Genomic DNA, 56,962 nt, shown 5'->3' with positions numbered 1-56,962 from the left:
CCACCCCCCAAGACATGCGATCGACAGGGGGAGAAAGTCATGCCAACTCCGAAGGCCGGGCGCCCCATTGCGGGGCTACCAAAAAGGTAATGGGGTAAAGGTTCGGGGTCTGGGGGCGGAGCCCCCAGGGGTGGGTGCCTCTTGGGCTACCGCGTCGGGTGGGGGGTGGGGAAAGGTCCGGGGGCTGGGGTGGTCACCCCTGTGGCGTGGAAAGTGACCGGTTCGTCCTGAACGTCCCTAGCCTGGGGTGATGGGTGAGGACAGTCGGCTCGCGGGCATCGTCGCGTTGGCGCAGGGCATGGCCGCGGCGCACAGCTCGCGGGAGGTGTGGTGGGCCGCCGCGAGCGGGGCGTACCGCGCGCTCGGCGGGAGCTTCGCCGCGCTGTCCATGTGGGAGCGCGACCTGGGCCGCCTCAGGGTCCTCGTGAACGTCGGCGAGCGGGCCGAGGGCGAGGAGGAGTTCCCGGACGACGAGGCCTACCCGGTCCACCAGTTCGCCGAGATCGCCGAGTTCCTGCACGAACGCTGGGCCGGGGGCGGCGAGCCCAACGCCTGGGTCGAGACCGCGGCGGGCCCGGCCGCCGGGCGCCGGCCCGGTTACGTCCATCAGCGCGTCGCCGCCCTGCGCAGAAGGGGCCGCGGCTGCTGCGTGGTCGCACCGATCGTGCTGCACGGCCGGGCCTGGGGCGAGCTGTATGTCGCCCGGCCCGTCGGCGCCCCCGTCTTCGGTCGCGAGGACGCCGATTTCGCCACCGTTCTGGCCTCTGTGGTGGCCGCGGGCATCGCTCAGACCGAGCGTCTGGAGGAGGTGCGGCGGCTGGCGTTCACGGACGCGCTGACCGGCCTCGCCAACCGCCGGGCCGTGGACGCCCGCCTGGACGAGGCGGTCGAGCGGCACCGCAGGGAGGGGGCGGTCGTCAGCCTCGTCGTCTGTGATCTGAACGGGCTCAAGCGGGTCAACGACACCCGCGGTCACGCCATCGGCGACCGGCTCCTGGAACGGTTCGGCTCGGTGCTGTCGGTGTGCGGTGCGATGCTGCCCGGCGCGCTCGCCGCCCGCCTGGGCGGGGACGAGTTCTGTCTCCTCGCGGTCGGGCCGCCCGCGGACGACGTCGTCAAGGTGGCCGACGAACTCTGCCGCCGGGCCGCCGAGTTGGAGCTGGGGGAGGGCGTCGCCTGCGGGGTCGCCTCCACCGAGGACCCCATCGGGTCGGTGCGCTCCGCCCGCCGGCTCTTCCGGCTCGCCGACGCCGCCCAGTACCGGGCCAAGGCCGAACGGGCCACCCGGCCGGTCGTCGCCGGGCGCGAGGGTCCGGACGATCCCGTCGTACGCCTGGCCGACGAGCCCTCCGTCGAGACGCCGAGCGCCGAGCGCCGCCGCTTCCGTGGCCGCGGCTGAGGCGCGCGCCGGCCGGGATGTGACCTATCGGTAAGGGGCAAACCCCGCCCCCACTGGTGACATCCTCGAATTCACTGCGTACGCTCCTGAATATGGATATGCACACTGTGGTGGTGGGGACGTCCGGGGTCACCGCGTCCGACGTCCTCGCCGTGGCGCGCGGCGGCGCCCGGATCGAACTCTCCCAGGAGGCGGTCGCGGCCCTCGCCGCCGCCCGCGGCATCGTGGACGCGCTGGCGGCCAAGCCCGACCCCGTCTACGGCGTGAGCACCGGCTTCGGCGCCCTGGCGACCCGGCACATCAGCCAGGAACTGCGGGCCCAGTTGCAGCGCAACATCGTCCGCTCGCACGCCGCCGGCATGGGGCCGAGGGTCGAGCGGGAGGTCGTACGGGCCCTGATGTTCCTGCGCCTGAAGACGGTCTGCTCGGGACACACGGGCGTCCGCCCCGAGATCGCGCAGACCATGGCCGATGTGCTCAACGCCGGGATCACACCGGTCGTCCACGAGTACGGCTCCCTCGGCTGCTCCGGCGACCTCGCCCCGCTGTCCCACTGCGCCCTGACGCTGATGGGGGAGGGGGACGCGGAAGGGCCCGACGGCGTCGTGAGGCCTGCTGGTGAGCTGCTCGGCGAGGCCGGTATCGCGCCCGTCGAACTGCGCGAGAAGGAGGGGCTCGCCCTCCTCAACGGGACCGACGGCATGCTCGGCATGCTGGTCATGGCCCTCGCCGACCTGGACACCCTCTACAAGTCCGCCGACATCACCGCGGCCCTCTCCCTGGAGGGCCTGCTCGGCACCGACAGGGTCCTCGCCCCCGAACTGCACGCCATCCGCCCGCACCCCGGGCAGGCCGCCAGCGCCGCCAACATGCTGGCCGTGCTGAAGGGTTCGGAGCTCACCGGGCACCACCAGGACGACGCGCCCCGCGTCCAGGACGCCTACTCCGTGCGCTGTGCCCCGCAGGTCGCCGGAGCCGGGCGGGACACGATCGCGCACGCCCGGCTGGTCGCCGAGCGGGAACTGGCCTCCGCCGTCGACAATCCCGTGGTGCTGCCCGACGGCCGCGTCGAGTCCAACGGCAACTTCCACGGCGCCCCGGTCGCCTACGTCCTCGACTTCCTGGCCATCGCCGCCGCCGACCTGGCCTCCATCGCCGAGCGCCGCACCGACCGGCTGCTCGACAAGAACCGCAGCCACGGGCTGCCGCCGTTCCTCGCCGACGACCCGGGTGTCGACTCCGGGCTGATGATCGCCCAGTACACGCAGGCCGCGCTGGTCAGCGAGTTGAAGCGGCTGGCCGTACCGGCGTCCGCGGACTCGATCCCGTCCTCCGCGATGCAGGAGGACCACGTCTCCATGGGCTGGTCGGCCGCCCGCAAGCTGCGCACCGCCGTCGACAACCTCACCCGGGTCGTCGCCATCGAGCTGTACGCCGCCAGCCGCGCGGTCGAGCTGCGCGCCGGGCTGACCCCGGGGCCGGCGTCCCGGGCGGTCATCGACGCCGTACGGGCCGCCGGGGTTCAGGGGCCGGGGCCGGATCGTTTCCTCGCGCCCGACCTCGCCGCCGCCGACGCCTTCGTGCGTGCCGGGCACCTGGTCACGGCGGCGGAGACGGTCACCGGCCCGTTGCGCTGAGCCGCATACGGACACCGCCTCGCGGCCCCATCGGTCGACCGACCGATGGGGCCCTGGGTGGACTACTTGAGCTTGGCGCCCTGCGCGTCGATCACGGCGGCCGGGACGTCGTACGCCTTGCCGGTCGTGAGCGCGGAGAAGTTCACCGAGTAGAACGAGGCGACGGTGTTGCCGTACCGCACCACCTCGGTGTGGAAGGTGCCGGACTCGCCGTCCGCGCCGGAGTCCACGGCGAACGCCACGGACTCGTCACCGGCGCCGGATGCCTTCTCGGTGGTGATCTTGCTGATCTTCGTGGCGGTGCCGTCGGCGGTGAAGCCGAAGCCGCCGGAGCAGGCCGTGACGCCGTCGGAGACGGCCTTGAAGGCCTTCGCCGCGCCGTCCCCTTCGTACGAGGAGAGGCCCACATAGGTCGCGGTGAGGTTGAAGGCCTCGGCGAAGTCGCCCGAGGAGGCGGCGTCCGTGGGGGCGTCCTCGGTGACGGAGTTGCTCGCGGTCGCGTCCGTCTCGCCCGGCGGCAGCGCGGCCATGGCGTAGGCGACGGGCTCGCACTCGGCCTTGTCGATCTTCTTCAGCACACTCTTGGACTTCGGCAGGGTGTCGTCGCCGGAGGTGACCTTGTAGCCCTTGACGTCGGCCGTCGCCAGCAGCAGCTTCTCCAGCTCGGCCGCGGTGTACGTCTTCGCGTTCGTGTTCGCGGAGCCGGAGTCGGCGGCGTCCGAGGAACTCGCGGAGCTCTTGGGGTCGGCCGCCTCGTCCTTGGAGCAGCCCGTTATGAGGGCTAGCGAAAGAACCGTCACGGCAACCGTGGCGCTCGTCCGCGCGCTTGTTGTTCTCGTCATGGGCGGACTATGAAGGTTTCCTGAAGAGAACGTCAAGCGCGTTTAAAAACCCAGGCGTTCCCGTCGTACCGAGTAGACGACGAACCCGGCGCCCAGGGCCAGGCAGAGGGTCCCGCCGGCGATGTACGGCGTGGTGTCGAAGCTGCCGGTGTCGGCGAGCCGGGTCTCCTCGGCGAGTGGGGCGCCCACCTCGGACGTGCTGTCCGAGCCGGTGGACGTGACCCGTGCCTGGGTCGTGACCTGCGACGTCGGAGTCGAGGAGAGCTCCGATCTCGTCGGCTGGTCCCCTGTCGCGTTCGCGGAGGGGACGAACCACAGGGCGCCCAGAAGGGTCCCCGCGGCGGTGGCGGTCAGCAACGGACGGCGAGCGGATGACACGGAATATCGATCCCCTTGTGGCGCTGGCGAATTGGCCGTGTGGGGCGATGTTAGTGAAAGGCGCGGGTCACGGGAAAGTCACGGGAGGCATGGGTCGTACGCTCCGGACATGAGCACACCAGAGACATCACGTTTTGTGCGGATTCGCGTCGAGCTGGTCCTTGAGATCGACGACGCCGCGGCCGTCACCGGGGCCGCGTTGGCACGGATCGTGGACGACACCGACATGCCGGCCGAGGAAAGGGTGCAGGCCGAGAGCACTGTGACGGAGGACACCGCGGAGGCCCTCGCCTACCTCGTCGACCCGTTCGACCTGGTCAGCGAGATCCCGGGGGTCGAACTCGCCCAGGCCACCTGGTCCAGCGAGGAGATCGAGCACGACCCCGATTCGCCGGACTGGGTCCTCGACGAGGATGATGTCGACGACGAAGGCGAGTACGGCGGCGGGACCGGGGTCGAGGGCGACCACGAGGACGAGCGGGTCGGCTGACGCTCTTGGGGAAATCGTGACCCCGGGCGGCAACCGCCGTCCGGGGTTTCGTCGTCTCAAGGGGCGCACGGACCGACACCCGCACCACCCGCTTCGGCGAACGTGGTGTGCCCCACACCTTCGGAGAATGTGGAACGGGACGAACCGGTCGTAGCGTTGAAAGTTCTTGACGGGGACTCTCGGGGTTCTGGGGATTCGGCAACGATGGAGAAGCGTGTGATGACCAACAGTAGGCGGCGCAGGGGCCTGACGGTCGCGTCCGCACTGCTCGGCGGTGTGCTGGTGCTCTCGGCGTGTTCCGGGGGCGACGACAACGCCTCAGGGAGCGACGGCGGTGGCGACAGCTCACAGTCGAAGGTCGACGAGGCTGCGGCCAAGAAGACCTCCGAGGCCCAGATCAAGATCACACCCAAGGACGGCTCGGACAACGCCTCCATCAACAACTCCGCAGCCGTCACCGTGAGCAAGGGCACGCTCACGGACGTGGAGATGACCACCGCGGACGGCACCGCGGTCAGTGGCGCGATATCCGCGGACAAGACCACCTGGAAGCCCAGCGCCCAGCTGGAGCGGTCCACCACCTACAAGGTGGCGGCGGAGGCGAAGGACGGCGACGGCCGCGTCGCCCACGAGAACGCCTCCTTCACCACGGTCTCCCCGACCAACAGCTTCATCGGCACCTACACGCCGGACGACGGCACCACCGTCGGTGTCGGGATGCCCGTGTCGATCAACTTCGACAAGGCGATCACCGACAAGGCGGCCGTCCAGAAGGGCGTCACCGTCACCAGCACCAGCGGTCAGGAAGTCGTCTGCCACTGGTTCAACGCCAACCGTATGGACTGCCGGCCCGACGAGTACTGGCAGGAGAACTCCACGGTCACGCTGAAGCTGGCGCTCGACGGTGTCGAGGGCGCCTCCGGTGTCTTCGGCGTCCAGCAGAAGACGGTCACCTTCAAGATCGGCCGCAACCAGGTCTCCTACGTCGACGCCAAGACCAAGCAGATGAAGGTCACGCAGGACGGCAAGACGGTCAAGACCATCCCGATCTCCGCCGGTTCGCCGGACAACAAGACGTACGAAGGCATCATGGTGATGTCCGAGAAGTTCAAGGAGACGCGCATGAACGGCGCGACCGTGGGCTTCACCGACGACGACGGCAAGGGCGAGTACGACATCAAGGACGTGCCGCACGCCGTCCGGCTCACCAACTCCGGCACCTTCATGCACGGCAACTACTGGGGTGCCAAGTCCATCTTCGGCAGCGTGAACACCAGCCACGGCTGTGTGGGCCTGTCGGACACCAAGGGCGCCAACGACCCGAACACGCCCGCCGCGTGGGTGTACAACCACTCGATCCTCGGTGACGTCGTGGTCGTCCAGAACACCGGCGACAAGACGGTCGCCCCGGACAACGGCCTCAACGGCTGGAACCTCGACTGGGCCGACTGGAAGGCCGGTTCGGCGGTCTGACCCACCCCGATCGACCCGGAGTCCACAGTTTTCCGATGCCGCCCTCAGGGGCGGCATCGGTGTTTCCGGGGCCCCCCACAGCCTTCTCATCATTCTCTTATGTCGGCCTTATCCAGTCATCACGAGCCGTACCTACCTTGCGGCCATGTTCTTCACCTACCTGAGGCGCGAGCTGCGCCGCCGCAGAAAGGCGGCCCTGGTCGTCGCCTCCGGGCTCGCGCTGGGTATCGCGCTGGTCATCGTGGTCAACTCCGTGTCCTCCGGCATGGGCAAGGCCCAGGACAAGGTCCTCCAGTCCCTCTACGGGCTCGGCACGGACATGACGGTCACCAAGGCGGCCCAGCCGCAGACCGGCTCCTCCGAACGCCCACGCTTCCAGTTCGACGCGCAGGACAACGACTCCGGTGACGAGCAGAGCAGCGACCGTGTGATGGTGCAGGGCTTCCAGACCCTCTCCACCGCGACCGTCACCAAGGTCGGCCGGCAGACCGGGGTCTTTGACGCGGTCGGCGGTCTCAGCCTCCAGGTCATCAAGGTCAGCGGCGAGTTCACCCGCGGCCAGTTCCAGCAGAACGGCCAGGGAGGCAACCAGCAGGGCGGCACCCCCGGCGCCGGCGGCGGCGGCAGCGGCCGGCCGCAGGGCGAAGTGCGGGGCGGCGGCGCCAACTTCGACGTCAACAACTACTCCGTCTACGGCACCGACGTCACCAAGCCGGCCCTCGGCCCGCTGACCTCCTCGAAGATCACCAGCGGCCGTACGTTCACGTCCACGGAGACCGACGCCAAGGTGGCCGTCCTCGACTCGGCGTACGCCAAGGAGAAGAAGCTCAAGACCGGCGGCACGGTCACCGTCAAGAGCGTCAAGTACCAGGTGATCGGCGTCGCCACGGCCGACAGCGGGGACGCGGCGGCCAACGTCTACATCCCGCTCCAGCAGGCCCAGACCCTGAGCGACTCGAAGAACAAGGTCACCACGATCTACGTCCAGGCGGCCGACTCCCAGCAGATCGACAGCGTCAAGTCGACGATCCAGAAGAACATCTCGGGTACGACGGTGACGACCTCCGCCGACCTCGCGGACACCGTCTCCGGCTCCCTCTCCACCGCCTCCTCCCTCGCCACCAGCGTCGGCAAGTGGCTGTCGATCGCGGTGCTCGTCGCCGCGTTCCTGGTCGCCGGTCTGCTGACCTCCTCGGCGGTCTCCCGCCGGGTGCGCGAGTTCGGCACGCTGAAGGCGCTGGGCTGGAAGTCGGGCCGGGTGACCCGGCAGGTCGTCGGCGAGGCGATGGTCAACGGCCTGCTGGGCGGCGCGCTGGGAATCGCCCTCGGCCTCGCGGGCGCCTACGTCGTGACGGCGATCAGCCCGACGCTCCAGGCGCAGTTGGGCAGCACCGGAGGTGGGGGCGGCGCGGGCGGCGGCCCCGGTGGCGGGGGCGGCTTCGGCGGCGGCCCCGGACGCCAGACCGCCTCGCAGACGATGGAGGTCGCCCTGACGGCCCCGGTGAGCCTCACCACGGTGGCCGTCGCGGTGGTGCTGGCCGTGGCCGGCGGTCTGATCGCGGGCGGCTTCGGCGGCTGGCGGGCGTCCCGGCTGCGCCCGGCGGACGCGTTGCGCCGAGTCGAGTAGCACCCGCCCCGATCCCCTCAGCCACCCCAGGAGTTGTTGTCACCCATGTACGAACTCAAAGGCGTCACCAAGCGCTACACCCGAGGCAAGGACACCGTCGACGCGCTCGCCGGCGTGGATCTCACCATCGCCGACGGCGACCGCCTGGTCATCCAGGGCCCCACCGGCGGTGGCAAGTCCACCCTGCTCCAGATGCTCGGCGCCCTGGACAGGCCCACGGCAGGCGAAATCGTCCTCGACGGCACCGACTTGGCCAAGCTGTCCGAGGCCAGGCTGACCACGGTCCGCAGCGAGAACATCGGCTTCGTGTTCCAGAGTTTCAACCTCATCCCGACGCTCACCGCCCAGGAGAACGTCGAGACCGCCCTCGTCCCGCTCGGGGTGAAGGGGAAGGAGCGGCGCGAGCGGGCCGCCGAGGCACTGCGCTCGGTCGGGCTCGGCGAGCGGCTGGGACACCTCCCCGGTGAGATGTCCGGCGGCCAGCAGCAGCGCGTCGCCATCGCCCGTGCGCTCGTCAAGCAGCCGAAGGTGCTGCTGGCCGACGAACCCACCGGCAACCTCGACGAGTCGATGCGCAACGAGATCATGGACGTACTGGAGACGATGTGGAAGGAGCTCGGGCTCACCTTCATCATGGTCACCCACGACTCCGCCATCGCGAAGAAGGCCCCTCGGGTGGCGACGATCCGCAAGGGCAGGATCACGGTGAAGGAGAACTCGGTGAAGGAGAACACGGCGAACACCGCCTCGTAGCGGCCCCAAAGGCCGTTCGTGGCAGGCGTGTTGAGGCGCGTTCAGGGGTGCAGGCGCAATTTGATCGGCCGAGTGCTTTCGCTCACCCGGCGATCGTGTAACAGACCCCACTGTGAGGCATCTGTCCCTTGAGGCGCCTGATCACCCCCCGGCATACTGCGGAGACCGGGGGGTGCACGCGCAAGTGTGCGAGACCGCCCCCGGCCGGGTGAACGGGGATTCGCCCGGTTCTTCTGCAAGGGGGAAACTTGCGCAGACAAGTGAAAAGGGCATGCGCGGCCACCGTCGCCGCAGCGGCCGCCGTGGCACTGGCGGCGGGCATGACCAGCCCGGCATCCGCCGACGTGGAACAGGCCGCGAGCGTCACGAGCGCCGCGAAGGCCGGACTCACGGCCAAGCACCGCATCACCCTGATCACCGGTGACCGGGTCGTCGTCGACGCCAAGGGACGCGTCGTGGGCCTGGAACCGGCCAAGGGCCGCGAACACATACCCGTCCAGCTCCGCAAGGGGGACGGACACACCTTCGTGGTGCCGGCCGACGTGGCCCGTCTGGTCGCCACCGGCAAGCTCGACCAGCGGCTGTTCGACATCACCGAGCTCAACAAGGCCGCCACCCGCTCGTCCCAGAAGCACGGACTGAAGGTGATCGTCGGCTACAAGGGCGCCTCGGCCGCCACCAAGGCGGACGTCCGTGACTCGGGCAAGCTGCGCCGCAGCCTGGCCTCGCTGAACGCGGACGCGATCCAGACGCCCAAGCAGGACGCGCCCGAGCTGTGGGACGCGGTCACCAACGGCGACAAGACGGCCTCCGGTATCGCGCACGTCTGGCTGGACGGCGTCCGCAAGGCCAGCCTCGACAAGTCCGTGCCGCAGATCGGCGCCCCCAAGGCGTGGGCGGCCGGCTACGACGGCAAGGGCGTCAAGATCGCCGTCCTGGACACCGGTGTCGACGGCACCCATCCCGACCTCAAGGGCCAGGTGATCGCGGAGAAGAACTTCTCCACCGCCGCCGACCTCACCGACAAGGTCGGCCACGGCACCCACGTCGCCTCCATCGCGGCCGGCAGCGGCGCGAAGTCCGGCGGCAAGTTCAAGGGTGTCGCCCCGGGTGCGAAGCTCCTCAACGGCAAGGTCCTCGACGACGACGGCTTCGGCGACGACTCCGGCATCCTCGCCGGCATGGAGTGGGCGGCCGCGGAGGGCGCCGACGTCGTCAACCTGAGCCTCGGCGGCTCGGACACCCCGGAGATCGACCCGATGGAGGCGGCGGTCAACAAGCTGTCCGCCGAGAAGGGCATCCTCTTCGCCATCGCGGCCGGCAACGACGGCGACTCCGGCGAGCAGACCATCGGCTCCCCGGGCAGCGCGGCCTCCGCCCTGACCGTCGGCGCGGTCGACGACAAGGACGTCCTGGCCTCCTTCTCCAGCCGCGGCCCCGGTCTCGACGGTGCCCTCAAGCCCGACGTGACCGCCCCCGGCGTGGACATCACCGCGGCCTCGGCCCCGGGCAACGCCATCGCCGACGAGGTCGGCGAGAGCCCGGCCGGGTACATGACCATCTCCGGTACGTCGATGGCGACCCCGCATGTCGCGGGCGCGGCGGCGATCCTCAAGCAGCAGCACCCGGACTGGAAGTTCGCCGAGCTGAAGGGCGCGCTCACCGGCTCCACCAAGGGCGGCAAGTACACGCCGTTCCAGCAGGGTTCGGGCCGTATCCAGGTCGACAAGGCCATCAAGCAGACGGTGATCGCCGACCCGTCGTCGGTCAGCTTCGGCGTCCAGCAGTGGCCGCACACCGACGACAAGCCGGCCACCGAGCAGGTCACCTACCGCAACCTCGGCACCACCGACGTCACGCTGAAGCTGACGTCGACCGCCACCAACCCCAAGGGCCAGGCGGCCCCGGCGGGCTTCTTCACGCTGGGCGCCACCTCGGTGACGGTCCCCGCGGGCGGCAAGGCGTCCGTCCCGCTGACCGTCAACACCAAGCTCGGCGGGACCGTCGACGGCGCGTACTCCGCGTACGTGACCGCGACCGGCGGCGGCCAGAGCGTCCGTACGGCCGCGGCCGTGCAGCGCGAGGTCGAGTCGCACGACGTCACGCTCAAGTTCCTCGACCGTGAGGGCAAGCCGGCCAAGTACTACAACGCCGACCTGACCGGTGTCTCCGGCCTCGCCACGGACAAGCGGTTCTCGCCCTACGAGGAGGACGGCACCGTCACGGTGCGCGTGCCCAAGGGCGGCTACATCTTCAACTCCTCGGTGTTCGTGGACCCGGAGGACTTCGTCAAGGGCGTCGACTGGATCGCCCAGCCGAAGGTGAACGTCAACAAGAACACCACGCTCACGGTGGACGCCCGCAAGGCCAAGCCGGTCGACATCACCGTGCCGGCCACGGGGACCGAGTCGCGCTTCGCGGCACCGTCCTTCTCGGTCGACACTCCCGACGGCGGCTGGGGCTTCGGCTGGTGGCTGGACTCGTACCAGGGCTTCCGCTCGGCGCACCTCGGCCCGCAGATCACCGACGGCTCGGTGAGCCAGCAGTGGGACGGCCACTGGGTCAAGGGTGCCGACCAGGAGTACGACACCATCGCCGGCTCCAAGGTGAAGCAGCTCGCCACCGGTTACACCAAGCACTACAAGGCGAGCGAGCTGGCCAAGGTGAAGGTCGGCATGGGCGCCGCGGCGAGCGGCAAGAAGGGCGCGGTCAGCGCGACCGGCTGGCTTCCCGGCGCCTTCTCCGCCACCTCGATCGGCATCCAGCAGACCCTGCCCGGCACCCGCACCCTGTACCTGTCCACCGCGAACGGCGTCCAGTGGGACATGTCCTTCGATCAGCAGGCCGGCACCGACCCGGACGGCTTCCCGATCAGCGAGGCGTACTACGTCCTCAGCGGCTTGCAGACCTTCAAGGCCGGCAAGAGCTACTCGAAGACCTTCAACAAGGCGGTCTTCGGCCCGCACCTGAACGCGTCCTTCGGTCTCTACCGTGACGGCAACAGCATCAGCGGCTTTGTCCCGCTGTTCGCCGACGGCCAGGCCAACCCCGGTTCCTCGAACTTCACCTCGGTCACCACGACCCTCTACCGCAACGGCACCAAGGTCGGCACCCACGACGACCCGCTGTTCGGCGAGAAGGAGTTCAAGGTCCCGTCGGCGAACGCCGAGTACAAGCTGACCACTTCGGTCAAGCGCAGCGTCAAGGTCGCGGCGGCCTCCACCCGCATCGACGCGAGCTGGACGTTCAAGTCCAAGAAGACCGCCGACTTCACCAAGCTGCCCGCCTCCACCGTCCGCTTCGCGGCGACCACGGGTCTGGACAGCAAGGTCGAGGCCGGCAAGACGGTCAAGATCCCGGTGATCGTCGAGGGCGCGGCCAAGGGCTCCAACCTGAAGTCGCTCGCCACGTACGTGTCGTACGACTACGGCCAGACCTGGAAGAAGGTCACCGTCAAGGACGGCAAGATCAGCGTGAAGAACCCGGCGAAGGGGAAGGCCATCTCCTTCCACGCGAAGATCGCCGACAAGAAGGGAAACAAGTCGACGATCTCGATCTACAACGCGTACTACGGGAAGTAGACCCCGGATGCGTTGAGCGTTGAGCGAAAGGCCTGCCGGAGGCGCAGCTTCCGGCAGGCCTCTCGTGTTTGTGTGGGCGCATGACCGCTGAGACCGTCGAATACGTCCGGTACCGCATCCCCGAGGAGCAGTCGGCGGAATTCCTCTCCGCCTACACCAAGGCCGCCGCCCTGCTGGCCGCGGCACCGGAGTGCGTCGCCTTCGAACTGGACCGCTGCGAGGAGGACTTCGAGCACTACGTCCTCCGCATCATCTGGACCTCGACCGAGGCCCACCTCGAAGGCTTCCGGAAGTCGGAGCGGTTCCCCGACTTCCTCGCCGAGATCCGGCCGTTCATCGCGCACATAGAGGAGATGCGGCACTACAAGCCGACCACCGTCCGGGGCACGGGGACGGCCGTGCCGACGCTCTACGCGTGGGCGGGCGGCGCGGAGGCCTTCGCCCGGCTGACGACGGTGTTCTACGAGAAGGTCCTCGCGGACGAGTTGCTCGCCCCCGTCTTCGCGGGGCTGGACCCCGACCACGCCGAGCACGTGGCCCTCTGGCTCGCCGAGGTCTTCGGCGGCCCGCCCGGCTACTCCGACACCCAGGGCGGACACGGCCACATGGTCGCCAAACACATGGGGCGGGGGATCACCGAGCCGCAGCGCCGCCGCTGGGTGAACCTGATCCAGGACGCGGCGGACGAGGCGGACCTGCCCACCGACGCCGAGTTCCGCTCGGCGTTCCTCGCCTACGTGGAGTGGGGCACCCGGCTCGCCGTGCACTTCTCCGGCCCGGACGCCAGAACACCGGCGGAGCAGCCGGTGCCGAAGTGGACGTGGGGGGCGGCACCGCCGTACCAGGGCTGACCGCGCCACCTTCGTGCGCGCGGCACCCTGACACATCACAGGATGTGCCGAGGCCGGTTCGCTGCCAGGGTCGTGACCCTCGGCAACCGAAAGAAGGCACTGATGACGTCACGACTGTTCCGGTCCCGGCTCGGATCCGTGGCCGCCGCGGGGGCGGCCACGGCGCTGCTCACCGCCGGCGCCGGGCTGCTCGCGGCCGCACCGGCCCAGGCCGCCCCACGCCCCTGCCCCGGCGCCGGTCCGGGCGACCCGGCCCGCTGCGCCCAGGTCATCGGCATCGACGCGGGCTCGGCCCTGGTCATGCGCACGGCACCGAACTACGGAGCGGGGGCCGTGGCCCGCTACGGCAACGGGCAGTGGCTGGAGACGGAGTGCTGGACCACCGGCGACCCGGACGCGGACGGCCACGGCTACCGCTACTGGATGCGGGTCTCCACGGGAAGCTCCTGGGGCTATGTCAACGACTGGTACCTCGACACCGGCGGCCCGGGCACCTGGAAGTCCCAACTCCCGCAGTGCTGAGGGGAGTCGGCGTCGGTGCCGAGGGGGAGCCGACGTCGTTCGTTGCATAACATCCCCCTCATGACCGACGCCCTCGCCACCACGATCACCGCCGTCGTCGGCGTCCTCGGGACCCTCTTCGCGCCGGTCCTCAGCCACCGGCTCAGCACCCGGCAGCGCGCCGAGGAGACCGAACTCGCCGAGCGCCGAAGGACGTTCGAGGAGTTGCGGGACGCGTACACGGCGATGAACCGGGCCTCCCGGCAGTTCCACACGCTGCTCAAGGACGCCCTGCACCGGCTGCGCGACGACGTCTACGGCGACCAGGAGCGCGGGCGGCTGGAGGAGGCCCGCCGCGACTACCGCGACCGGTACGCCGAGGCACAGATGGTGGTGCCGAAGCGGATCCTGGAGGCATCGCGGGCCGTCAACGAGGTGCTCGCGGACATCGACTCCGTCGCCAAGCGGCTCGACCGGGGCCGGGCCCGGGAGGGTGAGAGCGCCCAGCAGGCGCTGCTGGACCTCAAGGCGGCCGAGCCCCGGCTGAGCGCGCTGCGGCAGGCGATGCGGGAGGACCTGGGCGTCCGCGAATAGGCGGCGGGCCCCCCACGCACGGCCGCCGAACGCCGGGTCAGCCCCGGTGCGTCGTCGAGTCGCTGCCCGCCCGGGTCGCGTCCGTGCCCCAACTGGCCAGCAGACGCAGGGCGTCGGCGGACGGCGAGCCCGGTTCGGCGTGGTAGGTGATCAGGGTCTGTTCCTGGTCGTCGATCAGACGGAACGACTCGAAGGAGAGTTCCAGGCCGCCGACGAGCGGGTGGTGCAGCCGCTTGACGCCGTGGTTCTTCTCCTTGACGTCATGGGTGGCCCACAGCAGCCTGAACTCCTCGCTCTTCACGGAGAGTTCGCCCACCAGGGCGGAGAGCCGCGGGTCGTCCGGGTGGCAGCCCGCGTCCATCCGCAGATAGCTGACGATGTCCGTCGCCTTCTGCTCCCACTCGACGAACAGCTCGCGGTACTCCGGCTTCAGGAACGTCATCCGCGCCCAGTTCCGCTCCTGCGGCGGCAGCTGCTCCCAGTCGCCGAAGACGGCCGCGGCCATCCGGTTCCAGACCAGGACGTCGGAGCGCCGGCCGATGACGTACGCGGGAACGCCGTCCATCGTGTCCAGCAGCTGCCGCAGCGCGCCCCGCACCTGCTGGGTGCGCGCGGTCTGCTTCTTCTTGTGCTGCTTGGGCTTCGCCAGATGCGTGAGGTGGGCGTGCTCGGCGTCGGTCAGCCGGAGCGCGCGGGCGATGGCGTCGAGGACCTCCGCCGACACGTTGCGCCCGTTGCCCTGCTCCAGTCGGGTGTAGTACGCCACGGACACCCCGGCCAGCTGCGACAGCTCCTCCCGGCGCAGCCCCGGCACCCGGCGGTGCCGCCCGAAGTCCGGCAGCCCGACGTCCTCCGGCTTCAGCCGGGCCCGCCGGGTGCGCAGGAACTCGCTGAGCTCGGCACGCCGGTCCAGGGACCCGCCGCCCGCCGGGGCGTGGTCCGGTGCGGATTCGGGATTGTCGTCCATACGTCCAGTATTCACGGTCGGATTCCCGGTCGTACGCACACCAGCCTGACCCCGCCAGTGGTAGGAACAGCGGACGTACGCAAAGCCGTGGCCTGGGTGAATCCCGTCCCGTGGGGCACTCTGGAGATCGTGCCCGGCCGGAAGGCAGCCGGGCACGACGCCACTGCTAGGAGAACCCTCGGCATGACCACTGTTGCTGCGTACGCCGCTCCCGCCGCCAAGGCCCCCCTGGAGCGCACCACCATCGAACGCCGCGCGGTCCGCGAGTTCGATGTGCTGATCGACATCAAGTTCGCCGGCATCTGTCACTCGGACATCCACCAGGTCCGCGAGGGCTGGGGCGAGGCGATCTTCCCGATGGTCCCGGGCCACGAGATCGCGGGCATCGTCTCCGAGGTCGGCCCCGGGGTCACCAAGTACCAGGTCGGCGACCGCGTGGGCGTCGGCTGCATGGTCGACTCCTGCCGCGAGTGCGAGAACTGCCGAGCCGGCCTGGAGCAGTACTGCACGGGCGGCGGCATGGTCGGCACGTACAACGCCCTCGACAAGGACGGCGAGCCCACCTACGGCGGCTACGCCGAGAAGATCGTCGTCGACGAGAACTACGTCGTCCGCGTCCCCGACGGCCTGTCGCTGGACGTCGCCGCACCCCTGCTCTGCGCCGGCATCACCACGTACTCCCCGCTCAAGCACTGGAACGCCGGCCCCGGCAAGAAGGTCGCCGTCCTCGGCATGGGCGGCCTCGGCCACATGGCCGTCAAGATCGCACACGCCCTCGGCGCCGAGGTCACGGTCCTCTCGCAGTCCCTGCGCAAGCAGGAGGACGGCCTGAAGCTGGGCGCCGACCACTACTACGCCACCAGCGACGAGAACACCTTCAAGGAGCTGGCGGGCAGCTTCGACCTGATCATCTCCACGGTCTCCGCCTCGCTGGACTTCGGCGCGTTCCTCTCCCTGCTGCGCACGGACGGCGCGCTGGTCAACGTGGGCGCCCCCGAGGAGCCCATCGCGCTCAACCTCTTCACGCTGATCATGGGCCGCAAGACCCTCGCGGGCTCCGGCATCGGCGGCATCCAGGAGACCCAGGAGATGCTGGACTTCTGCGCCGAGCACAACCTCGGCGCCGAGATCGAGCTGATCTCCGCCTCCGAGATCAACGAGGCGTACGAGCGGGTGCTGGCGAGTGACGTCCGGTACCGGTTCGTGATCGACACGGCGACGATCTGATCGTTCCGCGGACAGGGCCCCGGCGGGGTCGTCCGCCGGGGCCCTGTCGTATGCCGCGCCGCCTTGCGCCTGGTGGCATGCGCGTCCTGTGGTCTGCCGTCCGCCGCTGGCCGGATGTGTCTTGTCGTACGCCTGTCAGCGGGTCGTCGTCCGACGGCCCAGCAGCCACAGCAGATACGGTCCGCCGACCAGGGACGTGAGCGCGCCCACCGGGACCTCCAGCGGGGGCAGCAGTGTGCGGGCCGCGAGGTCGGCGGCGACCAGGACGAGCGCACCGATCAACGCCGAGCAGATCAACGGCAGTTGGGGCGTACGGGTGATACGGCGGGCCAGCTGGGGAGCGGTCAGGGCGACGAACCCGATGGGGCCCGCGGCGCCCGTCGCCGTGGCGGCGAGGACGACCCCCAGCACGGTGAGACCGAGCCGGGCCCGGTCCACCCGTACACCCAGCGCCGCCGCCGTGTCCGGATCCAGCCCGAGCGGCCGCAGCGCCCGGCTCGCCCACACCAGCGCGGGCAGCGCCAGGACGAGGACGACGGCCAGCGGCCCCGCCTGCTCCCAGCCCCGCCCGTTGAGACTGCCGGTCAGCCACAGCTTGACCTGCTCCGCGGCCTCCAGCTCACTGTCGGTGAGATACAGCTGCACGATCGCGGACAGCGCCACACCGATCCCGACGCCGGTCAGCACGAACCGGCTCGGCTGCATGCCGTGCCGCCACGCCAGTACGTAGACCAGCGCCGCCGCGGCGAGCCCGCCGGCCACGGACACGGCGGGCAGCGCGCCGGGCGACGCGACGGTCCCGGTGGCCAGCGCCAGCACCGTCGCGGCGGCGGCCCCGTGCCCGACGCCGATCACATCCGGACTGGCGAGCGGATTCCGGGTCACGCTCTGCACCAGCGCCCCGGACACCCCGAGCGCGGCCCCCACCAGCGCGCCCAGCACGATCCGCGGCACCCGCAACTCCCCGACGACCAGGTCGTAAGGCCCCGCTCCGGTGCGCAGGGTGTGCCAGACCGTGACGGGGGAGACGTAGGTCTGCCCCAGGCAGGCCGAGGCGAGCATGACGGCGGAGAGGAGGACGAGGAGGATCACGGCGGCGCCGACCGAGCGGCGGTGGAGGAGGAGGGAGACGCGGGGGGCGGGCCGGAAGACCGTCAGCCCGCGGGCAAGCGGGGCGGCTCCCGACCCGGAGAAGGGCGGCACCCCGCAACGCCGGGGCGCGCGACCGACCAGCCGGCACCGGTGCCGGGTGCGCTTCACGCGACGGCCCCCTTCCGACGCACCAGGACCACCAGCACCGGCACCCCGACCAGCGCCGTCATCACCCCGGCCGGCACCTCCGCGGGCGCGCGCACCACCCGCCCCGCCACATCCGCGCCCAGCAGCAGCGCCGCGCCCAGCAGTGCGGACAGGGGCAGCAGCGTGCGATGTCCCCCGGACACCAGCCGTCGTGCCAGATGCGGCACGGCCAGTCCCACGAAGGCGATCGGACCGGCGGCGGCGACCGCGGCGGCCGTCAGCAGGGTCGCGCCGAGTGCCGCGGATCCCCGTATCAGCCCCACCCGATGGCCCAGCGCCCGTGCCGTCTCGTCGCCGAGGGCCAGCGCGTCCAGGCCGCGCGCGCAGGCCAGCACCAGCAGCGCCCCGGCCGCCAGGAACGGCAGCATGCGGACGACGGTGTCCGCGTCCCGTCCGCTGAGCGCGCCCACCTGCCAGAACCGGAACTGGTCGAGGGTGGCGGAGCTGGAGGTGAGGACGACGGTCGTGGCACCGGCGGTCATCGCGGAGAACGCCGTCCCCGCCAGCGCCAGCTTCACCGGCGAGGCCCCCTCCCGTCCCCGCGCGGCGATGGCGTACACCAGACAGGCGGCGACGACGGCACCGGCGAAGGCGTACCAGACGTATCCGCCGAAGCCGTTCGCCAGCCCGAAGCCGATCGCGAGGACGACCCCGGCCGCGGCGCCCTGGCTGAGCCCGAGGATGCCGGGGTCGGCGAGCGGGTTGCGGGTGACGGCCTGGAGCGCGGCGCCCGCGACGCCGAGCGCGGCACCCGCCGTCAGTCCGACCTCGGTACGCGGCAGCCGCAGCGACCGTACGACGAGGGCGTCCCGTGAACCCCCGCCGTGCAGCAGGGCGTCGAACACGGCCGACAGCGGCACCGCGCGGGTGCCGACGGCGAGGCTGAGCATGCCGACGGCGGCCACCGCGAGGACGGCCGCCGGCCAGGCGAGGCGTTTCGGGCTCACTTGCCGAGGTGCCCGGCGAGCTGCCGTATCACCAGCCGTGCGGCGGTGGGGCCGGCGTTGAGGTACCAGGGGTCGTCGTCGACCTTCACGGCCTGCCCGGCCTCGACGGCCTTCAGCGACTTCCACAGGGGTCCGGCCAGCACGCTCTCCGCGTCGGTGTCGGACGCGTCGCCCTGGACGGAGTAGAAGATCCAGTCGCCGTCGGCGGTGTCGACGCTCTCCGGGCCGATGTCCTCGGAAATCGCCTTGAAACGCTGCGACTTGGGCCGCGACAGTCCCATGTCGACGGCGACGGACCCGGTGAAGGAGGAGACGCCGAACATGCGGGTGCGGTCGGGGGTGAACCTGACCATGGAGACGGTCGGGTCGCCTTCGACGGCCTTCCCCTTCTCCTCGGCGCCGTCGACGATGTCGTCGAGGAGGGCCTGGGCCGCCTCGCCCTTGCCGACGGCGTCGCCGACGAGGAGCAGGTCGCGCTTCCAGTTGATGCCGTTGCCGGCGGTGATCACGGTGGGCGCGATCTTCGACAGCTTGGGGTAGAGGTCGCCGAGCGAGTCGTTGGCGAGGATCAGATCGGGCTGGGCGGTGGCGAGGGACTCCAGGTTGGGGGCCTGCCGGGTGCCCGCGTCGGTCATCGCGGCGAGCTTCGCCTTGTCCTTGGGGAAGGCGTCGGCCAGGTAGTCGGGGACGAGCCCGGCGTTGTCGGCGCGGGTCGTCGCCGTCGGCACGATGCCGAGCGACAGCAGGTCGTCGAGCTGACCCGTGCTGAGTACGGCGATCTTCTTCGGTGCGGTCTTGAGGGCGGTCTTCCCCTGGAAGTGGGTGACCGTCCGGGGAAAGGTTCCGTCCGTGTCCGTGTCGGCACCCATGCCGTCGGCGAGCGCGCTGGGCGCGGCGGACGGCCCCTCCGTGGCCCCCTCCGAGGCGCCCATCACCGGATTCCGCGCCCCGGCCGCCTGCTCGGCGTCCCCGCCCCCGGCACCGCCGTCCGACGACGAGCAGCCGACGAGCAGCCCTCCGGCCAGGGTTGCGGCCAGGACGGCCCTCACTGCTACAGCTGCGCGCACGACGACTCCGACGATCAGAACACTTCAGAAACTAAGGCAAGCCTTACTTTAAAGGGTGTCGGAGTATGGTCGGTACGGAGGCCGGAGGAGGGGGCGCCTCGTGCGGAGACCGGCCCTCCCGGCGCGTCAGGAGGCCCACAGGATGACCGTCCACCTGAACCACACCATCGTCGCCGCCCACGACAAGCACACCTCGGCCCGGTTCCTCGCCGACATCCTCGGCCTGGAGGTGGGCCCGCCCTACGGCCCCTTCCTCCCCGTGGAGATCCCGAACGGCGTGACCCTCGACTACCTGGACACCCCCGGCCCGATCACGCCGCAGCACTACGCCTTCCTCGTCTCCGAGACCGACTTCGACACCATCTTCACCCGCGTCCGGGACGCCGGCCTGACGTACTGGGCGGACCCCTTCCACCGCCGCGCCGGCGAGATCAACCACAACGACGGCGGCCGGGGCACCTACTTCGACGACCCGAACGGCCACAACCTGGAGATCCTCACCAGGCCTTATGGCAGCGTGAGTTGATCCGGTGTCCCGCGCCCGGTGCCCGGTGTGAGGCGGCGTGCCCGATCGTCTGCCCCGTAGTCCCTCGTCGAACCGGGCCCCGGAGGCGATACTCCCTACCCGTGAGCCGTACCCCGATATGGCGGGAACGACCCTCGGTGATCTGGACCCCTCGTGGCTGAAGAACGGGGCGCAGCCGCGCGCAGCGCAGGGTCGAGTGCTCATGACCGTTCACCGGGCCTCGCAGGCTGCGCGGACCACGCTGTTCCGGCACCGGGACACGCACGGCGTCCGCGTCCACGCCCGCGAACTCGTTCAGAAAACGTTCTGGAGACCCACCTGATGAAGCTCGCCAAACGTCTCGTCCTCACCACCACGGCCCTCGCCGCCGTGGCCGCCGGCACGCTCCTGAGCGCGACGGCCGGTCAGGCCGCGACCCCGCAGCAGGCCCGCACCGGCGTCGACGTTCCCGCCGCGCTGAAGGTCCCCGCCGGCAACAGACTCACCGGCGTCTTCTCCGCCGAGGGCGTCCAGACCTACACCTGCACCGACGGCGCCTGGAAGCTGCTGGAGCCCGCCGCCGCCCTCTGGGCGAAGAACGACCGCTCCCACCGCACCGTCGCCCTGCACTCCCGCGGCCCCGTCTGGGTGTCGACGGTGGACGGCAGCGCCGTCAACGCCGCCGCCGTCGCCACGTCCCCCAAGACCGGCACCATCCCCGAACTCCTCCTGAAGTCCACCGCCACCCGCGGCACCGGGACCTTCGCCGACGTCTCCTACATCCAGCGCCTCAACACCCGCGGCGGCGTGGCCCCCACGACCGCCTGCACCGGCACCGACCAGGTCAGCGTCCCGTACTCCGCGACGTACACCTTCTACAAGCCCGCCAAGTGACGCACTGAGCGGTTGGGTGGTCGAGCGGTAAGCAGCAACGGCGGGGCCCTCTGGACGAGTTCAGGGGCCCCGCCCTGCTGTGGGCGCGGGTGGATCAGCGGTTCCTGGCGCGGCCGGGCCGCGCGGCCGTGGTCGGCGTGATCGCCGTCACCGCCTGATCCGGTGGGCAGTACTCCACTCCGGCTCTAGCCTGGCCACCGTGAGCGGCACCGGCAGGCCGGTGGGCAGGTGGGTCGGTCGCGGCAGGCCAGCCAGCCGACCGGGCCGGCGAAGGGGGGATGTCTTTCCCTCTCTGCGAGTGCCTACTGGTCGCTCACAACGAGGAGTGGCGGCACGGCATGTACACCGAGCGGGACTCGGCCGTACTCGCGAAAAGGGGACTGACACGGTGGAGCTAGCCTTCGCGGGCCGGGTGGTCGAGTGGCGCGGGCCGTCGCCGTACTACTTCGTCCCTGTGCCGGACGAGGAGTCCGCCGACATCCGGGAGGTGGCCGCGATGGCTTCGTACGGCTGGGGGGTGATCCCGGTGGAGGCACGGATCGGCGAAGTCGTCTTCGAGACGTCGCTCTTCCCCAAGGACGGCCGCTACCTGCTGCCGCTCAAGGCCGCCGTACGCAAGCGACAGGGCATCTCGGCAGGTGACGACGTCGCCGTGGAGATCTCCGTCCGGCTCTAGCCCCGGACCGGGGCCTGCGTCGAGGGGGGTCGGTGTCGGGATGCGACGCGAAACCGATCCCGAGTAGCCCACCGGCAAGGACTCCGTACGCGGACTCGAAGACAGGCCGCCAGGGCGCGGGCGCGGGAACGACCGGAGCCACCCTCTTGATCTGCTTCGGCACCTGTTCATGGTCTCCCTCCAGGCGACTACCGCGCGGGACCGGGCAGTTGAGAGGATCACGGCATGGCGGCCTCCGACGAACATCCCCCCGACGGCTGGGCCTTCCTCGGAGTCGGAGACCCGCTCCTGGTCGTCCACGACGAACAGCGCGGCCTCCTGGCCGTGGCAGGAACGGAGACACACGACAGAGCCACGCCGGTCGCGGCCTACAACAGCCGTTCCTTCGTCCGCCGCGCGCTCATCCGCTCACGCTTCCCCGTGCACGCACTGGCCTTCCATCCCCGGCGTCCGCTGCTCGCGATAGGCACCGGTAGCTACGACGGCGGCTACTTCTTCGAGGGGGAGCTCCTCCTTCTGCACCTGAAGACAGGGGCGGTCGCCTCTCTCATCGAGAACGAGTTCGGCCGTCAGGTTCTGGGACTGGAGTGGCTCGACGAACGGTCGCTGCGTGTCCTCATGGCACCGCCGGACGACTGGCGGGACGAAGCGGCGCACGAGAACGGACACGTCGCCGTGGTGGACCGAGCCGACTGGACCGCCGTCCCCGCCCGGTCACTCGGTGATCGGGACCTGGCCGGCCCAAGGACCCTCGCACCGCGTCCCGAGCCCCGCGAGGCAGCGCAACGAGCGGTCGCCGCACTGCGCGCCCTCTGGCAAGCCCAACGAGGCGGACCTTCGGGAGACCTGTGAAGGTCCCTCGACGGCATTCGCAGAACGGGCCCCGCCGCAAGGTGTGCGGCGGGGCCCGACTGCTCAGTGGCGGGGCGCGCCCCCTGGAGGGCATGCCCCACTGGCTACTACGGGGTGCCGTTCTCGGCGAACGTCCACACGGCGCGGCTGCCCGGGCCGACGACGAGCTTCGAGGTGCCGATCCGTTCCACGTGCCGGTCCTTCACGGGCCGGTTGAGGGAGAGCTCGATCCGTTGCAGGCCCGCCTGGTCGCGAGGGACGGCGTCGAACCGGATCGTGGTGCCGTCGCGCTCCGCGACGACGCTGCCGTTCCCCACGGTGCGGACGGCGAAGCCTCCGGCCCGCAGCAGTGGCACGGTGTCGGCGAGGTCGCCCTCGGTCACCGCGAGGCGGAGGGAGGTGACGTCACGCATCAGGTGGGTGCGGTAGTCGTCGGAGAGGTAGCGCTCGCGGCCCACGTCACCGGGGAAGCTCGCCGGCTCGGTTTTGCCGCGCGGGTCGGCGAAGTACTCCGGCCGGTACTCCATCGCCCAGGCGCCGAAGGCGTCGTACTCGGTGGTGGTGAGGATGGCGTCGAACCACGGCACGGGCACGCCGTCGCCGAAGTCGCGCGTCTGGAGGAACTCGACGGGGTCGGCGACGCCCTCGTTCTTCAGCCGCTCGGTGACCGTCGCCAGGTCTCCCGCACGCTCGGTCGAGAGACCGAGGCCGGCGGAGCCGAGAGTGCCGTCCGGGCCGGCGAGGTCACCGACTCCGAACAGTTCGAGGTAGGTCTCGCGGCCCATCAGATAGCGGCCGGTCCAGGTCTGTCCGCCGGTACCGGTCGTGGTGCGGACCTGGAAGTTGGCGAAGTCGCGCAGGTAGTCGGAGTGTTCGATGGCGTCCGCGGTCTCCCGGTCGAGAACGCCGTAGGAGTGGTTGTAGAACAGCAACTGCCGATCGTGCGACGGCGCCCCGTTCTCCTCGGCCTGGACTGTCCCCACACCACCCCCGACCGCACCGGCGAGAGTCACGGCGAGCACAGTGATCATCCGTAATGTCCGACGAATCAGCATGGGATGGATCGTAGGGCGGGGAGCCTGTGGTTGCTGTTCTTTTCGAACGTGAGACCGCGGGGCGCTGATCACCGGACCGGACCGGAGTGGAGCCGGGTCGAGTCGATCAGCGGTGCCTTCTGCGGCGGCGTCGGAATCGCCTGGAACCCTCGTGCGTTGAGGAGGGTGGGCAGAGGATGCCGGTGGTGTGCGAGCCGAGCGGCCCGAGTGACCGAGCTGACAGAAACTGGAGGGTCGTACATGGCTGCGCAGACGCAGAGGGCCGTACTGGCGGGCGGATGCTTCTGGGGGATGGAGGAGCTGATCCGCCGACTCCCGGGCGTGACGGCGACCCGGGTGGGATACACCGGGGGCGACGTGCCGAACGCGACGTACCGCAACCACGGCACGCACGCGGAGGCCATCGAGATCCTTTTCGACCCCGCGAAGACCGACTACCGCGCGCTCCTGGAGTTCTTCTTCCAGATCCACGACCCGAGCACGAAGGACCGACAGGGCAACGACATCGGCCTCAGCTACCGCTCGGCGATCTACTACGTGGATGACGAGCAGAAGCGGATCGCCGAGGACACGATCGCGGACGTGGACGCCTCCGGTCTGTGGCCGGGCAAGGTCGTCACCGAGGTGGAGCCGGTGGGGCCCTTCTGGGAGGCCGAGCCGGAGCACCAGGACTACCTGCAGCGTTACCCGGACGGCTACACCTGCCACTTCCCGCGCCCGGGATGGCGGCTGCCCACCCGCGCCGAGAGCTGACCGAGAGACGACGCGGCGCACGCCGGACGCCGGACGCCGACTGACTGACGCACGCCGACAGACGGAGGTCGATCGACTGAGGCTGATCGACGGAGGTCGGCTGACGGACGCCGGCTGACCGAGGCTCCGTCGCCGGGGCCCGCTTGTCTCCGCGGGGGCCGTCGGCGTCGGCCCGCCGGTAAGCGCGTACGGCGGCCCCCAGGCCCCGGGAGGGATCCGTCAGCCGGTGTCGCGCAGCCGAAGAAGGTACGTCGCGGTCAGCGCGACGGCACGGTCCCCGTCGTGCGAGAGCTCCACGAGGGCACGTGAGGCCGTCGCCCCCGGGACGGCCGCCAGCGCCTGGGTCAGTCGTCCGCGGGCCGGTGCTTCGGTGGTGTCGTGGGCGAGGCGGTCGACGAGCCTGGCGGCGATCCGGTCCGCCGTCGCCGCGTCGCTCGCCGACGCGCTCAGTGCGTCGGCCGCGTCGACGTCGTTCCGCCCCTCCACGATCATGTCGACGAGCGTCGGGACCGCGTCGACGTCTCCACGCGTCCCGAGGGCCAGGGCCGCATGGCCGCGGACCACGGCGTCGGGGTGCGCGAGGGCCTCCCGCAGCCGGGCGCCGGCTTCATCACCGGGCATCTCGGCGAGGGCCTGAACAGCGCGTTCCCGCACCGCGGCCACCGGTGAGCCGAGCCCCTCCGCCAGCAGGGCCGTGCCGCTGTAGCTGCCGCCGTTGCCGTTGCCGTCGCCGCTATCGCCGCTATCGCCGTTGCCGTTGGCGGCGCCGTCGCTCGATCGTGCCAGCGCCCACCGGAGGGCTCCGGCGACGTGCGGATCCGCCTCCCGGAGTACCGCCTCGACCAGGGCCTCCACCGGCACCGGAACCGCGTCGGCCGAGGAGAGGGCCGCACGCTGGCGCGCGGCAGCGCTGTTCGATCCCAGCGCCTGGAGGACCGCGACGACCTGGAGGACGTCCTCCCAGCCGACGGGTTCCACGGCATCGATCCGGCGGAGCCGTGTGAGCAACTCCGTCTCGGCGGCGATGCGTTCACGCGTCTGACGGATGAGGTCGTCGACGAGCGCCGAGGGCGTGAAGCCGGGATCGTCGAGCGCGCGTCCGATCTCACGCAGCGACAGTCCCAGCGACCTCAGGCTCTCGATGTGGAAGATCCGCCGGATGTCCTCGCCGGAGTACTCCCGATATCCGGAGCCCGTACGGCCCGAAGGACGCAGGAGGCCGAGCGACTCGTAGTGCCTGAGCATGCGGGCACTGACCCCGGACCGTCGCGCCACCTCACCGATCAACACGTCCTATTGTCCCTCCAGTTGTCCCTCCTGTTGTTTCTCCTGTTGTCCCTCCTGGCCCGAGCCGCCGAGGGCCACAAGGCGCTTCGCCTCCTCGATCGCGAACTCGAAACCGCTGTCCGGGTCGCGCAGCAGCCGTTCCGTGGCGAGCGCGTGCGCGCGCACCAGCAGGTCAGGGGCCGTCGACGCGGCACGCAGGGCCGGCAGAACGACCTCGCCCAGCGCGACCAGCGCCCGACTGAGACTCCGCTGCGTCTCCCGCTCCCCGCGCCCGAGCTGCGTCGCCAGCACCGCGGCCAGCCCTGGCTCCTCGCCTTCCGGTACGAGCATGACCGCGGCCCGCCACGCGCTCCGCGCCACCTCGTCGTCGGCGTCGGACAACAGCGTCCGGGTGATCGCCGGCCACGCCGTCCGGTCCCCGATCTTGGACAGCGTGTGCAGCGCCTGGCTCCGCGCCTGCGCACGCTCCGAGCGGGTCTCGCTGAGCAGCGCGGGGAGCGTCACGGACACCGGGTGGCGGGTGAGCGCCCAGGTCAGCATGTCGCGGACGAAGAACTCGGGCTCGATCGCGCACCGCTCGACGAGCGTGTCGACGAAGCGCGGGTCCGGCGTCGTGCCGAGTGCCAGAGCCGCCCGCAGTCGCACGGACGAGCGGCCGTCGTCCAGGGCCTGCAGGCACTGCAGGCCCTGCGTGCTCTGGAGCGCTCGTAGCGCATCCGTGTCCTGGCTCGTGGTCGTCATCGAGACCACCTCCTCGGCACACAGTGAAGGCCTTGTCACCGTGTCAAGGTCAAAGCCTCAGAAGCCGTCGAGCGATCCCCTCGACCTTCGACCTTCGACCCTCGTCCGTTGTCAGTCGTCCGTCTGCGTCTGCGGGAGACCCGTCGGCCGGGACGGCGTCAGGCCGCCGTCCCGCCCGCGTTCGCCAGGCTCAGGTCGCGCAGTCGGCAGAACTCGCCCGCCGGGTTCCCGCGATAGCGCCACGGGAGGGCGTCGACGTAGCCGTCCACCAGGCGGAACTGTTCGACGGCCGCCTCGTCACGATCCTGGAGGCACAGGTAGAACGCCAGCAGGTGGCGGACCTCCGGGAGGCGCGGGTGGGACGGGTCGGCGGCGGCCACGTCCGCGAGGGCCGCGTCGACCAGGGCCCGCATCTCGGGGGTGCGGTCGGCGTCCGCCGAGTCCGAGTCGTCGTGCTCGAAGTGCGCGATGAGGGGGAACGCCGTCAGCAGGCTGCCCAGCGGGGCCTTCGCGGCGGCGCCGGCCGCGAACTCGCGGGCCAGCTGCCGCGAGCCGCGCCACTTGGCGCACCAGTACTGGAGGGCCATGTAGTGGGCCTCGTAGTGGTGCGGGGCGCGGTCCGTGAGCTCCTTCCACAGACGGTCCATCTGGGCGTGCGGGTAGCCCAGGCCCAGCGCGGTCGGGATCTCGCCGATGTACGGGGTGGGGTCGCCCTCGACGGCCAGCGCGGCGGCGCGCGCGTGCTCCTCGCGGGACTGTGCCATGACGCGGTGGAAGCCCTCGAACTGCTCGGCGGTGGTGTGCTTGGCCCGCTGCGCGCCCCGGATCCTCCCGGCCAGGGCGACCGTGCTGCGGGCCCGCACCAGTGCGGCGCCGGGGTCGTCGGCGCGGGCCGCCTCCCAGGCCAGCAGCCAGGTGTCGTCCTCGACGGCGAGCGCGGCGAGCGATCCGCTGTGGAACGAGCGGTGCTCCCAGTCCCGGGCCTCGGCGCTCGCGTCGAGCAGGGCCGCGGCCGGCTGCCAGTCCCCGGCCTTCGCGGCGTCGAGTGCCGCGACGAGCGGGGCCGGGACGGGCGCCGCGTACTCCGTGTTCTGCCGCTCGGGCGGCAGCAGGCCGAGGGCGGCGGCCGCCGCGGGCAGCTCGTACGCGGTGGACTCCTCGGTGCCCTCGCGCCAGCCCTCGGAGGCGCCCTGGACGATGGCCTTGAGGAAGTACAGGCCCAGGGCGAGCAGGGGCAGTCCGACGACGGCCAGGACGATCCAGACGACGATCACGTCAGACCTCGGTGTTTCGGTCGTGGCGGGCGAGCAGCGCGCGCAGCGGGGCGGTGTCGGGGGCGTCGGCGACCGCCGGGCCGACCACCGTGTCGAGGTCGGGCTCGGTGCCGTCGGCGGCGGGCGGCAGATGCGGGATCGCCGACCGTTCCCAGGAGAACTCCCAGCGCAGCAGCGCGCGGGCGTTGAGCTCGGCCAGGGCCATGCTCGACAGCGACCGGGCCAGGGTGGGCCGTACGAACTCGCGGAAGACCCGGCCCTCCGCGGCGGACGCCGCGTCCGACAGCGGCAGCCGCTTCGCCAGCTGCCACAGCCGGCCGTCCTCGATCAGGTCGAGCAGCGCGGGCAACGTCGGCTCGCTCCCGGTGTACTCGGCGAACGCCCGGTGCAGGTGCGTGCCGCCGGAGGCGAACGAGTCGGCCATCGAGCGGTCGAGCAGTTCCTGCCAGTCGCCGGTGCGCTCCAGGCCCCGTACCTCGTCGGTGAGGACCGCGTCCTCCAGGGCCGTGAGGGTTCGCTCCGGGGCGGTCAGCAGGGCCAGGGCCGCACCCCGGTCCTCGTCCGCGCGCCCGTCGTCGGGCAGCTCCTCGATCCGGCGGACCCGGTCGGCGATCGGCGGGTGCGAGTCGTACGGCGACGGCGGCTCGGTGGGCAGATCCGCGCGGAGCCCGGTCAGTTCGAGCTGACGGGCGGCCAGCATCCGGCCGAAGCCGCCGAACACCTCACCGCGCGGCGGCATCAGCCCGCTGCCGGTGCCGAGCGTGGCGTAGCAGCGCGTGTAGAAGCCGAACGCGCCGTCCAGCACCGGGATCTCGCGCAGCGCGGACGCGGTGGCGTCCCGGCCCACGAGCCGGGCGGCAGCGGCGTCGGCGGCGTACTCCTGGCGGCGGGAGGCGGCGAGCGTGGCGCGGAAGTACAGCTTGGCGTACCCGATGTAGATCTTCGCCATCGCGCGGTACGTGATGCCCGAGAAGCCGGTGTCGACCTCCTTGGTCTGCTTGCCCTTGGACTCGGCCTTGGCGTTCTTCTTCTCCTGCCGGGCCTGCTCGCGCGCCGCGGTCCGGTCGGCCCGCTGCTCGAAGTGCGTGATGGTGCGCAGGACCTGCGCCCGCCCGCGCACGGTGAGCGCGGACAGGCGGGTGTCGGCGTTCGCGTAGTGGCCCAGCTCATGGGCGAGGACCGCGCGCAGCTGGGCCTCGGACAGCCCCTGCATCAGCGGTACGCCGAGGTGGAGGTGGCGTGGCCCGGGCAGCAGGCCGAGCAGCCGGGCGTCCTCCGCCACGGCGGCGTTGATGTCGGCCGTCAGGACGATGCGGGCCGGGGCGCGGGTGCCGACCTGGTCGGCCAACTCCCGCACCGTGCGCCAGAGTTCCGGCTCGTCGGCCTCCGTGACGGGCAGCCCCGCCGTTTCCTCGTCCGGCGGGGTGCGCAGCATGAACAGGCCGCGCACCAGCGGTATCGCCAGAAGTACGGAGACGATGGTCAGCTTCACCGTGAGGCTGCTGGGAGCGTGCAGGTAGAGCAGGTAGTCGCCGCCGGCGAGCAGGGCCAGCAGCACCACGCCGAGCAGATAGAAGCCGGCGAGCAGCAGAAGGGCGCGCAGCGCGCGCAGAGTGGTGCCCATCGGGCAGAGGTCCCCCCACAGGACGGATCCGAAGATCGGACATCTCGGAACGCATGGAACGGCCGGCCGGTCAGGACCTGCACAAGACGTGCTCATGACCAACACGGGTGTGACGGCGGAGTATGGCCGACCGGGCCGTCGTGAGGCAATCCCTGCCTGGTGGGAGCCCTTGAGGGACTCAGTGCGGCAGCGTCGCCGGGCTCCCGCCGTTCGCCTCGTAGCCCGCGACCGCCAGCGCCCGGTAGACCGCGAACTCCGCGGCCGGGTCGGGCGACAGCGTCCACGGGAGGGCGCCCACGTGGCCGTCGATGTGGACGAGCTGGCTCATCGCCTCCGCCCAGCGCTCGGCGCGGACCAGGAAGAAGACCAGCAGATGGCGGACGTGCGCCAGCATCGGGTCGTCGGCGCGGGCCGAGTGGACGGCGTGCAGCGCGCCATGGATCGCCTTCGTCACGACCTCGCTCCGGTAGAAGCCACTGACCAGGTTCACCTCCGGGAGGTGCTCGAACACCGCGAAGAGGGGCATGGCGGCGAGGAGGGAGCCGTGCGGGGCCCGGGCCGCCGCGGCCTCCGCGAAGCCGTACGCCTGCTCGCGCGAACCGTGCCACTTCTCGCACCAGTAGTGCAGCGCGGCCAGATGCGCCCCCATGTGGTTCGGGGCGCGGTCCAGGATCTTCAGCCAGAGCTGCTCGAACTCCGGCCGGGAGTACGCCAGTCCGCGCGCCACCGAGAGCTCGACGATGTACGGGATCGGGTCGCCGGGGGCCAGCAGCGCCGCGTCACCGCACGCGGACCGCGCCTCCTCCATGATGATCCGGAACTCGTCCGTGCCGGGCGTCGACGTCCGCCAGGCCTGCTGGACCAGGAACTCCGCGTGGACGGCCGCACCGCCCGCGTCCTTGGGGGCCTCGGCCCGCCACACCCGCAGCCACTGCCCGCCCGGCGACTCGCTCACCCCGCTCGGCCGCTGCTGCAACTCCAGCGAGGCGGCGCCGGCGAAGGCCTGGACGCGCTGCCAGCGCGGCTCGCCCTCGCTCTCCGTACCGGCGAGGAGTTGTGCGGCCGCCTTGTGGTCCCGGGTGCGCTGCACCAGGTCCAGGACGTCCACCAGATCCCGGTCGGGGCCGGGCATCCGGACGTCCAGTTCCTCCTGCGCCGCGAAGCCGTAGTTCGCCGGGTCCGCCGCGTCCGGGTGGCCGGGGTGGACCTGCTCGATCATGCCGCGCCTGCGCCGCAGGAACGGAACCAGCACGAAGCCCAGCATGACCAGCGCCATCAGGACCCAGAGAATCTCCATGTGCCAAGGGTTCCAGACGCCGCCGACAATTGCCCAACCCGGTCCGCGAACCTGTGGAAAACCTCGCCGACCCCTCGCCGACCCCTTGTGGAAAACCCCGGCCGTCCGCACCGGCCCGGTCCCGCGGAACCGTCGCCTCCGTCCCACGGAACCGTCGCCTCCGTCCCGCGGAGGCATCGACACCGTGCCGCGGAGCCCTCGCCCCCTTCCCTCCGCGGGCCTCCGACCTCGGTGTCAGGCACCTGCCCCGCGAGCGGACTACGCTCGGTGCTCATGAGCGACAGGCACATCAGTCAGCACTTCGAGACCCTCGCGATCCACGCGGGCAACACCGCGGATCCCCTCACCGGCGCGGTCGTCCCGCCGATCTACCAGGTCTCGACCTACAAGCAGGACGGCGTCGGCGGTCTCCGCGGCGGCTACGAGTACAGCCGCAGCGCCAACCCGACCAGGACGGCCCTGGAGGAGAACCTCGCGGCCCTGGAGGGCGGCTGCCGCGGCCTCGCGTTCGCGTCCGGACTGGCGGCCGAGGACTGCCTGTTGCGTACGCTGCTGAGCCCCGGCGACCACGTGGTCATCCCCAACGACGCCTACGGCGGCACGTTCCGCCTCTTCGCGAAGGTCGTCTCCCGCTGGGGCGTGGAGTGGTCGGTCGCCGACACCTCCGACGCCGCCGCGGTACGGGCCGCCCTCACCCCGAAGACCAAGGCGGTGTGGGTGGAGACCCCCTCCAACCCGCTGCTCGGCATCACCGACATCGCCGCGGTGGCCCAGGTCGCCCGGGACGCGGGCGCGCGCCTGGTCGTCGACAACACCTTCGCCACGCCCTACCTCCAGCAGCCGCTGGCGCTCGGCGCGGACGTCGTGGTGCACTCCCTGACCAAGTACATGGGCGGCCACTCGGACGTCGTGGGCGGCGCGCTGGTCACCGCCGACGCCGAACTCGGCGAGGAACTGGCGTACCACCAGAACGCGATGGGCGCGGTCGCCGGGCCCTTCGACTCGTGGCTGGTGCTGCGCGGCGCCAAGACGCTGTCGGTGCGCATGGACCGGCACAGCGAGAACGCCACCAAGGTCGCCGAGATGCTGACCCGGCACGCGCGCGTGACGAAGGTCCTCTACCCGGGCCTGCCCGACCACCCCGGTCACGAGGTCGCCGCCAAGCAGATGCGGGCCTTCGGCGGCATGGTCTCCTTCCAGGTCGAGGGCGGCGAGGAGGCGGCCGTCGAGGTCTGCAACCGCGCCAAGGTGTTCACGCTCGGCGAGTCCCTCGGAGGCGTCGAGTCCCTCATCGAGCACCCCGGACGCATGACCCACGCCTCCGTGGTCGGCTCGGCCCTGGAGGTGCCCGGCGACCTGGTCCGGCTGTCCGTGGGCATCGAGAACGTGGAGGACCTCCTGGAGGACCTCCAGCAGGCGCTGGGCTAGGACAGGTCCCGGGCGCCGGACCGGCCGGTCAAGATCACCAGTCCGTGATCGGTGGAGTCGTCTGAGACGGCGGCTCCACCCAGGGCTGGACCATCAGCGCCCACACGGCGAAGGCGACCACCGCGGCGGCGAGCAACAGCCACATCAGCCGCCGGGCGGCCCGCCGGCGACGCAGCATGCGACCGCCACGCCGTACGACCTCCGCGTACAGCTCCGGCGGCACGGGCGGCGGGGACTGGTCCATGACCCGCCGTACGGCCGCCTCCCGCTCGGGCCGGTTCACGTCCGCCCCCCGGCGCGGGCCACGTCGGTCCGCCTCATGACGGTGCCATCCTCGCCCCGCCCACCGACGGGGCCGGGCCCCGCGGCGGATGCAGCAGGGTCGCCGTGGCCCGGTCGCAGAGGGTGCGGACACGTTCCACGGGGAGACCGAGAAGGGCCGCCGCCTGCTCCTCGGCCACACCCTCGTACAACCTGAGGACGAGGATCAGACGTTCCTGAGGGGTCAGGGCCGCCAGGGCACCCGCCGGCCGGCGACGGGCCGGGCCGGGTACGCCGAACCGGTGCCCCACCCCGCCGGGGCCGCGGTACCGGAGCCAGGCTCCGCCCAGACCGCCGTACAGGTGCCACGCCCCGCGCGCGAAGCGGGTGGCCAGGTACTGGCGGGCCCGGTCGTAGGGGTCCTCACCGCGCAGCCGGTCCCAGGACGCGTACGTGTGCGCGAGGGCCAGCGTCAACAGGCGCCGCGCGCGCGGGTTGTCGTGCGGCTCCTCCGCCGTGAGGAGCGTGGCGGCATGGAGCAGCCGCCCGGCCGCGCCCGCGACGAACGTCTCGAACTCCCGGGCACGGCGGGCATCCTGGACCGCTTGCCGTTGCCGCACCGCACCTCCCGCCTGAGGGCGATCCTGAGGGACGGGTCCGGCCGCGTACAGGATGCGAACCGGCGTACGACTGGACCCGGTCTCATATGAGGCCAGGCGTGGCCCGTAGGTCAAGGGCCGCGCACGGCCCGGAGGTCGGGCCGGGGTGCCTCCGGGCTGCCCGGGGTGCGTCCGGCAGGTGCTCAGGAAGGCGAGGGGCCGTCCGCCCCCGGAACGTCCTGGGTGGCCATCCGGGTGGAGAGGGCGGTGTTGAAGCGCGTGAGGAGCGTGCAGAAGGCCTTGCGCTCCTCCGGCGCCCAGTCCTGGGTCAGCTCGGCCATCAACTGACGCCGGGAAGAACGCACTTCCTCCAGGCGCGACAGCCCGCGCGGTGACAGCTGGAGCACCACCGCCCGCCCGTCCTCGGGGTGCGAGGTCCGCTTGACCAGCCCGGTGTCGACGAGCGGCGCCACCTGACGGGTCACCGTCGACGAGTCGATTCCCATGCTCGCCGCGAGCGCCTTGACGCCCATCGGGCCTTCCTTGTCCAGCCGGTTGAGCAGCAGGTACGCGGCGCGGTCCATGGAGTTGCGCACCTGTCCGACTCCACCGAGCCGGGTCTGTTCGGCACGGCGGGCGAACACCGCCACCTCGTGCTGCAGCGTGTCGAGGAGACCGCTGTCACCGACGGTCGTCATGTCCATCGACATTTCAGGTGTTGTGGGCATGGCCGGGGGCTCACTTCGTGAAGGGGCTGCTGGATTGGGGGACAGGGTACGCGGCCCGGGGGCGGGCCGTACCGGGGCTGCGCAAACCGGTCTCGGAGGTTGGTCACAGCGGCGGCCCGCGCGTGTGAACTGCGAGACTTGAGTCATGAACTACCGCGAGGCCCCCTCCGTGCCGACGGTGACGCTCGACGACGTGCGCGGTGCCCAGAAGATGCTCTCGGGCGTGGCGCGGGTGACCGCGATGGAGGGCAGCCGGCACCTGACCCAGCTGGTCGGGGCGCCGGTCCACTTCAAGTGCGAGAACCTCCAGCGGACCGGGTCGTTCAAGCTGCGCGGCGCGTACGTCCGGATCGCCGGACTGCGGCCCGAGGAACGGGCCGCCGGTGTCGTCGCCGCGAGCGCGGGCAACCACGCCCAGGGCGTCGCGCTGGCCTCGACCCTGCTCGGCGTGCGGTCCACGGTGTTCATGCCGCAGGGCGCCCCATTGCCGAAGATCAGCGCCACCAAGGAGTACGGCGCCGAGGTGCGCCTGCACGGGCAGGTGGTCGACGAGACGCTGGCCGCCGCGCAGGAGTACGCGGAGGCGACCGGCGCGGTGTTCATCCACCCGTTCGACCACCCCGACATCATCGCAGGTCAGGGCACAGTCGGCCTGGAGATCCTGGAGCAGTGCCCCGAGGTGCGCACGATCGTCGTGGGCATCGGCGGGGGCGGCCTCGCGGCCGGTATCGCCGTCGCGGTGAAGGCGCTGCGGCCGGATGTGCGGATCGTCGGTGTGCAGGCGGCCGGCGCCGCCGCGTACCCGCCCTCGCTGGCGGCCGGGTGCCCGGTGGCGATCGAGAACCCGGCGACGATGGCCGACGGCATCAAGGTCGGGCGGCCCGGCGACGTGCCGTTCGGGATCATCGGCGAGCTGGTGGACGAGGTGCGCACGGTGACGGAGGACGAGCTGTCCACCGCGCTGCTGCTCTGCCTGGAGCGGGCCAAGCTGGTCGCCGAGCCGGCCGGGGCGAGCCCGGTCGCCGCGCTGCTGAGCGACCCGGGTTCCTTCGAGGGGCCGGTCGTCGCGGTGGTGTCCGGCGGCAACGTCGACCCGCTGCTGATGCAGCGCATCCTCACCCACGGCATGGCCGCGCAGGGCCGCTACCTGGCGGTACGGCTGCGGCTGACGGACCGGCCCGGCGCTCTCGCGACACTTCTCGGGGTGTTGTCAGTGGTGGACGCTAACGTCCTCGACGTGGGCCACGTCCGGACCGATCCACGGCTCGGGCTCACGGAGGCGGAGGTCGAACTGCACCTGGAGACGAAGGGGCCGATGCACTGCGCCGAGGTCGGCCGAGCCCTGCGCGAAGCGGGATACACGGTCATCGACTGAGGCGTCGGCCGAGCGTCGACCGAGGCATCCGCCGAGCTCGGGGGCCCTTTCCGTCTCACGGTGTCACTCGTTCGGGAAAGTCCATTGAGAGACGCGATACATCGCGTTATGGTGTGTCCGTTGCCGTTCCGCTCCGCTCTTTTCCCGTGTCATCCCTCAGGCGGAACAGAAGCTGCAAATCTAGGCTTTCCGAAGAATCCCCGAAGACGTGGAGACTCATATGCCAGGCGCCATCTATGCCGAAGGCCTGGTCAAGACCTTCGGCGACGTAAAGGCTCTGGACGGCGTCGACCTCGATGTCCCCGAGGGCACCGTGCTGGGCCTGCTCGGGCCGAACGGCGCGGGCAAGACGACCACCGTCCGCTGTCTGACGACCCTGCTGCGCCCCGACAGCGGCCGGGCGGTCGTCGCCGGCCTTGACGTGCTGACGCAGCCCAACGAGGTGCGGCGCTCGATCGGCCTGTCCGGCCAGTTCGCCGCCGTCGACGAATACCTGACCGGCCGCGAGAACATCCAGATGGTCGGCCAGCTGTACCAGATGAAGGCCCAGGCGGCGAAGGCCCGGGCCGAGGAACTGCTGGAGCAGTTCCACCTCACGGACGCGGCGGACCGCCCGGCCAAGACCTACTCCGGCGGTATGCGCCGCCGCCTCGACCTGGCCGCGGCCCTGGTCGTCTCCCCGCCCGTGATGTTCATGGACGAACCGACGACCGGCCTCGACCCGCGCAACCGTCAACAGTTGTGGGAGGTCATCAAGCAGCTGGTCTCCGGCGGCACCACCCTGCTGCTGACCACCCAGTACCTCGAAGAGGCCGACCACCTCGCCCACGACATCGCCGTGGTCGACCACGGCAAGGTCATCGCCCGCGGCACCTCCGACCAGCTCAAGGCCCGCACCGGCGGCGAGCGCGTCGAGGTCGTGGTGCACGAGCGCGGGCACATCGCGACCGCCCGTGAGGTGCTGGCCGGCTTCGGCAAGGGCGAGACCACCGTCGAGGAGCACACCCGCAAGCTCACCGTGCCCGTCACCGGCGGCGCGAAGCTCCTCGCCGAGGTCATCCGGGAACTCGACACCCGGGGCATCGAGATCGACGACATCGCCCTGCGCCGCCCCACCCTGGACGACGTCTTCCTCTCCCTGACGGGCCATGTGGCCGAGGTCAAGGACGAGGGCAACGGCACGGCCGAGGCCGACAAGGACCGCCGACACAAGAAGGAGTCCGCCAAGTGAGCGCCGTGAGCGATTCCCTGGTCATGGCCCGCCGGAACCTGATCCGGATGACCAGAATTCCCGAAATGATCCTTTTCGGGCTGATTCAGCCCATTATGTTCGTGGTGCTGTTCACCTACGTGTTCGGCGGCTCCATGCAGATCGGCAACAGCACCGATCTGGACGTCTACAAGAACTTCCTGATGGCGGGCATCTTCGCGCAGACCGTCACGTTCGCCACGGCCAGCTCCGGGGCCGGTATCGCCGACGACATGCACAAGGGGCTCATCGACCGGTTCCGCTCCCTGCCCATGGCGCGTGGCGCGGTGCTGACCGGACGGACCGTCGCGGATCTCGCGCAGACGGCTCTGACGCTCCTCGTCCTCGCGATCGTCGCGTTGATCGTGGGCTGGCGCCCCGGCTCCGTGGACCCGACCAACTTCGGGAAGATCCTGGGCGGCTTCGGCCTGCTGCTTCTGCTGGGATATGCCTTCACGTGGATCGGCGCGCTGATCGGTCTGTCCGTGCGCACCCCGGAGGCGGCCACATCCGGCGGACTGATCTGGCTCTTCCCGGTGACGTTCATCTCGAACGCTTTCGTGGACTCCAGCAAGATGACGCCCTGGCTGCGCCACATCGCCGAATGGAACCCGTTCAGCGCGACCGTGCAGGCCGCACGCCAGCTCTTCGGCGACCCCGGCCTTTCCCCGTCCGACGCCTGGCCCATGCAGCATCCGGTGTGGGCGTCGGTGATCTACTCGGTCCTGATCATCGCCGTCTTCCGTACGCTCGCGGTCCGCAAGTACCGCCGGGCGACCGGTTGACCGGTCCGCCTCGCGGATCCCGATCAACAGCGGTGGACGAGTCGTGGTTCGTTCGCTTCAGCGTCTCTGACCCGGAAGGACGAGCCCCTCCCGCGAGAGGGGCGGGCATGACGAGGACGGCATGACAGAGCCCCCGGCATCGGCGGGACGTCGGGGGCTCGCCAAGGGCGTGCGGGGCGTGTGGGTCAGCCGCTGTAGGGCTCGGCCTTGAGGATCTTCACCGAGGCCTTCTTGCCGTTCGGCAGCTCGTACTGCGCGTTCTCGCCGACCTTGTGGCCGATCACACCGGAGCCCAGCGGGGACTGCGGGGAGTACGTCTCGATGTCGGCGCTCGCGTACTCGCGCGAGGCCAGCAGGAAGGTCGTCGTGTCGTCCTCGTCGCCGTCGAAGGCGATCGTCACGACCATGCCGGGCGCCACCGCACCGTCGGTGGAGGCCGGGGCCTCGCCGACCTTGGCCTTCTCCAGGAGCTGGGTCAGCTGGCGGATGCGGAGCTCCTGCTTGCCCTGCTCCTCCTTGGCCGCGTGGTACCCGCCGTTCTCGCGCAGGTCGCCCTCCTCGCGAGCGGCCGCGATCTTCACGGTGATCTCGGCGCGCGCGGGACCAGACAGGTACTCCAGCTCGTCCTTGAGCTTGGTGTACGCCTCCTGCGTGAGCCAGGTGACGTCTTCGCTGGTCTGGGTCACAGGTGCTCCTCGTAGGTACTGGGATACAAAGCATCGCCCTACCCAGAAGGATGTTCCCTCGTGGAAGGGCGAAACCACGAGCCTAACAATTCAGCGGCGGAAGGGGGAGGACATAAGCCTCGGAATACCGTCAACGCAGGTCATCGCCTACGCATTGCGGAGGACCCTCAGTCGGCGTGACAGCCGAGCAGTTCGGCCGTGGTGCCCGGGGAGGTGGTGCGCAGCGTGACGACCTTGTCGATGCGGGTGGCGTCCCCGTCGAAGCGGAAGTCGGCCCGGCCCACCTCGGCGCCGTTCTCCGCCTGGGAGCGCAGGGTGCAGTAGCCGCGGGCACCGGAGTCCTTGCGGACCTCCAGATGTACCTGCACCGCGTCCGGCCCCTGCTCGAAGGTGATCACCTCGGCGCTGATCTTGTTCTGGCCGACGTAGTGGTACGCGAAATAGCCGACGAGGGCGAGCAGCAGAGCGGCGAGGACGGCACCGACGATCTTGAGCTTGTGGTCGGCACGCTCGTCCGAGGAGCGGCCGTAACGGCTCTCGGGCGGTCGCGTGCTCGCCGTACTCATGATCGTCCTCTCGATGAGCGGCTTCCGAAGCGTGGCCCCGGAATTATTGACCCTTCGATTCGGTCACTATAGAAGCCGCCGATCGCACCCGTTCACACCGGGCGCCGACTTACGAGGATTGAGTCTTGACTGACCAGCTGCGACTGATGGCCGTGCACGCCCACCCCGACGACGAGTCGAGCAAGGGCGCGGCGACCATGGCGAAGTACGTGTCCGAGGGGGTGGACGTGCTCGTCGTGACCTGCACGGGCGGGGAGCGTGGCTCCATCCTCAACCCCAAGCTGCAGGGCGACAAGTACATCGAGGAGCACATCCACGAGGTACGCAAGAAGGAGATGGACGAGGCCCGCGAGATCCTCGGCGTGGGCCAGGAGTGGCTCGGCTTCGTCGACTCGGGCCTGCCCGAGGGCGACCCGCTGCCGCCGCTGCCCGAGGGCTGCTTCGCCCTGGAGGACGTCGACAAGGCGGCAGGCGAGCTGGTGCGGAAGATCCGCTCGTTCCGTCCGCAGGTCATCACGACGTACGACGAGAACGGCGGCTACCCGCACCCCGACCACATCATGACCCACAAGATCTCGATGGTGGCGTTCGAGGGTGCGGCGGACACCGAGAAGTACCCGGAGGGCGAGTTCGGACCGGCGTACCAGCCGCGGAAGCTCTACTACAACCAGGGCTTCAACCGTCAGCGCACGGAGGCGCTGCACCACGCGTTGCTGGAGCGCGGCATGGAGTCGCCGTACGGGGACTGGCTCAAGCGCTGGGACGAGTTCGAGCAGACCGAGCGCACCCTGACCACGCACGTCCCGTGCGCCGATTTCTACGAGATCCGCGACAAGGCCCTGATCGCGCACGCCACGCAGATCGACCCCGAGGGCGGCTGGTTCCGCGTTCCGCTGGACCTCCAGAAGGAGGTCTGGCCGACGGAGGAGTACGAGCTCGCGAAGTCCCTCGTCGATACCTCCCTCCCCGAGGCCGACCTCTTTGCGGGCATCCGCGACAATGCCTGACATGAGCGCAAGCGCAAGCCTGGCAATGACGCACCTGACGACCCTCGCCAAGGAGGTCGACGAGGACAAGGTCACCCCCGGCGTCCTCGGTTTCATCGTCTTCGCGGCGATGGCCCTGGCGGTGTGGGTCCTGATGAAGTCGATGACCAAGCACATGGGCAAGGTCGACTTCAAGGAGTCGCCGGACGCGGCGGCGAGGACGAAGCCGGCGGCGGGGACGGTGGCGGAGAACGGCGCCGCGGACACCGCCGCCGAGTCCGAGGCCGAATCCGCGTCCCAGACCGGGGCCAAGGCCACGACCGACTCCCCGGCCAAGCAGGGCTGACGGGTCCGCCCACCGCTCCGCGGCCCTACCGGCAGTGGTCGGCCAGGGACAGCAGCAGATGGGCGGACTCCGGCCGCAGATGGTCCGAGTGGGCACCCGCCGGGCCACGCCCGCGGACGTAGACGTCGCTCGCGTCGACACTGACGAACCGGTGGTCGAGCACGGCCAGGGGGTACGGCTCACCGGGCGGCGGCATCCGGATCGCGGAGACCGGGGCGGGCGCGGTGCCGATACCGGCGTACCCGATGCCCGCCCGTTTCTCCGCCCGCAGATGCCAGAACCCGGTGGCCCGGTCGTGCTGCGAGTACGTCGCCACGACCGGTCCGCGCAGCGGGGCCCCGCCGAGTGCGGGGAAGGTCGTCGCGAAGGCGTCGCGAGGCGCGGCCATCTGGAACAGCAGCATCGAATCGACGGTGAAGGGCCGGCCCGGCGGCACCGGAGTGCTCCAGCCCAGGGTGAGCGGCTCCTCCACCGTCGCCCACTGCACGGCCTCGCACAGGAACCGGCAGCCGAAGGAGTGCCCGACCAGGTGCAGATACTGCCCTTCGCGGTTGGCGAGGACGGGCGGGGCGGCCGGATCGGCACGGTGGGTGTCCAAGTAGCCGAGGAGGCGGCCGATGACCCGGCCGGCGTGACCTTCCGCGCTCATCGCGTGTGCACGGTCCCGGATACGGCGGTAGCCGCCGAGGGTGGGGTGCGAACGGGACGGCCAGCGGATGAGGACGGTCCACGGACGCCAGGGCTTGAGCCGGGGATACCGGATCTCGTCGTACTGGGCGGCCGTCAGGGCCAACAGCCGCTGTACGGCGGTGAGCGCGGACTCCGGTGAGGTCTGCCAGCCGTGGACGTAGACGAGCAGGTCCGTCGCCCAGGACGGTGGGGCGAGTTCCTCGGCGAAGTGGGCGTCGAGACGGTGGGCGGGGACGGGACGGGGCCCGGCGGGGGTGGGTTCGAGGAGCCGTCCGTCCGGGTCGAGGTCGACGACACGGAGATCGGGCCGGGGTGCATCGACCTGATGTGCAGTGATTCGATCGGCTCCGTCATGTTTCATTGCGGCCAGTCCGCATTGCCCATATTGATAACATTCATGGTGCCCCATTCCCTTGCGTCCCGGTCCAGGTGGTCCCGGCTCATGAGGTCGCCTCCGCCGGTTCGGCCCGTTCCAGTCGGGCGTCCATCCCGCAGTGCAGGGCGTAGGCGAAGCCCAGGGGGTTGTGGAGTTCGTCGGCGAAGTGCCGGGCGACGGCGTGGGCGATGGACCCGGCGGTCTCCCCGCCGCCGAGATAGCGGGTGAGGAACTCCAGGGCGTACTCGGCGGCGAAGACCTGCGGCATCTCGATCTGCGGGCCCAGGATGCCGCGGGCGCCGGTCTCGATCAGGGCACGGCCCAGGTAGGCGAGATCGGCGTCGCCGGGCAGGCCCGCGTAACAGGCGTTGAGCAGGACGAACGGCTGGAACGGCGCGCAGGTGTGACGCGGTGGACGGTGGGCCTGCACGGTGTAGGCGTCGATCGGGCGCTGGTCGGTCAACTGCACCACGAGGTAAGGCGGTTCGGGTTCGGCTGCCTGGAACCGGCCGTGGCACCAGAAGTACATCAGCTGCTCGTCCAGGGCGCGGTCCGCGAGGGCCCGCTCCAGCTGGGGGCGGGTCGTGCGCTCGGTCAGGGTGCCGCCGCGGGCCAAAGCCTCGGCCACCTCGGCGGCCCGGGTCCGGCCGCGCCGGTCGATGCCGGCGTCGTGGTTGAGGCTCACGGCCGGCCGGGCGGGCGCCGGCCGCTCGTGCTCCTCCTCGATCCCGGCGTAGTAGCCGCCGGTGTGCTCGATGAGATGCCGGTGCCCGAGGAAGCGGCGGAACATCCCGGCGAGCCCGGGCTCGTCCGTCGCGTCGGGCGGCAGACACAGCATCGGCCACGGCACGAAGAAGTCGGAGTCGAAGCGGACCCGCAACGGCTGCTCCGCGCGCAGCGCCCTGATCAGGAACTCACGGAACCGCTTGACGTCGTCACGGTCGCCGCCGAGCAGGATGTCGAAGAGCAACTGGGTGCCGTACGTCGCGAGGTGCGCCACCGCTCCCGCGAGTTCGTCCTGCGGTCCTCCCGAGAGGTCGCTGAGCGTGGCGAACGGGAACGCCGGGCGGCCGGGTGCCGGCTGCCCCGACGCGTCGAGCGGCTGCACGTCGACGAACTCGTCCTTCCACACCCGGCGCAGGTGGGCCGTCGCCGCGCGCACCCGCCTCGGGCCCGCCTCCAGGAAGGTCTTGTGCTCCGAGCGGAGGGTGGTCAGCGCCGGGCCGTGCATCCGGGCCAGGATGCGGTCCTCGCCGTACACGTCGAAGCCCACGACCAGGTCGGGCGGCGGGATGGCGGCCGGCAGCCGGGTGAAGCCGAGGCTCGGGTCCTGGACGATCCGCACGGGGAGTTCACGGGCCACGGTGTCAGGCCCTCCGGGCGGGTTCGGGGTGGGGGGCGGCGAGCGGGGCGGTGCCGGCGCTGCCGATGACGTCGATGTCGGTCTCCACCTGCTGGAGGACCGTGCAGGACACCGCGTCCTCGACGGTGAAGCGGACGCGGTGGCGGCCCGTGGTGTGCGGGGTGAAGAGGAAGAGGACGGCGCCGTCGACCCGGAGGGCATGGGGCGGGTCGATGTCGGCACGGGTGAGGGGCGTGGCGCGGACGGTCAGCCGGGGCAGGGGCGTGTCCGCGGACTCCGCCGCCGGGTCGACGCTCAGCGCGATACGGGCGGTCGCGTCGGGGGCGGGGGAGTCGTCGAGCAGGGTGAGGCGGATGCGGGCGGCGGGGGTGGGGGTGTCGTCGAGCGGATCGGAGGGGTCGGGGATCAGGTGGCGGACGGCGTGGGGGATCCGGAGTCGCGGGTCACGCCAGTCGACGCCGTCGAGGACCCGGCTCGGATAGCACCGGGCGAGCGTCCGGATCGCCCGCGCGCCCGCGACGGAGTCGGGGCCGTACCGCGCCGCCGTCACCCACATCTCGCCCGCGGTGTCGCCGATCGCCTCGAACTGTTTCCCCGCCCTGACGAGCAGCTCGTTGTCGGGAGGCGGGGCGAATGCGGACTGCATCGGAATGTGCAGCCAGGTCCAGGCCACGCCGATACGGCAGTCGGCGGCCATGAAAGCCGCCAGGGCGCTGACGAGCCGGGTCCCGGAGCCGTCCACCGACACGTCGTGGTGGACGGCCCAGGCGTTTCCCAAGTGATCCGGCAGGCCCTGGAAGAGGCGCTGTGCCCGTTGCAGGGTCCGCGCGGCCTCCCCATGCCCCGCGTCCGCGTATCCCACGCCCAACAGCAGTGTTGCCCACGCCTCCCCCCGTACGTCCCCGTGCGCCCGGTGCGCCGAGGGCGCCGCCTCCAACTCCCGCAGGACGTCCGGCTCGGGACCGTTCTGCAGCAGCGCGACCCGGCACAGCTCGGTGTCCGCCCAGGCCGTTCCCACGACGTCGCCGACGTCCTGGAAGGTGTGCCAGGCGGCGTCGAGGCGTTTGCGGGCCTCCTCCAGGTCGCCGCGCGTCAGCCGCAGCCGCCCGTAGTGGAAGACGGCCCAGGCCTCGCCGCGCCGGTCGCCGTGCACCTGGTGGGTCTCGATCGCGAGCCGCAGCAGGCGCCCGGCGTCGTGCGGCGTTCCGCGGTCGATGTGGATCGCTGCCCGGGTGTGCAGGGCCCAGCCGTCCGGGACGCCGACGGGGAGGGCGTCGAGGGAGGCCTCGGCCTGGGGCAGTAGGCCCATGTGGTGCCGGGTGACGGCGAGTTCACGGACGGCTTCCGGGGTGTCGAGCGCCGCCAACGCCTCGGCGGCCTCCTTCGGACGCCCGGTCTGCCGCGCCGCCGCCGCCAGCGGGACGGTCAGCGACGTCCGGTCGCCCCGCGCCCGCACCGTCCCGGTCCTCAGCATCAGCAGGGGGGCCACGGCGCCTTCGACGGCGAGCTGTCGGGCCAGCCACCGGGTGAAGCCGTCCGCGTCCGGGGCGTCGGCGTGCAGCAGGCGCAGGGCGAGGTCCACGCAGGGTACGGCCGCGTCCCCCAGCACACCCGGCTCGGCGGGCAGGGTCCGGGCCAGCCCGGTATCCAACTCCCGGGACAGATCCTTGATTTCGGCCGGATCCCGGTCGCGGGTGAGCGCCTCGCGCACGGAGGGCAGCACCTCGTACCAGCCGGTGCGCGGTTGCCGGAGCAGTCCGTCCCCGTGGAGCCGCTCGATCGAGGCGCGCCGCTCGGCGGTCGTGAGCGCTTCGGCGGGCAGTGCCGTGTTCGGCGAGAACTCCGTGCCCTCCCACGCCACGAGGGCGTCGAGCAGGGCCGAGTCACCGGGTGGGAGCAGCGCGCGTCTCGCGGTGAGCCACACGTCCTGGGAGGCCTGCGAGGGCGGGGTCACCCGGTGGGTCAGGAGCTGGGGCAAGTCGGCGGCCGGCGCCTGGTCGGCCTGGTACGTGGCGATCGCCAGGCTGTCCGTGTCCTCGATCAACTCCTGGATCACGTACAGCAGTTCCACACCGACGGAGCCCGGGGGCAGGTCGCCGAGCACGAGCATCAGCGGACCGGCGGCCAGCCGGTCCCGGCAGACGTCGATGAGCAGGTCGGTGAGCAGCACGTCGGTGTGTTCCGTGGACCCGCCCAGGAGAGCCCCGTCCAGATGGTCCCGCCTCGGGGCCTCCACCGCCATGATCAGCCGCAGCAGCAGGCTCTCCGGGTCCGCGGGCCGGCGTCCGACGGCGACCCGGCGCACAGGCATCCGGCGTGCGGCCCCGAGCCGGGACGCCAACCGCTCGGCCAGGGTCGCCTTCCCGGCCCCCGGCGGCCCGTACAGGACGACGACCTGCCCGGTGTCCCCGAGGGCGCGTTGCAGCGCGCGCAGCTCGGCCTCGCCCGCCGACTCCGACCCGCTCACACCGCCCCCTCCCCGTTACCGGCCCTCGCCGTTCCCGGACCTCCCCGTCCCCGACTCCTTCCGTCCCCGACTCTTTTCGTCCCCACCCCTACCCATTCACGCCCCCGCCCCCACCACCACCCCCATGACCTCCCTCGCATGCCTCCCCGGCACCATCCCCAACCGCCAGACCTGCCAGCCCGCTTCGAGGTTCACGCCCCGTTCCAGCAGCAGGACGTACGCCTCCACGAAGTCGTCGAGTTTCTGGTCGCGGGCGGGGTGGGTGGCGCGGCCCAGCTGGGACAGTTCCTCCTGGGCGACGGCCGTACCGATCTCGACGCCTCCCGGGGCGGCGTACGGCAGCAGGGTGCAGCGCAGGAAGCGGGCCCAGTCCTCGCCGCGGCGGTCGCCGTAGGACGTGAAGAGACCGATCGCCTCGTCGCAGAGGGTGAGGGCCTGCGGGGTGCGGGCGTTGCCCGCGTCGACCACGGCCAGCTCCAGGCACGTCCAGGCCTCGCCGTGGGCGACACCGATGCGCTGGAAGTCGGCGCGGGCGTCGACCAGGAGCTGGCGGGCGAAGCCGGAGTTGCGCAACGAGCCGGTCTGCGCGGCCCGTTGGTCGCGGGTGACGCGCGCCGAGTGGTGGCGGGCGCAGGCCAGGCCGTAGACGTCGCGCATACGGGAGAACATCGTGCGGGAGCGTTCCAGTTCGCGGACCGCGAGGGTCAGGTTGCCGGTCTCCTCCAGGGCCTGGCCGAGGTAGTACACCGTCCAGGCCTCACCGCGCGCGTCCTCGTTGTCGCGGTGCCGGGAGGCCGCCTGGCGCAGGCCGTCGACGGCCGCCGACGCGTCGCCGACGATCATGCGGGCCCGGGCCAGCTGGGTGAGCGCCCAGGCCTCGCCGCGGGCGTCGCGGGTGCGGCCGTAGAGGTCGAGGGCGGTGCGCAGTTCCTGTTCGGCGCGCGGTACGTCGCCCATGCGCAGGCCGAGTTGGCCGAGCTGGAAGTGGGCCCAGGCCTCGCCGTGGACCGATTCGCCGGCCCGGTGCAGGAGCAGGGACTGGGTCAACAGGTCCATCGCCTCGGACAGTTGGGCGCGGTCCCGCTGTACCGCGGCCAGGGCGTGCATCGTCCACGCGCGGTCGGTGGCCAGCTCGGGCGCCGCCTGGAGGTCGAGGGCCTCCCGCAGTTTGGACGCGGCCTCCGTCAGATTGCCCTGGTGGTGGAGCGTGATGCCGAGGGAGCACAGGGCGCGGGCCGCGCCCGCGTCGTGGTGGGCCTCCATGTAGAGATCGACCACGGAGGTGAGCGTGGTGCGCGCCTTGTCCAGTTCGCCGAGCTGGCGGGCGGCGATGCCGGTGCGCCACTGCACCGAGCGGACCAGCAGGCCCTGGTCGACGGCCTGGGCCAACTCGCTGATCTCACCGAGGCGGTAGAGGTCGCCGCGCAGCAGGCAGTAGTCGCACAGGGCGCCCAGCAGGTTGAGGACGGCCCCCTGGTTCACGCCCTCCGCGTGCCGGAGCGCCGCCGTGATGAAGCTGGACTCGTCGTCGAGCCAGCGCAGCGCCTCGTCGAGGGAGTGGAAGCCGTGCGGGCTGAAGCGGTCCGAGCGGGTCGACATGTTGCCGTCGACCAGACGCAGCACCGAGTCCGCGAGGTCGGCGTAGTTCACGATCAGCCGTTCCTGCGCGGCCGTACGCTCCGCCGGTTCCTCCTCGTCGAGGAGGCGGGCGTGGGCGAAGGCGCGGACCACGTCGTGCATGCGGTAACGGCTGCCGCGGACATGGTCGATGAGGCCCGCCCGGGCGAGGGCGACGAGGTGGCGGGTGGCCTCCGTCTCGTCGGTGGCCAGCAGGGCGGCCGCCGCGGCGGCGCCGAGGGAGGCGCGGCCGGCCAGGGCGAGCCGGCGCAGCAGTCGGCGGGCGGTGTCGCTCTGGTCGGTGTAGCGCAGCCACAGCACTCTCTCGGCGGGTTCGACGGGGCCGTACGCGCCGAGGTCGGAGGCGAGTTGGCGGGGGGAGCGGGGGCCGAGCGAGGAGCCCGCGATGAGCAGGGCGAGCGGCAGACCGCCGCACAACTCGGCGATGAGATCGGTGGATTCGGCGTCGTAGGGGCCGGTGCTGTCCTGGGCGGCGGCGCCGAGGAGTTCCTCCGCGCCGGCCGTGTCCAGGGTCTCGACGGGCAGTTCGTACACCTGGGCGGCGAGGCCGGCGGGCAGGCCGAGAGGGCCGCGGGAGGTGACCAGGACCAGGCTGTCGGAGCGCTCCGGGATCAGGATGCGGACCTGCTCGGGGTCCGAGGCGTCGTCCAGGACGATGGTGACGGGCAGGCCGGTCAGATGCTGGTGGTACAGCTCGCTCAGCCGCTTGACCTGCTGGTCCGCCGACGACCGCTCCCGGAAGAGCAGTTGCTCGCGCGGGGCGCCGAGACGGTTCAGCAGGTGCAGCAGCGCGTCCCGGGTGGACAGCGGGGCCTCCTCCGGGCTGTCGCCCCGCAGGTCCACCACACACGCGCCCCGGAAGTAGTCCTTCAGTTCGTGGGCCGCGCGCACCGCGAGGGTCGTACGGCCGCTGCCCGCCGGCCCGTGCAGCACGACGACCGTCGGCCGGGTCTCGGTGCTCGCGCGGGACGCCTGCACCCACTGCCGGATCCGTGCCATCTCCTGCCGCCTGCCCGCGAACGGGCCCACCGGTTCCGGCAGTTGCCCGAACGACTGCTCCAGCACGTTCCGGCCGCGGGCCGCCGCGCTCTTGTCCGTGCCCTTCAGCCGCGGGCCCGTCCGCTTGGGGCCGGTGGAGGCGTTCCGGACGCGCTGCTGGTCGAGGTAGGGGCGGATACCGCGGACTTCCAGGGCCGTCAGCCACTGCAGACGCAACTGTTCGGGGCCGCCGGGCTGGCCGATCGCGCCCGCCCGGTGGTGCGCGGCGGGCAGATGCGAACCGGCGACCTTCACGACCGTCGCCGCGGCGCCCACCACCCCCACGGTCACCCCGGCGCCCAGTGCGGTGCCCGCGCCGGTGCCCAGCGCCAGGTCGGCCACGATGGCCGCGACCGCCGCGACGCCCGCCACCAGTAGGGGAGTGCCGGATCCGTCCCGCGCGTAGCGCTGCCCGAACGTGAGCTGTCCGGCCTGCGACTCCTCCAGGGCGCGGGTGTAGGCCGCGTACTCCTCGGCGGAGGTCTGGGCCATCGTGTCCAGGGCCGCGCGGGCCCGCGACAGCAGCACACCGCCGTCGGTACGGCCGCCCGAACGCCGCACCTCTTCCTCCACGGCCCGCACCAGCAACCGCTCGGCCTCCGCGCGATGACTGTCCCGCATGGTCACGTCGTCCCCCTCCGGCGCCAACGGCTTTCTCTCGGTGGTTCCTTGGTCGAGCTCGGTGGTTCCTTGGTCAAGTGTGCTGCCGACGGGGCGTCGGTGCGAGGGGGCGACTCGACGTCGCCGTCCGCCAGGCGCCTGGCGGACGGCCCGCCGGGTACTGCGGCAGGATGGACACCATGGCGAACCGACTGGCCCATGAGACCTCCCCCTACCTCCTCCAGCACGCCGACAACCCCGTCGACTGGTGGCCCTGGTCGGCCGAGGCCTTCGAGGAGGCCCGGAAACGGAACGTGCCGGTCCTGCTGAGCGTCGGTTACAGCAGCTGCCACTGGTGCCATGTCATGGCCCACGAGTCCTTCGAGGACCAGGAGACCGCCGACTACCTGAACGCTCACTTCCTCAGCGTGAAGGTCGACCGCGAGGAACGCCCCGACGTCGACGCCGTCTACATGGAGGCCGTCCAAGCCGCCACCGGGCAGGGGGGCTGGCCCATGACCGTGTTTCTGACGCCGGACGCCGAGCCCTTCTACTTCGGCACCTACTTCCCGCCCGCCCCCCGCCAGGGCATGCCCGGCTTCCGGCAGGTCCTGGAAGGGGTGAGCAGTGCCTGGACGGACCGGCGGGACGAGGTCACCGAGGTCGCCGGGAAGATCCGGCAGGACCTCGCCGGCCGGGAGATCTCCTACGGCGACAGCGAGGCGCCCGGTGAGGAGCAGCTGGCCACGGCCCTGCTCGGGCTCACCCGGGAGTACGACCCGCAGCGTGGCGGGTTCGGCGGGGCACCGAAGTTCCCGCCGTCCATGGTGGTCGAGTTCCTGCTGCGCCACCATGCGCGGACGGGTGCCGAGGGTGCCTTGCAGATGGCCCGGGACACCTGCGAGCGGATGGCCCGTGGCGGCATCTGGGATCAGCTCGGCGGCGGCTTCGCCCGCTACTCCGTGGACCGCGACTGGGTCGTGCCGCACTTCGAGAAGATGCTGTACGACAACGCCCTGCTGTGCCGGGTCTACGCCCATCTGTGGCGCTCCACGGGTTCGGACCTGGCTCGCCGGGTCGCCCTGGAGACCGCCGACTTCATGGTCCGCGAGCTGCGCACGAACGAGGGCGGGTTCGCCTCCGCACTCGACGCCGACAGTGACGACGGCACCGGCAGGCATGTCGAGGGCGCCTACTACGCCTGGACGCCCGAGCAGCTCCGCGATGCCCTCGGCGACGAGGACGCCGAGCTCGCCGCCCGGTACTTCGGTGTCACCGAGGAGGGGACCTTCGAGCACGGCTCGTCCGTCCTCCAGCTTCCGCAGCAGGACGTGGTCTTCGACGCCGACCGGATCGCCTCGATCCGCGAGCGGCTGCTGCGGCGGCGGAGCGAACGCCCCGCGCCGGGCCGTGACGACAAGGTCGTCGCCGCCTGGAACGGGCTCGCCATCGCCGCGCTGGCCGAGACCGGCGCCTACTTCGACCGTCCCGACCTGGTCGAGGCCGCGCTCGGCGCCGCCGACCTGCTGGTCCGACTCCATCTGGACGACCACGCCCGGCTCTCCCGCACCAGCAGGGACGGACGGGTCGGTGCGAACGCCGGGGTGCTGGAGGACTACGCCGATGTGGCGGAGGGCTTCCTCGCGCTGGCCTCCGTGACGGGGGAGGGGGTGTGGCTGGAGTTCGCCGGTTTCCTTCTCGACCACGTCCTCGTGGGCTTCACCGACCCGGAGTCGGGCGCCCTGTACGACACCGCCGTCGACGCGGAGCAGTTGATCCGTCGTCCGCAGGACCCGACCGACAACGCCACCCCCTCCGGCTGGACCGCCGCCGCGGGTGCCCTGCTGAGTTACGCGGCCCAGACCGGCTCCGCACCCCATCGCACCGCCGCCGAGAAGGCGCTCGGTGTGGTCAAGGCGCTCGGTCCGCGCGTCCCGCGTTTCGTCGGCTGGGGGCTCGCGGTCGCAGAGGCGCTGCTGGACGGTCCGCGCGAGGTGGCGATCGTGGGGCCGGGCCCGGACGACGAGGGCACGAGGGCCCTGCATCGCACGGCACTCCTGGGCACCGCGCCCGGCGCGGTGGTCGCGGTGGGCGCCCCGGGCGGCGACGAGTTCCCGTTGCTCGCCGGCCGTTCCCTCGTCGGCGGTGAACCAACCGCGTATGTCTGCCGTAATTTCACATGTGATGCTCCGACGACCGATTCGGAGCGTTTGCGTACGGCCCTGACCGACTGAGAGGCAAACGGAGGGGTTCGTTCACTCTGCCCAAATGGGGCAGGTGTTCGGATACTTCCCGCCAGGCCCCTCACCGTTCCGAAACACACTATTTATCTGAACAGCTCCCGCGCTTCACAGTTCCCCCCTAATCTCTGCACAGTGGCGCGACGGGAGGGGCCGTCGCGGCAGGGGGTTTTGGGATCTGGGGGGATCTTTTGCTGACGTCTGTCCTTATTGCTGCCGTTTCGCTTGCCTTGTTCTGGATGGCGGCGTTCACCTTGTGGTGGCAGATGCACGCGTGGCGTACGCCCGAAGTGCTCGCCTCCACCCGCTTCCACAGACCGGACGGCGGGGAGAGCCTGTCGTTCTCGCTGCTGCTTCCGGCCCGGCACGAACAGGCCGTGCTCGACCACACCATCCAGCGGCTGCTGGAGTCGAGCCACACCGACTTCGAGATCATCGTCATCGTCGGGCACGACGACCCGGAGACCACGGCGGTCGCCTGCGACGCCGCGGAGCGTGACCCACGCGTCCGGGTCGTCGTCGACACCCACGAGAAGAAGAACAAGCCGAAGGCCATGAACACGGCGCTGCCGCACTGCCGCGGCGATGTCGTCGGGGTCTTCGACGCCGAGGACCAGGTCCACCCGGAGCTGCTCGCGCACGTCGACCACGCCTTCCGGACCACGGAGGCGGACGTCGTCCAGGGCGGTGTCCAGCTGATCAACTTCCACTCCAGCTGGTACAGCCTGCGCAACTGCCTGGAGTACTTCTTCTGGTTCCGGTCCCGACTGCACCTGCACGCGCAGAAAGGGTTCATCCCGCTCGGCGGCAACACCGTCTTCGTCCGGACCGACGTGCTCCGGGAAGCCGACGGCTGGGACCCCGACTGCCTCGCCGAGGACTGCGACCTAGGTGTCCGGCTGTCCAGCGTCGGCAAGAAGGTCGTCGTCGCCTACGACTCCGACATGGTGACCAAGGAGGAGACACCCGGTTCGCTGATGTCGCTGCTGAAGCAGCGCACCCGCTGGAACCAGGGATTCCTCCAGGTGTACCGGAAGAAGGACTGGAAGCAACTGCCGGGGTTCGGGCAGCGGCTGCTCGCCCGCTACACCCTCATGACCCCGTTCATGCAGGCCTTCACCGGCGTCATCATCCCGCTCAACGTGGCCATCGCGCTCTTCCTCGACGTGCCCGTGGGCATCGCCTTCATCACCTTCCTGCCGCTCGTCACCGCGATGGTGACCTTCGTCTTCGAGCTTGTCGGGCTGCACGACTTCGGCAAGCAGTACGGACTCCGTGTCCGCTTCGTCCACTACCTCAAGCTCGTCGTGGGCGGCCCCTTCTACCAGGTGCTCCTCGCGGGCGCCGCGATCCGCGCCGTCTGGCGTGAGCAGCGCGGCCGCAACGACTGGGAGTTGACCACTCATGTCGGCGCGCATCTCACCACGGCCGAAGTGACCCGAGAGGACGTCCCCGCGTGACCTCCACCCTTCCCGCGGTGACCACTCCCACGGTCCCCGCGCAGCGGCAGCCTGTGCCTGATCCCGGTTCGGCCGGCCGAACAGCCCCGCCGAGCCGCCTGCGGTCCTCCCGCTCCGACCTCCTGCTGTGCGGACTGCTCCTGGTGGCGATCCTGGTCGTACAGGGCTGGAACATCGCCGACTACCCGACGCTCAGCGACGACGAGGGCACCTACCTCGCCCAGGCCTGGTCCGTCCAGGAAGGCCGGGGCCTGGCCCACTACACCTACTGGTACGACCATCCGCCGCTCGGCTGGATCCAGATCGCCCTGCTGACCTGGATCCCCTCGATGATCAGCCCCGAGTCGATGACGGTCGGCTCGATGCGCTCGATCATGCTGGTGGTCAGCGGCATCAGCGCGATCCTGCTCTACGTCCTGGGCCGCCGGCTCTCGCTGCCCCGCTGGGCCGCCGCGCTCGGCATGGTCCTGTTCGGGCTCTCCCCGCTCTCCGTCGTCCTCCAGCGGGAGATCTTCCTCGACAACCTCGCGGTGATGTGGACGCTCCTCGCGTTCACCCTCGCCGCCTCCCCGAGCCGTCACCTCTGGCACCACTTCGGGGCGGGCCTCGCGGCCGCCACCGCCGTGCTCACCAAGGAGACGATGCTCGTCATCCTGCCCGCGCTGCTGCTCACCATGTGGCGGCACAGCCACCGCGACACCCGCAAGTTCGCGGTCACCGGCGCCATCACGGCCTGTGTGCTGATCGGCTGCGCGTACCCGCTCTTCGCCCTCCTCAAGGGCGAGCTGCTGCCCGGCGGCGGCCACGTCTCGCTGTGGGACGGCGTCAAGTACCAGATGACCAGGCCGGGTTCGGGCTTCATCCTCGACCAGGGCTCCGGCTCCCACGGCGTCTTCGAGTCGTGGCTCTACTACGACCGTGTCCTGCCGTTGGGCGGTCTCGCCGGCGCGCTGCTGCTGCTGGCCACCTGGCGCTGGTCGATCACCGCCCGCGCCCTGGCCGGGCCGGCCCTGACGGTCGCGATCCTCGCCGCGCTGGCCCTGCGCCCCAACGGCTATCTGCCCGCCATGTACGTCATCCAGGCCCTCCCCTTCCTCGCCCTGGTCCTCGCCGGAGGCACCGCGTCCGTCGCCCACGGCGTGCTGCGCAGATGGCGCTCGGAGGAGGAGAAACGGTTGCTCACCGGCAGTCGGTACGTCCTCGCGGCGGTCCTCGCCGTCTCCGCCGGCGCCTATGTCGTACCGAAGTGGTACGACGGCGCCCGCACCGCCGTCACCGTCGACGCCAACGCCCCCTACCAGGCCGCCTCGAAGTGGCTCAGCACCGAGGTGGAGCACCCCGAGGACACCCGGGTACTCGTCGACGACGCGCTCTGGCTGGACCTGGTGCACGCCGGGTACCGGCCCGGCCTCGGCGTCATCTGGTTCTACAAGGCCGACCTCGACCCGGCGGTCACCAAGACCCTGCCGGGCGGCTGGAAGGACATCGACTACGTGGTGGCCTCCCCGACGGTCCGGCGCGACGCGGTCGACCTGCCCAACGTCAAGGCGGCCATCCAGCACTCGACGCCGGTCGCCGTCTTCGGCACCGGCGAGGACCGGATCGAGATCCGGCAGATCCAGACGACCTCCGGAGGCGCACGATGACGCAGGAGTACACCGCCCCCGGTGAGCTGGGTGATCCGGCCGTACAAGCCACCGAGGTGCCCGAACCGGGTGCCGTCACCATCGTGGTGCCGACGTTCAACGAGTCCGCGAACGTACGGGAGTTGCTGCACCAGATCACCGAGTCGGTGCCGTCCCGGCTGCCCTGCGAGATCGTCTTCGTGGACGACTCCACCGACGACACCCCCGAGGTCATCTACGAGGCCGCCAAGGACTGTCCCTTCCCGGTCACCGTGCTGCACCGGGACGAGCCGGTCGGCGGGCTCGGCGGCGCGGTCGTCGAGGGCATGAAGGCGGCCGGGTCCGACTGGATCGTCGTCATGGACGGCGACTGCCAGCATCCGCCGTCCCTGGTACCGGAGTTGGTGGCCACCGGCGAGCGGGCGAACGCCGGGCTCGTGGTCGCCTCCCGTTACATCAAGGGCGGCAGCCGGGCCGGACTCGCGGGCAGCTACCGGGTCGCCGTCTCGCGCGGGGCGACCTGGCTGACCAAGTCCCTCTTCCCGCGCAAACTGCACGGCATCAGCGACCCGATGAGCGGCTTCTTCGCCATCCGGCGCAGCGCGGTCACCGCCGACGTGCTCCAGCCCCTCGGCTACAAGATCCTCCTCGAACTCGCCGTGCGCAGCCGCCCGCGGCAGGTCACCGAGGTCCCGTTCGTCTTCCAGGACCGGTTCGCCGGGGAGTCCAAGTCCAGTGCGCAGGAGGGCTTCCGCTTCCTGCGCCATCTGGTCGGCCTGCGTACCGCCTCGCCGGTGGCCCGCATGGTCGGCTTCGGGCTGATCGGCGCGACGGGGTTCGTGCCGAACCTGCTCGGCCTGTGGGCGCTGACCCTGGGCGGCATGCACTACGTGCCGGCGGAGATCCTCGCCAACCAGCTCGGCGTGGCCTGGAACTTCGTACTCATCGAGCACCTGCTGTTCCGCGACCGGCGCCGGCACCGGCAGTGGTGGGACCGGGCGGGCCGGTTCGCGCTGCTCGCCAACGCCGATCTGGTGCTGCGGATCCCGCTGATCGCGTTCTTCGTCCACCGGTTCGACATGGGCGCGCTGTCGGCGACCGCGCTCGCGCTGGTGACGACGTTCGTCCTGCGCTTCGTGGGGACCGAGGCGCTGGTCTATCTGCCGCGCAGGGGCCGCGCGGCCGAAGGGGCGCGCGAGACCGGGCGCGCGAAGGCCCCGAGGGCCGGGCAGGGTCGGGCTCCCGACCAGGGCTCGGGTGCTCCGGAGGCCAAGTGAACGCCGCCCCCGACGGGGGTCGTACCGCAGGGAGAGCCGTGTGAACCGAACCGATCGATCCAACAGGTCCGGCCGACGCCGGAGACGATCCGCCCTCCTGGCCGTGGCCGGTCTGACGGGGGGTCTGCTCCTCACCTCGCCGCAGCCCGCCTCCGCCGCCAACCTGATAACGAACCCCGGCTTCGAGACGGCGGGCGGCGACGGCATGCCGTACTGCTGGGAGAAGTCCGGCTGGGGCGACAACGACTTCACCTTCTCGACCGTGAGTGACGCCCACAGCGGCTCCAAGGCCATGAAGGTCTCGCTCACCCGCCGGGTCGACGGCGACCGCAAGGCGCTGATCACCGAGTCGACCACCTGTGCGCCGGTGGTGACGGCGGGCAAGCAGTACGACCTGGGGCTCTGGTACAAGTCGACCACCCCGGACGCCTCACTCACCCTCTTCCGGCACGACGCCACGGCGGGCTGGCAGTACTGGACCGACCTCAAGACGCTGGACATGGCGGGCGGTTGGACCGAGGCGACGGTCCGCACCCCCGAGGTCCCGGCCGGCACCGACCGCATCACCTGGGGCGTCTCGGTCTACGGCACCGGCTCGGCCACCACCGACGACTACACGATGGAACAGGTCGCCGATCCCGTCGTCGAGCCGGAGTGCACCGGTACCGCCGAGCAGTGCGCCAACGGCCGCTGGGACGTGCTGCCCACGCAGAACCCGGTGCGTTCCATGCACTCCGTCGTCCTCAACAACGGCAAGGTGCTGCTGATCGCGGGCTCCGGAAACAGCGAGGAGCAGTTCAACGCGGGGACCTTCACCTCCGCGGTGTACGACCCGGTCGCCGGCACCTACAAGGTCATCCCCACGCCGAAGGACATGTTCTGCGCCGGGCACGTCCAGCTCCAGGACGGCCGGGTGCTGGTGATGAGCGGCAACAAGGCGTACCCGGTGGCGGGCGGGCACGGCTACGAGGGCTTCAAGGACAGTTACGTCTTCGACCCGGTCACCGAGACGTACAGCAAGACCAACGACATGAACGACGGCCACTGGTACCCGTCGGCGACCGCCCTCGGCAACGGTGACGTCATCTCCTTCGGCGGTCTGCGCGAGGACTCCACCGGCTCGGTGACCACCGAGCTGTGGTCGGACGCCGAGCAGCAGTGGCTGCCGCTGTGGAAGGTCAACCAGACCTGGTCGTACTGGGGTCTGTACCCGTCGATGATCCTGATGCAGGACGGCCGCCTCTTCTACTCGGGCAGCCATGTCTTCGGCAACAACATCCCCGGCACGGGTTCGGCGATCTACGACTACGACGCCAACACGATCACACAGGTCCCCGGCCTGCAGAACAAGGACGAGCGCGACCAGTCGGCGAGCGTGCTGCTGCCCCCGGCCCAGGACCAGAAGGTCCTCACCCTCGGCGGCGGCAACATCGACTCCAACCCGGACGCCAACCGGCTGACCGACATCATCGACCTCAAGTCCGCCGACCCGTCCTATGTCGCCGGGCCGCCGCTGCCGCAGGGCACGGTCGACCTCGGCAACGGGAAGGTCGCCCAGACCGGCGGCCAGGGCAAGATGTACGTCTCCGCGGTCCTGCTGCCCGACGGCAAGGTCCTGGAGACCGGCGGCGCCCTGCACAACCGGGCCGACCCGGTCTTCGAGACGTCGCTCTACGACCCGGCGACGGGCACCTTCGACCCGGTCGCCACCGACCCGGAGGCCCGCGGCTACCACTCCTCCGCGTTCCTGCTGCCCGACGGCCGGGTGATGACCACCGGCGACAACCCGGGCAACGGCACCTGGAACCACAACGTGTCGATCTACACCCCGCCCTATCTCCTCAAGGGCGAGCGTCCGACGATCACTTCGGTCATCGACACCGAGTGGACCTACGGCGACACCCAGCGGATCACCGTCGACCGGCCCATCGCCAAGGCCGAGTTGATCCGCCCGGCCGCGGTCACCCACTCCTCGGACCCGAACCAGCGGTTCGTGGACCTGCCGCTGTCGGTGGACGGCAACAACATCGACCTGAACGTGACGAGCAACCCCAACATGGCCCCGCCCGGCTGGTACATGCTCTTCGCGGTCGACGCCAACGGGGTGCCGTCCGTGGCCAAGTGGGTGCATCTCCAGGGCCCGTCGGCCCTGAGCGCCACCGACGCCTCGGCGCACGTCCACTCCTTCGCCGACTCCCTGGAGGGCGGCGTCCAGAAGCCCGGCAAGAAGAGGAGCTCGCAGAAGGTCAGCCCCACCGTCTCCGGCTGCGACCGGCACTACGGCTCGATCAACGTCTGTGTGCCGACCGCCTTCCCGGAGGAGGTCGAGAACACGACGGCCGCCCGCTGCGCCTGGCTCAAGACGAACGACTACGGCCGTCTGAAGGTCAACGGCAAGGACGACCCGCTGAAACTGGACCGCGACAAGGACGGCATCGCCTGCGGAAAGGCGGATGGGAAGAGGCGTTGACCGCTTCGGCTTCTGTCGGCGACCTCTTCGAGGGCGCGCACCATGACGGCCTTCAGCCGCTCGTGGTGCGCGCCCTTCGTCGGCCTGTGCCGGATGCCGGGACCTCAGAAGTCCCGGT

Annotated in this window: 48 protein-coding genes and 1 pseudogene (1 of these 49 cut by a window edge); 27 read left to right on the top strand and 22 right to left on the bottom strand. The window is 71.0% G+C overall.

Going from position 1 to position 56,962, the window contains the following annotated elements; translation table 11 throughout:
- Positions 1-250 precede the first annotated feature (250 nt).
- Positions 251-1,399, top strand: a complete 1,149-nt coding sequence (locus ACZ5VD_RS22835; RefSeq protein WP_468547415.1) for a GGDEF domain-containing protein — start codon at positions 251-253, stop codon at positions 1,397-1,399.
- A 98-nt stretch (positions 1,400-1,497) separates the two neighbouring features.
- Positions 1,498-3,036: a histidine ammonia-lyase gene (hutH, locus tag ACZ5VD_RS22830; protein WP_468547829.1), complete on the top strand. Its 1,539-nt coding sequence runs from the start codon at positions 1,498-1,500 to the stop codon at positions 3,034-3,036.
- A 62-nt stretch (positions 3,037-3,098) separates the two neighbouring features.
- On the opposite strand, the gene ACZ5VD_RS22825 is transcribed toward hutH, so the two are convergent.
- Together ACZ5VD_RS22825 and ACZ5VD_RS22820 are read right to left on the bottom strand one after the other, a co-directional pair.
- The gene (locus ACZ5VD_RS22825) at positions 3,099-3,878 is read right to left on the bottom strand and encodes a hypothetical protein (RefSeq protein WP_468547414.1); all 780 of its coding nucleotides are present in this window, start codon (positions 3,876-3,878) and stop codon (positions 3,099-3,101) included.
- Positions 3,879-3,920: 42 nt separating this feature from the next.
- Positions 3,921-4,256 (bottom strand): LAETG motif-containing sortase-dependent surface protein, encoded by a 336-nt coding sequence (locus tag ACZ5VD_RS22820; protein ID WP_468547413.1) that lies wholly within the window; start codon positions 4,254-4,256, stop codon positions 3,921-3,923.
- A gap of 109 nt (positions 4,257-4,365) precedes the next feature.
- Here ACZ5VD_RS22820 and ACZ5VD_RS22815 point away from each other — a divergent pair, with 109 nt between their 5' ends.
- The 8 genes from ACZ5VD_RS22815 to ACZ5VD_RS22780 all read left to right on the top strand — a co-directional run bounded on the left by ACZ5VD_RS22815 (position 4,366) and on the right by ACZ5VD_RS22780 (position 14,126).
- Positions 4,366-4,746, top strand: coding sequence for a hypothetical protein (locus ACZ5VD_RS22815; RefSeq protein WP_468547412.1), 381 nt, complete (start codon positions 4,366-4,368; stop codon positions 4,744-4,746).
- 219 nt (positions 4,747-4,965) lie between these two features.
- Positions 4,966-6,219 (top strand): L,D-transpeptidase, encoded by a 1,254-nt coding sequence (locus ACZ5VD_RS22810; protein ID WP_468547411.1) that lies wholly within the window; start codon positions 4,966-4,968, stop codon positions 6,217-6,219.
- A 145-nt stretch (positions 6,220-6,364) separates the two neighbouring features.
- Positions 6,365-7,846 (top strand): ABC transporter permease, encoded by a 1,482-nt coding sequence (locus ACZ5VD_RS22805; RefSeq protein WP_468683073.1) that lies wholly within the window; start codon positions 6,365-6,367, stop codon positions 7,844-7,846.
- Positions 7,847-7,891: 45 nt separating this feature from the next.
- Positions 7,892-8,599, top strand: coding sequence for an ABC transporter ATP-binding protein (locus ACZ5VD_RS22800; RefSeq protein WP_468683071.1), 708 nt, complete (start codon positions 7,892-7,894; stop codon positions 8,597-8,599).
- Between the two features lie 260 nt (positions 8,600-8,859).
- Positions 8,860-12,180 carry a S8 family peptidase gene (locus ACZ5VD_RS22795; protein ID WP_468547828.1) on the top strand — a complete coding sequence of 1,107 codons (3,321 nt, stop codon included), beginning with the start codon at positions 8,860-8,862 and terminating at the stop codon, positions 12,178-12,180.
- A gap of 80 nt (positions 12,181-12,260) precedes the next feature.
- Entirely contained in the window at positions 12,261-13,031 is a 771-nt protein-coding gene (locus tag ACZ5VD_RS22790; protein WP_468547408.1) for a globin domain-containing protein, read from the top strand.
- A gap of 102 nt (positions 13,032-13,133) precedes the next feature.
- Positions 13,134-13,553, top strand: coding sequence for a hypothetical protein (locus ACZ5VD_RS22785; RefSeq protein ID WP_468547407.1), 420 nt, complete (start codon positions 13,134-13,136; stop codon positions 13,551-13,553).
- Between the two features lie 60 nt (positions 13,554-13,613).
- Complete coding sequence (locus ACZ5VD_RS22780; protein WP_468547406.1) at positions 13,614-14,126, top strand: hypothetical protein; 513 nt, start codon at positions 13,614-13,616, stop codon at positions 14,124-14,126.
- A gap of 37 nt (positions 14,127-14,163) precedes the next feature.
- Here ACZ5VD_RS22780 and ACZ5VD_RS22775 read toward each other — a convergent pair whose 3' ends face one another.
- Entirely contained in the window at positions 14,164-15,093 is a 930-nt protein-coding gene (locus tag ACZ5VD_RS22775) for a helix-turn-helix domain-containing protein (RefSeq protein ID WP_468547405.1), read from the bottom strand.
- Positions 15,094-15,276: 183 nt separating this feature from the next.
- Between ACZ5VD_RS22775 and ACZ5VD_RS22770 the strand changes: the two genes are divergently transcribed.
- The gene (locus tag ACZ5VD_RS22770) at positions 15,277-16,320 is read left to right on the top strand and encodes an NAD(P)-dependent alcohol dehydrogenase (protein WP_468547404.1); all 1,044 of its coding nucleotides are present in this window, start codon (positions 15,277-15,279) and stop codon (positions 16,318-16,320) included.
- 135 nt (positions 16,321-16,455) lie between these two features.
- Here ACZ5VD_RS22770 and ACZ5VD_RS22765 read toward each other — a convergent pair whose 3' ends face one another.
- The 3 genes from ACZ5VD_RS22765 to ACZ5VD_RS22755 are packed head-to-tail and all read right to left on the bottom strand — an operon-like array spanning position 16,456 to position 19,633.
- Positions 16,456-17,523 carry a FecCD family ABC transporter permease gene (locus tag ACZ5VD_RS22765; RefSeq protein ID WP_468683093.1) on the bottom strand — a complete coding sequence of 356 codons (1,068 nt, stop codon included), beginning with the start codon at positions 17,521-17,523 and terminating at the stop codon, positions 16,456-16,458.
- Between the two features lie 53 nt (positions 17,524-17,576).
- On the bottom strand, positions 17,577-18,566 hold the full coding sequence (locus tag ACZ5VD_RS22760; protein ID WP_468683069.1) for a FecCD family ABC transporter permease: 990 nt from the start codon (positions 18,564-18,566) through the stop codon (positions 17,577-17,579).
- On the bottom strand, positions 18,563-19,633 hold the full coding sequence (locus tag ACZ5VD_RS22755) for an ABC transporter substrate-binding protein (RefSeq protein ID WP_468683068.1): 1,071 nt from the start codon (positions 19,631-19,633) through the stop codon (positions 18,563-18,565). Before ACZ5VD_RS22755 ends, ACZ5VD_RS22760 begins: the two co-directional genes overlap by 4 nt.
- 142 nt (positions 19,634-19,775) lie before the next feature.
- Between ACZ5VD_RS22755 and ACZ5VD_RS22750 the strand changes: the two genes are divergently transcribed.
- The 4 genes from ACZ5VD_RS22750 to ACZ5VD_RS22735 all read left to right on the top strand — a co-directional run bounded on the left by ACZ5VD_RS22750 (position 19,776) and on the right by ACZ5VD_RS22735 (position 22,560).
- The gene (locus ACZ5VD_RS22750; protein ID WP_468683067.1) at positions 19,776-20,159 is read left to right on the top strand and encodes a VOC family protein; all 384 of its coding nucleotides are present in this window, start codon (positions 19,776-19,778) and stop codon (positions 20,157-20,159) included.
- Positions 20,160-20,480: 321 nt separating this feature from the next.
- Positions 20,481-21,032: a DUF3455 domain-containing protein gene (locus ACZ5VD_RS22745; protein ID WP_468683064.1), complete on the top strand. Its 552-nt coding sequence runs from the start codon at positions 20,481-20,483 to the stop codon at positions 21,030-21,032.
- Positions 21,033-21,420: 388 nt separating this feature from the next.
- Positions 21,421-21,708 (top strand): DUF1905 domain-containing protein, encoded by a 288-nt coding sequence (locus ACZ5VD_RS22740; RefSeq protein WP_468547399.1) that lies wholly within the window; start codon positions 21,421-21,423, stop codon positions 21,706-21,708.
- 225 nt (positions 21,709-21,933) lie between these two features.
- Positions 21,934-22,560: a hypothetical protein gene (locus ACZ5VD_RS22735; protein ID WP_468683063.1), complete on the top strand. Its 627-nt coding sequence runs from the start codon at positions 21,934-21,936 to the stop codon at positions 22,558-22,560.
- Positions 22,561-22,667: 107 nt separating this feature from the next.
- On the opposite strand, the gene ACZ5VD_RS22730 is transcribed toward ACZ5VD_RS22735, so the two are convergent.
- The gene (locus ACZ5VD_RS22730; RefSeq protein WP_468683090.1) at positions 22,668-23,591 is read right to left on the bottom strand and encodes a DUF5829 family protein; all 924 of its coding nucleotides are present in this window, start codon (positions 23,589-23,591) and stop codon (positions 22,668-22,670) included.
- Between the two features lie 264 nt (positions 23,592-23,855).
- Here ACZ5VD_RS22730 and msrA point away from each other — a divergent pair, with 264 nt between their 5' ends.
- The gene (gene msrA / locus ACZ5VD_RS22725; RefSeq protein ID WP_468547397.1) at positions 23,856-24,368 is read left to right on the top strand and encodes a peptide-methionine (S)-S-oxide reductase MsrA; all 513 of its coding nucleotides are present in this window, start codon (positions 23,856-23,858) and stop codon (positions 24,366-24,368) included.
- Positions 24,369-24,587: 219 nt separating this feature from the next.
- On the opposite strand, the gene ACZ5VD_RS22720 is transcribed toward msrA, so the two are convergent.
- The 5 genes from ACZ5VD_RS22720 to ACZ5VD_RS22700 all read right to left on the bottom strand — a co-directional run bounded on the left by ACZ5VD_RS22720 (position 24,588) and on the right by ACZ5VD_RS22700 (position 30,591).
- On the bottom strand, positions 24,588-25,658 hold the full coding sequence (locus ACZ5VD_RS22720) for a MerR family transcriptional regulator (RefSeq protein WP_468683062.1): 1,071 nt from the start codon (positions 25,656-25,658) through the stop codon (positions 24,588-24,590).
- Between the two features lie 3 nt (positions 25,659-25,661).
- On the bottom strand, positions 25,662-26,396 hold the full coding sequence (locus ACZ5VD_RS22715) for a HEAT repeat domain-containing protein (protein ID WP_468683060.1): 735 nt from the start codon (positions 26,394-26,396) through the stop codon (positions 25,662-25,664).
- Positions 26,397-26,554: 158 nt separating this feature from the next.
- The gene (locus ACZ5VD_RS22710; RefSeq protein ID WP_468547394.1) at positions 26,555-27,670 is read right to left on the bottom strand and encodes a hypothetical protein; all 1,116 of its coding nucleotides are present in this window, start codon (positions 27,668-27,670) and stop codon (positions 26,555-26,557) included.
- A gap of 1 nt (position 27,671) precedes the next feature.
- Positions 27,672-29,294, bottom strand: a complete 1,623-nt coding sequence (locus ACZ5VD_RS22705; RefSeq protein ID WP_468683059.1) for a M48 family metalloprotease — start codon at positions 29,292-29,294, stop codon at positions 27,672-27,674.
- Between the two features lie 178 nt (positions 29,295-29,472).
- Positions 29,473-30,591 (bottom strand): hypothetical protein, encoded by a 1,119-nt coding sequence (locus ACZ5VD_RS22700; protein ID WP_468683057.1) that lies wholly within the window; start codon positions 30,589-30,591, stop codon positions 29,473-29,475.
- A 273-nt stretch (positions 30,592-30,864) separates the two neighbouring features.
- Between ACZ5VD_RS22700 and ACZ5VD_RS22695 the strand changes: the two genes are divergently transcribed.
- The gene (locus ACZ5VD_RS22695; protein ID WP_468547391.1) at positions 30,865-32,019 is read left to right on the top strand and encodes a cystathionine gamma-synthase; all 1,155 of its coding nucleotides are present in this window, start codon (positions 30,865-30,867) and stop codon (positions 32,017-32,019) included.
- A gap of 34 nt (positions 32,020-32,053) precedes the next feature.
- Here the strand turns inward: ACZ5VD_RS22695 and ACZ5VD_RS22690 are convergent, their stop codons facing one another.
- The 3 genes from ACZ5VD_RS22690 to ACZ5VD_RS22680 all read right to left on the bottom strand — a co-directional run bounded on the left by ACZ5VD_RS22690 (position 32,054) and on the right by ACZ5VD_RS22680 (position 33,589).
- Positions 32,054-32,302, bottom strand: a complete 249-nt coding sequence (locus tag ACZ5VD_RS22690) for a hypothetical protein (protein ID WP_468547390.1) — start codon at positions 32,300-32,302, stop codon at positions 32,054-32,056.
- Positions 32,303-32,336: 34 nt separating this feature from the next.
- On the bottom strand, positions 32,337-32,900 hold the full coding sequence (locus ACZ5VD_RS22685; RefSeq protein ID WP_468547389.1) for a sigma factor-like helix-turn-helix DNA-binding protein: 564 nt from the start codon (positions 32,898-32,900) through the stop codon (positions 32,337-32,339).
- 182 nt (positions 32,901-33,082) lie between these two features.
- Positions 33,083-33,589 carry a MarR family winged helix-turn-helix transcriptional regulator gene (locus ACZ5VD_RS22680; RefSeq protein WP_468547825.1) on the bottom strand — a complete coding sequence of 169 codons (507 nt, stop codon included), beginning with the start codon at positions 33,587-33,589 and terminating at the stop codon, positions 33,083-33,085.
- Between the two features lie 163 nt (positions 33,590-33,752).
- Here ACZ5VD_RS22680 and ilvA point away from each other — a divergent pair, with 163 nt between their 5' ends.
- The 3 genes from ilvA to ACZ5VD_RS22665 all read left to right on the top strand — a co-directional run bounded on the left by ilvA (position 33,753) and on the right by ACZ5VD_RS22665 (position 37,016).
- On the top strand, positions 33,753-34,982 hold the full coding sequence (gene ilvA, locus ACZ5VD_RS22675; protein WP_468547388.1) for a threonine ammonia-lyase: 1,230 nt from the start codon (positions 33,753-33,755) through the stop codon (positions 34,980-34,982).
- Positions 34,983-35,202: 220 nt separating this feature from the next.
- On the top strand, positions 35,203-36,213 hold the full coding sequence (locus ACZ5VD_RS22670; RefSeq protein ID WP_468547387.1) for an ATP-binding cassette domain-containing protein: 1,011 nt from the start codon (positions 35,203-35,205) through the stop codon (positions 36,211-36,213).
- A 23-nt stretch (positions 36,214-36,236) separates the two neighbouring features.
- Positions 36,237-37,016: an ABC transporter permease gene (locus tag ACZ5VD_RS22665; protein ID WP_468547824.1), complete on the top strand. Its 780-nt coding sequence runs from the start codon at positions 36,237-36,239 to the stop codon at positions 37,014-37,016.
- Between the two features lie 185 nt (positions 37,017-37,201).
- On the opposite strand, the gene greA is transcribed toward ACZ5VD_RS22665, so the two are convergent.
- Complete coding sequence (gene greA / locus ACZ5VD_RS22660) at positions 37,202-37,702, bottom strand: transcription elongation factor GreA (RefSeq protein ID WP_468547386.1); 501 nt, start codon at positions 37,700-37,702, stop codon at positions 37,202-37,204.
- A 167-nt stretch (positions 37,703-37,869) separates the two neighbouring features.
- Positions 37,870-38,268 carry a DUF4307 domain-containing protein gene (locus tag ACZ5VD_RS22655; RefSeq protein WP_468547385.1) on the bottom strand — a complete coding sequence of 133 codons (399 nt, stop codon included), beginning with the start codon at positions 38,266-38,268 and terminating at the stop codon, positions 37,870-37,872.
- Positions 38,269-38,414: 146 nt separating this feature from the next.
- Here ACZ5VD_RS22655 and mca point away from each other — a divergent pair, with 146 nt between their 5' ends.
- Together mca and ACZ5VD_RS22645 are read left to right on the top strand one after the other, a co-directional pair.
- Complete coding sequence (gene mca, locus ACZ5VD_RS22650; RefSeq protein WP_468547823.1) at positions 38,415-39,275, top strand: mycothiol conjugate amidase Mca; 861 nt, start codon at positions 38,415-38,417, stop codon at positions 39,273-39,275.
- Positions 39,268-39,492 (top strand): annotated as a pseudogene (locus ACZ5VD_RS22645) (hypothetical protein); the annotation flags it as partial. The gene mca and the pseudogene ACZ5VD_RS22645, both read left to right, overlap by 8 nt.
- 133 nt (positions 39,493-39,625) lie before the next feature.
- Here ACZ5VD_RS22645 and ACZ5VD_RS22640 read toward each other — a convergent pair.
- The 4 genes from ACZ5VD_RS22640 to ACZ5VD_RS22625 form a co-directional block, all read right to left on the bottom strand.
- Positions 39,626-40,651: a hypothetical protein gene (locus ACZ5VD_RS22640; protein ID WP_468683056.1), complete on the bottom strand. Its 1,026-nt coding sequence runs from the start codon at positions 40,649-40,651 to the stop codon at positions 39,626-39,628.
- 79 nt (positions 40,652-40,730) lie between these two features.
- Positions 40,731-42,029, bottom strand: a complete 1,299-nt coding sequence (locus ACZ5VD_RS22635) for a CHAT domain-containing protein (RefSeq protein ID WP_468683054.1) — start codon at positions 42,027-42,029, stop codon at positions 40,731-40,733.
- A 4-nt stretch (positions 42,030-42,033) separates the two neighbouring features.
- Entirely contained in the window at positions 42,034-44,496 is a 2,463-nt protein-coding gene (locus ACZ5VD_RS22630; protein ID WP_468683052.1) for an ATP-binding protein, read from the bottom strand.
- Positions 44,497-44,592: 96 nt separating this feature from the next.
- Entirely contained in the window at positions 44,593-47,793 is a 3,201-nt protein-coding gene (locus tag ACZ5VD_RS22625; protein WP_468683088.1) for a tetratricopeptide repeat protein, read from the bottom strand.
- Between the two features lie 179 nt (positions 47,794-47,972).
- On the opposite strand from ACZ5VD_RS22625, the gene ACZ5VD_RS22620 reads away from it, so the two are divergent.
- The 5 genes from ACZ5VD_RS22620 to ACZ5VD_RS22600 all read left to right on the top strand — a co-directional run bounded on the left by ACZ5VD_RS22620 (position 47,973) and on the right by ACZ5VD_RS22600 (position 56,844).
- Positions 47,973-50,006, top strand: a complete 2,034-nt coding sequence (locus ACZ5VD_RS22620) for a thioredoxin domain-containing protein (protein WP_468547380.1) — start codon at positions 47,973-47,975, stop codon at positions 50,004-50,006.
- A gap of 197 nt (positions 50,007-50,203) precedes the next feature.
- Positions 50,204-51,472, top strand: a complete 1,269-nt coding sequence (locus ACZ5VD_RS22615; RefSeq protein ID WP_468547379.1) for a glycosyltransferase — start codon at positions 50,204-50,206, stop codon at positions 51,470-51,472.
- Positions 51,469-53,118, top strand: coding sequence for an ArnT family glycosyltransferase (locus ACZ5VD_RS22610; RefSeq protein ID WP_468547378.1), 1,650 nt, complete (start codon positions 51,469-51,471; stop codon positions 53,116-53,118). Before ACZ5VD_RS22615 ends, ACZ5VD_RS22610 begins: the two co-directional genes overlap by 4 nt.
- Positions 53,115-54,374: a glycosyltransferase gene (locus tag ACZ5VD_RS22605; protein ID WP_468547377.1), complete on the top strand. Its 1,260-nt coding sequence runs from the start codon at positions 53,115-53,117 to the stop codon at positions 54,372-54,374. Before ACZ5VD_RS22610 ends, ACZ5VD_RS22605 begins: the two co-directional genes overlap by 4 nt.
- Positions 54,375-54,477: 103 nt before the next feature.
- On the top strand, positions 54,478-56,844 hold the full coding sequence (locus ACZ5VD_RS22600) for a galactose oxidase-like domain-containing protein (RefSeq protein WP_468683050.1): 2,367 nt from the start codon (positions 54,478-54,480) through the stop codon (positions 56,842-56,844).
- Positions 56,845-56,948: 104 nt separating this feature from the next.
- Here the strand turns inward: ACZ5VD_RS22600 and ACZ5VD_RS22595 are convergent, their stop codons facing one another.
- A protein-coding gene (locus ACZ5VD_RS22595) for a type II toxin-antitoxin system RelE family toxin (protein ID WP_468547375.1) crosses the window boundary here: on the bottom strand, positions 56,949-56,962 show its 3' end. Its footprint extends 265 nt past the window's final position; 14 of the gene's 279 nt are visible here — the last part of the coding sequence; its start codon lies off the right edge, out of view — the gene reads right to left on this strand; its stop codon occupies positions 56,949-56,951.

The organism is Streptomyces sp. NPDC032822 (assembly GCF_055578825.1).
The sequence above is the reverse complement of the archived record's forward strand: the minus strand, read 5'-3'. Positions and strand labels throughout refer to the sequence as shown.

Excerpts from the sequence above, each read along its gene's own strand:
- ACZ5VD_RS22835 (WP_468547415.1), top strand. The coding sequence starts at position 251 with ATGGGTGAGGACAGTCGGCTCGCGGGCATCGTCGCGTTGGCGCAGGGC.
- hutH (WP_468547829.1), top strand. The coding sequence starts at position 1,498 with ATGCACACTGTGGTGGTGGGGACGTCCGGGGTCACCGCGTCCGACGTC.
- ACZ5VD_RS22825 (WP_468547414.1), bottom strand. The coding sequence starts at position 3,878 with ATGACGAGAACAACAAGCGCGCGGACGAGCGCCACGGTTGCCGTGACG.
- ACZ5VD_RS22815 (WP_468547412.1), top strand. The coding sequence starts at position 4,366 with ATGAGCACACCAGAGACATCACGTTTTGTGCGGATTCGCGTCGAGCTG.
- ACZ5VD_RS22810 (WP_468547411.1), top strand. The coding sequence starts at position 4,966 with ATGACCAACAGTAGGCGGCGCAGGGGCCTGACGGTCGCGTCCGCACTG.
- ACZ5VD_RS22805 (WP_468683073.1), top strand. The coding sequence starts at position 6,365 with ATGTTCTTCACCTACCTGAGGCGCGAGCTGCGCCGCCGCAGAAAGGCG.
- ACZ5VD_RS22800 (WP_468683071.1), top strand. The coding sequence starts at position 7,892 with ATGTACGAACTCAAAGGCGTCACCAAGCGCTACACCCGAGGCAAGGAC.
- ACZ5VD_RS22790 (WP_468547408.1), top strand. The coding sequence starts at position 12,261 with ATGACCGCTGAGACCGTCGAATACGTCCGGTACCGCATCCCCGAGGAG.
- ACZ5VD_RS22785 (WP_468547407.1), top strand. The coding sequence starts at position 13,134 with ATGACGTCACGACTGTTCCGGTCCCGGCTCGGATCCGTGGCCGCCGCG.
- ACZ5VD_RS22780 (WP_468547406.1), top strand. The coding sequence starts at position 13,614 with ATGACCGACGCCCTCGCCACCACGATCACCGCCGTCGTCGGCGTCCTC.
- ACZ5VD_RS22775 (WP_468547405.1), bottom strand. The coding sequence starts at position 15,093 with ATGGACGACAATCCCGAATCCGCACCGGACCACGCCCCGGCGGGCGGC.
- ACZ5VD_RS22770 (WP_468547404.1), top strand. The coding sequence starts at position 15,277 with ATGACCACTGTTGCTGCGTACGCCGCTCCCGCCGCCAAGGCCCCCCTG.
- ACZ5VD_RS22750 (WP_468683067.1), top strand. The coding sequence starts at position 19,776 with ATGACCGTCCACCTGAACCACACCATCGTCGCCGCCCACGACAAGCAC.
- ACZ5VD_RS22745 (WP_468683064.1), top strand. The coding sequence starts at position 20,481 with ATGAAGCTCGCCAAACGTCTCGTCCTCACCACCACGGCCCTCGCCGCC.
- ACZ5VD_RS22735 (WP_468683063.1), top strand. The coding sequence starts at position 21,934 with ATGGCGGCCTCCGACGAACATCCCCCCGACGGCTGGGCCTTCCTCGGA.
- ACZ5VD_RS22730 (WP_468683090.1), bottom strand. The coding sequence starts at position 23,591 with ATGATCACTGTGCTCGCCGTGACTCTCGCCGGTGCGGTCGGGGGTGGT.
- msrA (WP_468547397.1), top strand. The coding sequence starts at position 23,856 with ATGGCTGCGCAGACGCAGAGGGCCGTACTGGCGGGCGGATGCTTCTGG.
- ACZ5VD_RS22715 (WP_468683060.1), bottom strand. The coding sequence starts at position 26,396 with ATGACGACCACGAGCCAGGACACGGATGCGCTACGAGCGCTCCAGAGC.
- ACZ5VD_RS22705 (WP_468683059.1), bottom strand. The coding sequence starts at position 29,294 with ATGGGCACCACTCTGCGCGCGCTGCGCGCCCTTCTGCTGCTCGCCGGC.
- ACZ5VD_RS22700 (WP_468683057.1), bottom strand. The coding sequence starts at position 30,591 with ATGGAGATTCTCTGGGTCCTGATGGCGCTGGTCATGCTGGGCTTCGTG.
- ACZ5VD_RS22695 (WP_468547391.1), top strand. The coding sequence starts at position 30,865 with ATGAGCGACAGGCACATCAGTCAGCACTTCGAGACCCTCGCGATCCAC.
- ACZ5VD_RS22680 (WP_468547825.1), bottom strand. The coding sequence starts at position 33,589 with ATGTCGATGGACATGACGACCGTCGGTGACAGCGGTCTCCTCGACACG.
- ilvA (WP_468547388.1), top strand. The coding sequence starts at position 33,753 with ATGAACTACCGCGAGGCCCCCTCCGTGCCGACGGTGACGCTCGACGAC.
- ACZ5VD_RS22670 (WP_468547387.1), top strand. The coding sequence starts at position 35,203 with ATGCCAGGCGCCATCTATGCCGAAGGCCTGGTCAAGACCTTCGGCGAC.
- ACZ5VD_RS22665 (WP_468547824.1), top strand. The coding sequence starts at position 36,237 with ATGGCCCGCCGGAACCTGATCCGGATGACCAGAATTCCCGAAATGATC.
- ACZ5VD_RS22655 (WP_468547385.1), bottom strand. The coding sequence starts at position 38,268 with ATGAGTACGGCGAGCACGCGACCGCCCGAGAGCCGTTACGGCCGCTCC.
- mca (WP_468547823.1), top strand. The coding sequence starts at position 38,415 with ATGGCCGTGCACGCCCACCCCGACGACGAGTCGAGCAAGGGCGCGGCG.
- ACZ5VD_RS22640 (WP_468683056.1), bottom strand. The coding sequence starts at position 40,651 with ATGAAACATGACGGAGCCGATCGAATCACTGCACATCAGGTCGATGCA.
- ACZ5VD_RS22625 (WP_468683088.1), bottom strand. The coding sequence starts at position 47,793 with ATGCGGGACAGTCATCGCGCGGAGGCCGAGCGGTTGCTGGTGCGGGCC.
- ACZ5VD_RS22620 (WP_468547380.1), top strand. The coding sequence starts at position 47,973 with ATGGCGAACCGACTGGCCCATGAGACCTCCCCCTACCTCCTCCAGCAC.
- ACZ5VD_RS22605 (WP_468547377.1), top strand. The coding sequence starts at position 53,115 with ATGACGCAGGAGTACACCGCCCCCGGTGAGCTGGGTGATCCGGCCGTA.